The sequence below is a fragment of the Micromonospora zamorensis genome, assembly GCF_900090275.1.
GTDB classification, from domain to species: Bacteria; Actinomycetota; Actinomycetes; order Mycobacteriales; family Micromonosporaceae; genus Micromonospora; species Micromonospora zamorensis.
This window is the reverse complement of sequence record NZ_LT607755.1, coordinates 2,117,852-2,175,522: the sequence shown is the minus strand read 5'-3', so window position 1 is coordinate 2,175,522 and position 57,671 is coordinate 2,117,852. Positions and strand designations below refer to the sequence as shown.

Sequence of the window (57,671 nt, the reverse complement as noted above, 5' to 3'; positions counted from 1 at the left end):
AGCACCAGGTGCTCGGCGCCGTTGCGGGCCAGCCAGCGGGCCGTGTGCGCGCCGATCGCGCCGGTGCCGCCGGTGACCAGTGCGGTGCCCGACGGCGACCACCCGGGGGTGGTGCCCTGCGGGGCGCGGGTCAGCCGGCGGGTGTAGAGGCCCGAGGCGCGGACGGCGAACTGGTCCTCGTCGTCGCCGGCGGTGAGTGCCGCGACGAGCCGGGCGGCCGACCGGGGGTCGGGCTGCGCCGGCAGGTCGATCAGGCCACCCCAGCGGTGCGGCTCTTCCAGTGCGACGACCCGGCCGAAGCCCCAGAGTGCTGCCTGCGTGGGTGCCGGGGCGGCGTCGGAACGGCCGACCCGGACTCCGGAGCGGGTGGCGAGCCAGAGCGGGGCGGTGATGCCCGCGTCCGCGAGACCGTGCAGCACTGTGGACGCGTCGTGCACCGCGTCGGCGGCCTCGGCGGCGGGCAGGGAGAGCAGGGACAGCACTCCGTCGACGGGTGTCGCGCCGATGGAGGCGTTGACCGCGTCGGTGAGGGCGCTCCGGTCGATCGGACCGGGAGCGATGGCCACCGGTACGACCCGGGCGCCGGCCTGCGCGAGGGCGTCCTCGGCGGCGTCCGACCAGGGTTCGCCGGCGGGGAGCAGGATCAGCCAGGTGCCGGTGAGGGTGTTCTCGGTCGGGGTGGTCCTGCTCTGCCAGGTGACCCGGTACCGCCAGTCGTCGAGGGTGTGGTGCTCGCGCTTGCGGCGGCGCCAGGCGGTGAGGGCGGGCAGCAGCTCGCCACCGTCGCCGGTGATGCCCAGCGGGGTGAGGTCACCGTTCTCGACCGCCTGCCAGAACTCGCTGTCCACCGGGTCGGCCGCGCTGATCGCGCTGCCACGGGTGGGCCAGTAACGCTCGTGCTGGAACGGGTACGTCGGCAGGTCCACGACCCGGGTGGCCGCGATGATGGTGCTCCAGTCGACCGGCGCGCCCCGCACCCACGCCTCGGCCAACGACCGTACGACCTGCTGGGGGCCGCCCGCGTCACGGCGCAGCGTGCCGATGGTGGTGGCCTCGATCGCACCGGCGAGCACCGGGTGCGCGCTGACCTCGATGAAGATCCGGTGTCCGGCCGCCTGCGCCGCCGCGACCGCCAGGTCCAGGCGCACCGGCTGACGCAGATTGCGATACCAGTAGCCGGCGTCCATCTGACCGCCGTCCTCCACCGTGGAGAACACCGGCACCGCACCGGGCTGAGGTTGCACCCCGTCGAGCAGACGGGCCAGCTCCGCCTCCACCGGCTCGACCAGAGCGCAGTGCGAGGCGTAATCGACCTTGACCCGCTTCGCCCGCACCCCGGCCGCCTCCGCGGCAGCCAGGAACGCATCCAGGTCAGCACCCGCCACGGCGACGCTGGTCGGGCCGTTGACCACGGCGACGCTCACACCCTCGGTCAACAACGGGGTGACCACGTCCAGGCCGGCATTGACCGACACCATCCCACCACTGCCCGCGATCGACAGCAGAGCCTTGCTCCGCAACGCCACGACCCTCGCCGCGTCACTGAGCGACAGCACCCCGGCCACACAGGCCGCCGCGATCTCCCCCTGCGAATGACCGATCACCGCATCCGGCATCACACCCTTCGCCCGCCACACCTCCGCGAGAGACACGTGCACCGCCCACAACACTGGCTGCACCACATCCACCCGCTCCAACGGATCGTCCGAGCGCAACACCTCCAACAGATTCCAGTCCACGAACGGATCCAAAGCCGCCGCGCACTCCGCGATCCGCGCCGCGAACACCGGCTCCGCATCCAACAGCCCCGTGGCCATGCCTACCCACTGCGAACCCTGACCCGGGAACACGAACACCACGCCCGAGTCCGGGTGGGCCGAACCGGAGACCACCGAAGCCGACGGCAGGCCGTCCCGGAGGGCGGACAGGCCCGCGGAGTGGTCCGGGCCGAGCACGACCGCCCGGTGGCTCAGCACCGACCTGGTGGACAGCAGCGAGTACGCCACCGCGCCCGGATCCGCCGTCACCCGCGACAACCGATCCGCCTGCCCGCGCAGCGCCTCCGGCGCCGCCGCCGACAACAGCCACGGCACGTCCTGCGACACCACGGCCGGCTCGTCGACCGGTGCGGCCGGTGCCTCCTCGATGATCACGTGGGCGTTCGTGCCGGACACCCCGAACGACGACACCCCCGCCCGGCGGGGACGCTCCCCCGCCGCCCACGGGCGCGGTGCCGTCAGCAGCTCCACCGCACCGTCGGACCAGTCCACCTGCGGCGTCGGCTCGTCCACGTGCAGGGTCCGCGGCAACGTCTCATGACGCAGCGCCTCGACCATCTTGATGATCCCGGCGACGCCGGCGGCGGCCTGTGTGTGCCCGATGTTCGACTTCACCGACCCCAACCACAACGGCTGGTCCGCTGGGCGCTCCCGGCCGTAGGTGGCGAGCAGTGCCTGCGCCTCGATCGGGTCGCCCAGCCGGGTGCCGGTCCCGTGCGCCTCCACCACGTCGACGTCCGCCGCCGAGAGCCGGGCGTCGACCAGCGCCGCCTGGATCACCCGCTGCTGCGACGGCCCGTTCGGGGCGGTCAGCCCGTTGGACGCACCGTCCTGGTTGACAGCGCTGCCGCGTACCACGGCGAGGACCGGATGCCCGTTGCGCTGGGCCTCGGACAGCCGCTCCAACAGCAGCACACCGGCGCCCTCGGCGAAGCCGGTGCCGTCGGCGGCACCGGCGAAGGCCTTGCAACGGCCGTCGGCGGCCAGGCCGCGCTGACGGGAGAAGCCGACGAACAGCGACGGGGTCGCCATCACTGTCACACCGCCGGCCAGCGCGAGCGAGCACTCACCGGCCCGCAGCGCCTGCGCCGCCAGGTGCAGCGCGACCAGCGACGACGAGCAGGCCGTGTCGACGGTGACCGCCGGCCCCTCCAGGCCCAGCGAGTACGACACCCGGCCGGAGATCACCGCACCCGCGTTGCCGGTGGCGAGGTAACCCTCCAGGCCCTCGGACGCACCCATCAGCATGGCCGCGTAGTCCGAGCCGTTGGTGCCCGCGAACACGCCGGTCGGCGACCCGGACAGCGACGCCGGGTCGATGCCGGCCCGCTCGATGGCCTCCCACGACACCTCCAGCAGGAGCCGCTGCGCCGGGTCCATCGCCAGTGCCTCGCGCGGGCTGATGCCGAAGAAGCCGGCGTCGAAGTCACCCGCCCCGCTGAGGAACCCGCCCTCGGCGGCGTACGACGTCCCGGGGTTGTCCGGGTCGGGGTCGAACAGCGCCTCGGTGTCCCAGCCCCGGTCGGCCGGGAACGGCGTGATGCCGTCCCCGTCCGCCGCGACCAGGTTCCACAGTGACTCCGGGGAGTCCACGCCACCGGGGAACCGGCAGCCCACACCGATGATCGCGATCGGTTCGTCGGCGCGTACCTCCAGGTGCCGGATACGCTCCTGGGCGGTTTCCAGGTCGGCGGTGACCCGCTTGAGGAAGTAGCGCAACCGCTCTTCGTTGGCCATCGGTGGTCTCCCCTTGTGAGCGTGCGGGTCAGGCGATGCCGAACTTCTTGCCGAGGAGTTCGAACATCTCCTCGTCGGTGGCGTCGGCCAGGGCTTCGCCCGCGGTCTCCACCGGCTCGGCGCGGCCGTGCTTCCAGTCGGCGACGAGCGCCTGCATGCGGGTCATCAGCCGGACGTACGTGACGTCGTCCGGTTCGAGGCTGTCCAGGGCCGCTTCCAGCCGGTCCAGGTCGTCCAGCGCGGAACTGTCGTCGGCGCCGCCGCACAGGCTGTCCAGGAAGGCGGCGAGCGTGACCGGGTTCGGATAGTCGAAGACGAGCGTGACGGGCAGCCGCAGCCCGGTGGCGGCGCCCAGGCGGTTGCGCAGCTCCACGGCGGTCACCGAGTCGAAGCCGAGCTCCTGGAACGCCTTCTTCGGCGGCACCTCGTCGGCCGAGGCGTAGCCGAGCACCGTGGCCACCTGCGCGCGTACCGTCTCCAGCAGGACCTTGGCCCGCTCGGCCGGCGGCAGGCCCGCCAGGCGCGCCGTGGCACTCTCGCCGGCGCCGTCCCCGTCGCGGGCGATGGCCGCGAGCACCTGCTGTGCCTCCGGGATCGCGCTGACCAGCGGGCTGGGCCGGGTCGCGGTGACCGCGACGAAGAACCGCTCCCACCGGATGTCGGCGACGGTGAGGAACGGCTCGCCGTGCTCCACCGCCTGGCGCAGCGTGGTGATCGCCAGCTCGGGTGCCATCTCGGCGACGCCGTGGCGGGTCAGCAGCTCACCGAACTCTCCGTCGGCCATGCCACCGCCACCCCAGGCGCCCCAGGCGATAGCGGTGCCCGGCAGGCCGAGCGACCGGCGGTGCTGCACCAGGGCGTCCAGGTAGGCGTTGGCGGGGGCGTAGTTGCCGACGCCGGAGCTGGCCACCGTGCCGGCGAACGAGGAGAACGTGATGAACGCGTCCAGGTCCAGGCCACGGGTCAGCTCGTGCAGGTGGCGGGCCGAGTCCACCTTGGCGCGCAGGACACCGTCGACGCGGTGTGTCTCCAGCGCGTCGATCACGCAGTCGTCGAGGACGGCGGCGCTGTGCACCACAGTGGTCAGTGGTGTCTTCGCGGGGATCGCGTCGATCAGCGCGGCCAGGGCGTCCCGGTCGGCGGCGTCGCAGGCGGCCACTGTGACTGTCGCGCCCAGCGCGGTGAGGTCGTCGCGCAGCCGGTCCGCGCCGGGCGCGTCCGGGCCCCGGCGGCTGACCAGCAGCAGGTGCTCGGCGCCGTGCTCGGCCAGCCAGCGGGCCAGTTGGGACCCGAGGCCGCCGGTGCCGCCCAGGATGAGGGTGGTGCCGCGCGGCTGCCAGCTCCGCGCCGGGCTGCGGTCGCCGACCGGGGCGCGCATCAGGCGCCGACCGAGGAGACCGGGCGGACGGATCGCGGCCTGGTCCTCGCCGGTCACGCCGGAGAGCAGGGCGCAGAGCAGGCCGGAGCCGCGCTCGTCGAGCGTCCCGGGCAGGTCCACGAGGCCACCCCAGCGTTCCGGGTGTTCGAGCGCGGCCACCCGGCCGAAGCCCCAGAGCAGCGCCTGGACCGGGTTGGCCAGGGGGTCGCCCGGCCCGGTGCCGACCGCGCCGTGCGACGCGCACCAGAGCGGGGCGCCGACGCCGAGGTCGCCGAGGGCCTGCACCAGTACGACGGTGGCGGCGAAGCCGCGCGGAGTGGAGCGGTGCCCGTCGAGGACCCGCTCGTCCAGGGCGAGCAGGGACAGCACCCCGTCGGGGCGGTCGCAGCCGGCCGCGTCGAGCGCCAGGGTGAGCTGGGCTGCCAGGGCGGTGCGCTGGACGTCGACCGGGTCGATCTCCAGCGGCACCACCTGCGCGCCGCCCGCCCGCAGGGCTCCGCTGACCTGGGCGGGCAGCGGGGAGTCGAGACCAGCCGGTACGGCGACCAGCCAGGTGCCGGTGAGGCGGGCCGGCTGGTCGGGGACGCGGACCCACTCGTCGCGGTAGCGCCAACTGTCCAGCGTCGAGCCGGTCTGCCGCTGCCGCCGCCACGACGACAACGCCGGGAGCAGGTCCCCCACGGCCGCCGGGTCGGCGCCGATGGTCTCGGCGAGCACGTTCGCGTCCTGCCGCTCGACGGCGTTCCAGAAGACCGCGTCGTCGGTGCCCGGGGCCGCGGCGGCGGGAGCCGGAGGCCGCTGGCCGCCCAGCCAGTACGGCCGGCGCTGGAAGGCGAAGGTCGGCAGCGGCACGATGCGCCCCTGCGGCTGGACCGTCGCGAAGTCGACAGCGGCACCGTGCACGTACGCCGCGGCCAGTGACTGGGTGAACCGGCGGAGCCCTCCGTCGCCGCGGCGCAGCGTGCCGAGGACCACGGCGTCGCCGCCGGCCTCCTCGGCGAGGCCGGTGAGCCCGGCGATCAGCACCGGGTGCGGGCTGATCTCGACGATCAGGGCGTGACCGGCGCCCAGGGCGGTGCGGACCGCCCGGTCGAGGCGGACCGGGTTGCGCAGGTTGTCGTACCAGTAGCCGGCGTTCATCGCGGTGCCGTCGATCGGCTCGCCGGTGACCGTGGAGATGATCGGGACGGTGCCGGCGGTCGGCGTGATCCCGTCCAGGAGTCGGGCCAGCTCGTCCTCGATCGGCTCGACCTGGGCGCAGTGCGAGGCGTAGTCCACCTGGACCTGCCGGGCGCGGACACCGGCCGCCTGGGCCGCGGCCAGGAAGCCTGCGACGTCGGCGCCGGCCACGACCACGCTGGACGGGCCGTTCACGGCGGCGACGGCGATGCCGTCGGTGAGCAGCGGTTCGACCGCCGAGAGCGGGGCGTTGACCGACACCATGCCGCCGGTGCCGGACAGGGCCAGCAGCGCGCGGCTGCGCAGGGCGACCACCTTGGCGGCGTCGGTCAGCGACAGCGCGCCGGCCACACAGGCGGCGGCGATCTCGCCCTGGGAGTGGCCGATGACCGCGCCGGGTCGTACGCCACGGGAGATCCAGGTTTCGGCGAGCGACACCATCACCGCCCAGAGCGCGGGCTGCACCACGTCGACCCGGTTCAACGCGGCCGGGTCGGTGGAGCGCAGCACGTCGAGCAGCGACCAGTCGACGTGGGGGTCGAGGGCGGCGGCACACTCGGCGATCCGGGCGGCGAAGACCGGCTCCTGGTCGAGCAGTTCGGTCGCCATGCCGAGCCACTGCGAGCCCTGGCCGGGGAAGACGAAGAGTGGCCTGCCGCCGAGCTGCCGGTCTGCCCGGGGGGCGCTGCCGTCGGGGAACTCGGCGAGGGTCTGCAGCATCTCCCTGCGGTTGGAGCCGACGACGACGGCGCGGTGGTCGAAGGTGGCCCGGGTCTTCCACAGCGAGTGGCCGACGTCCGTCGGTGTGAGCGAGGGGTGCCGGGTCAGGTGGTCGTGCAGGCGCCGGGCCTGCTCGACGAGGCCGGCCTCGGTACGTGCCGAGATCGGCCACGCGGCGAGCTGGCCGTCGCTGCCGTCGGTGGCGTCGACAGGGGTCTCGGCCGGTGGCTGCTCCAGGATGATGTGCCCGTTCGTGCCGGAGACGCCGAACGACGACACCCCGGCCCGGCGCGGGTGCCCGGTCTCCGGCCACGGGATCGTCTCGGTGAGCACCTGCGCGGCGCCCGCCGACCAGTCCACGTGCGAGGTGGGCGCGTCGACGTTGAGTGTCTTCGGCAGGACCCCGTGCTGGATGGATAGCACCGCCTTGATCAGCCCGGCGATGCCGGCCGCCGACTGGGTGTGCCCGATGTTCGACTTGACCGAGGTGATCCAGAGCGGGTGCTCCGCCGGACGGCCCCGGCCGTACGTCTCCAGCAGCGCCTGCGCCTCGATCGGGTCGCCGAGGGTGGTGCCGGTGCCGTGTGACTCGACGGTGTCGACCTGGTCCGGGGTGAGCCGCGCGTTGGCGAGCGCGGCCCGGATGACCCGCTCCTGGGCCGGCCCGTTCGGCGCGGTCAGGCCGTTGGAGGCACCGTCCTGGTTGGTCGCGCTGCCGCGCACGATGGCCAGGATCGGGTGGCCGTTGCGCTGCGCGTCGGAGAGCCGCTCGGCCATGATGATGCCGACGCCCTCTCCCCAGGCGGTGCCGTCGGCGGCCTCGGCGAAGGGCTTGCACCGGCCGTCCGCGGCCAGCCCCTTCTGCCTGCTGAACAGGATGAACGCACCCGGCGCCGCCATGATCGTGACGCCGCCGGCCAGGGCCAGGTCACACTCGCGCGACCGCAGCGACTGGACCGCCCAGTGCATCGCGACCAGCGACGACGAGCAGGCCGTGTCCACCGTGACGGCCGGGCCACCGAAGCCCAGGCTGTACGCGATCCGGCCGGACGCGACGCTGGTGGTGGTGCCGGTGCCGAGGTACATGTCGACGCCCTCGGGCGCCTCGTGCAGCGCGGTGCCGTAGTTCTGCTGCGTGATGCCGACGAACACGCCGGTCTGGCTGCCGCGCAGGCTCTGCGGGTTGACACCGGCCCGCTCGATCGCCTCCCAGGACGCCTCCAGCAGCAGCCGCTGCTGTGGGTCCATGGCGAGCGCCTCGTGCGGGCTGATCCCGAAGAACGCGGCGTCGAAGTCGGCGGCGTCGGTCAGGAACGAGCCTTCCCGGACGTAGCTCTGGCCGGGTGCGTCCGCGTCCGGGCTGTAGAGCGACTCCAGGTCCCAGCCACGGTCGGCGGGGAGCGGGCCGAGCGCGTCGCGCCCGCCGACCAGCATCTGCCAGAGGTCTTCCGGCCCGCGTACGCCTCCGGGGAACCGGCAGCTCATCGAGACGATCGCGATCGGCTCCCGGTCACGGTTCTCGGCCTCGTGCAGCTGCTGCCGGGTCTCCTGCAGGCTGGTGGTGACCTTCTTGAGGAAATGGCGAAGCTTCTCGTCGTCTGCCATCACGACACTCCGAACTCTCGGGTGATGAACTCGAACATTTCGTCGTCGGTGGCCGACTCGAGGTCCTGCGCCACGTCCGCGGCGCCGGTGGGCTCCAGCCCGGCCAGCAGGTCCCGCAGGCGACTGGTCACCTGCTCGCGGACCGGTCCGTCGCCGGGCAGCGCGGCCACGGCGGCTTCGATCCGACTCAGCTCGGCCAGCAGCGGCTCGGCCGCCCCGACCTCGTCCGGCACCACCTGCGCCCGCAGGTACGCGGCGAGCGAGTGGGCGTTCGGGTAGTCGAAGACGAGGGTGGCGCGCAGCCGCAGGCCGGTCGCGACGTTGAGCCGGTTGCGCAGCTCGACGGCGGTCAGCGAGTCGAAGCCCAGCTCCTTGAACGGCAGGGTCGGGTCCACCTCGTCCGGGCTCGGGTAGCCGAGGACGGCGGCGACGTTGGCGCGTACCACCTGGAGGACCAGGGCGTCGGCGTCCTCGTCGGCGAGACCGGCGAGCCGCTGGGCCAGGCCCACGACCGACGGGCCACCGGCCGGTTCGGCGACCGGCCGGGTGGCGCCACGGACGAGTCCGCGCAGCAGCGCCGGCACTGTCTCCACCGGCTGGTTGCGCAGCCCGGCCAGGTCCAGGTCGGCGGGGATCAGCAACGGCTCGTCGAGCACACCTGCCGTGTCGAACAGGGCGAGCGCCCGGGCGGTCGGCAGTCGCCGGACCCCGCCGCGCGCCACCCGGCGCAGGTCGGCGCCGTCCAGGTGCCCGGTCATGCCGCTGGCCTGCTCCCACAGGCCCCAGGCCAGGGATTCGGCGGGCAGGCCGAGCGCCCTGCGGTGCCGGGCCAGCTCGTCCAGGAAGGCGTTCGCCGCCGCGTAGTTGCCCTGCCCCGCGCCGCCCAGCACGCCGGCCGCCGAGGAGAAGAGCACGAACCGGGCGATCTTGCGGTCCCGGGTCAGCACGTGCAGGTTCCACGCGGCGTCGGTCTTCGGCGCCAGTACGGCGTCGATGCGCTCCGGGGTCAGCGCGGTGACGACACCGTCGTCGAGGGCACCCGCGGCGTGCACGACGGTCAGTGGCCGGTCGGCCGGGATTCGGTCCAGGACCGCGGCGAGGGCGTCCCGGTCGGTGGCGTCGCAGGCCTCCACTGTGACCTCGGCGCCGAGGTCGGTCAGGTCGGTGACCAGGTCGTCCACCCCGTCGGCGGAGCGTCCGCGACGTCCGGTCAGCACCAGCCGCCGGGCGCCGTGCTCGGTGACCAGGTGCCGGGCGAGCAACCCGCCGAGGGTGCCGGTGCCGCCGGTGATCAACACGGTGCCGTCCGGGTCGCCGGGGGTGATGTCCGCGCGCGGTTCCGGGGCGACCGGGACCGGCGCCAGGCGTGGTGCCAGCGGACGGCCGGCGCGGACGACCACCTGCGGCTCGCCGGAGGCGACCGCCGGGACGGCCACCGCGAGTGAGGTGGGATCGTCGTCGAGGTCGAGCAGGACGAACCGGTCCGGGTTCTCGGCCTGGGCGGTGCGGATCAGGCCCCACGCGGCGGCGGCGGCCAGGTCATCGGCCGCGTCGTCGGTGTTCGCCGCGACCGCGCCGCGGGTGACGACGACCAGGCGCGACGCGCCGAAGGCCGGCTCCGCGAGCCATCGCTGCACCAGGTCGAGCGCGAGCGTGGTGCTGTGCCGGGCGCCGACGCCGGGTTCGGCCGTCCGCAGTGGATCCGCTTCGAGCGTCGCGAAGACCAGCTCGGGTACGGCCGGCGCGTTCGCCAGCGCGGCCAGGTCCGGATACCCGGTCCCGGCGACACCGGTGAGCTGGTACGGGTCGGCGCCGACGACGGCGGTGGCCGGCGCGGTTGCGGGCAGCACCGGAGTCCAGTCCAGCCGGTACAGCGACTCGTGGTCGCCGCCACGGGCACTGGCCAGCCGGTCCGCCGAGACCGGCCGCATGATCAGCGAGTCGATCTCGGCGACCGGGGCGCCGGTGCTGTCGGCGACGGTGAACGAGACACCGACGGCGCCGGCCGGCTTGAGCCGGATCCGGAAGCTGGAGGAGCCGGTGGCGTGCAGCGAGATGCCACTCCAGACGAACGGCAGGCGGCTCCGTTCGGCGGGTTCACCGTCGCCCATCCGGGTCAGGAAGTTGTTGAGCGACATGGCCTGGAGCCCGGCGTCGAGCAGGGCCGGGTGCATGCCGTACGCGCCGGCGGCGGCCCGGCCCGACTCGGGCAGGGACAGTTCCGCGTAGACGTCGTCCTCGGTGACCCAGGCGGCGCGCAGGCCCTGGAACATCGGTCCGTAGTCGAACGCGGTCCGGCTGACGGCCTCGTAGAACTCGGTGAGGTCGACCGGCCGGGCGCCGGGCGGTGGCCAGGTGGTGAGGTCGGTCGGTGCGGCCGGATCGGCGGCGGTGCTGATCGCGCCGGTGGCGTGGTGGATCCAGCCGGTGGGGCTGAGCGCGTCGGCGGGCTCTCCGTCGTCGGAGCGGGAGCGGACGTTGAAGGCACGTCGGCCGTTGCCGTCCGGTGGGCCCACCCAGAGCTGTAGTTGGCGGGCGCCGCGGTCGGGCACGATCAGCGGGGTGAGCAGGGTGAGTTCTTCCAGCCGCCGGCATCCGGTCTGGTTGGCGACGTGCAGGGCGAGTTCGACGAAGGCGGTGCCGGGCATGACGTTGGCGCCCATCACCTTGTGCTCGCCGAGCCACGGGTGGGCCTCGACGGAGAGCAGGCCGGTGAAGAGGACCGCGTCGGAGTCGAGCAGCGGAATGGCGGCGCCGAGCATCGGGTGGTTGGCGGCGCTGAGTCCGGCGGTGGCGATGTCGGCGGTGACCGGGAGGTTGACCTCGTCGACCCAGAACCGCTGGTGCTGGAAGGGGTAGGTGGGCAGGTCGACGGTCCGGGTCGGCGGGACGACGGTGCTCCAGTCGACGGGGGCGCCCTGCACCCAGGCCTCGGCGAGGGCCCGCACCACCTGCCGGGGGCCGCCTTCGCCTCGGCGCAGCGTGCCGACGGCGGGAACGTCGGCGGTGTCGGCGATCGCGCCGGTGAGCACCGGGTGCGCGCTGACCTCGATGAAGATCCGGTGTCCGGCGGTGTACGCGGCCTGCACGGCCTGGTCGAGCCGCACCGGTTGACGCAGATTCTGATACCAGTACCCGGCGTCCATCTGACCGCCGCCCTCGACGGTCGAGAACACCGGCACCGCACCGGGCTGCGGATGCACCCCGTCGAGCAGACGCGCCAGTTCCGCCTCCACCGGCTCGACCAGAGCGCAGTGTGAGGCGTAATCCACCTTCACCCGCTTCGCTCGCACCCCGGCCGCCTCCGCAGCAGCCAGGAACGCATCCAGGTCCGCACCGGCCACGGCGACACTGGTCGGACCATTGACCACCGCAACGCTCACACCCTCGGTCAACAACGGGGTGACCACGTCCAGACCGGCGTTGACCGACACCATCCCACCAGTGCCCGCGATCGACAGCAGCGCTTGACTGCGCAACGCCACGACCCTCGCCGCATCGCTGAGCGACAGCACCCCGGCCACACAAGCCGCCGCGATCTCCCCCTGCGAATGACCGATCACCGCATCCGGCATCACACCCCTGGCCCGCCACACCTCCGCGAGAGACACGTGCACCGCCCACAACACCGGCTGCACCACATCCACCCGCTCCAACGGATCATCCGAGCGCAACACCTCCAACAGATTCCAGTCCACGAACGGATCCAACGCCGCCGCACACTCCACGATCCGCGCCGCGAACACCGGCTCCGCATCCAACAACCCCACGGCCATACCCACCCACTGCGAACCCTGACCCGGGAACACGAACACCACACCAGCCGTACGCGCCGAACCGGAGACCACAGTGCTGGACGGCAACCCGTCGGCCAGGGCCACGAGGCCACTGCGGTGATCCGGACCGAGCACCACCGCCCGCTGGACGAACTGGGATCGGGCCACCAGCGAGTGGGCGATCTCGGCCGGCGCCGAGCCAAGGTCGGTGAGCCGGCGGGCCTGGTCGGCGACAGCCTTGGCGGTACGCCCGGACAGCACCCACGGCACGTCCTGCGACACCACGGCCGGCTCGTCGACCGGCGCGGCCGGCGCCTCCTCGATGATCACGTGCGCGTTGGTGCCGGAGACACCGAACGACGAGACGCCGGCCCGGCGCGGACGCCCGTACGCCTCCCACGGCCGGGCGTCGGTGAGCAGCTCGACCGCGCCTGCCGACCAGTCCACCTCGGGGGTGGGCTCGTCCACGTGCAGGGTGCGCGGCATCGTCTCGTTGCGGATCGCCGCGACCATCTTGATGATCCCGGCGACGCCGGCGGCGGCCTGCGCGTGCCCGATGTTCGACTTGATCGACCCGAGCCGCAGCGGCCGGTCCGCGGGCCGGCCCTGACCGTAGGTGGCGAGCAGCGCCTGTGCCTCGATCGGGTCGCCCAGCACCGTCCCGGTGCCGTGCGCCTCGACCACGTCGACGTCGGCGGTGCCCAGGCCCGCGTTGGCCAGGGCAGCCCGGATGACGCGCTGCTGAGAGGGGCCGTTCGGGGCGGTCAGCCCGTTGGAGGCGCCGTCCTGGTTGATCGCGCTGCCCCGGACCACGGCGAGGACGTGGTGGCCGTTGCGCTGTGCGTCGGAGAGCCGTTCGACCACCAGGACGCCGGCGCCCTCGGCCCAGCCGATCCCGTCGGCGGACCCGGCGAACGACTTGCACCGACCGTCCGGGGCCAGCCCGCGCTGCTGGCTGAACGCGACGAACGCGGCCGGGGTCGCCATCACCATCACGCCACCGACCAGCGCGAGGGAACACTCCCCCTGCCGCAGCGCCTGGGCCGCGAGGTGCAGGGCGACCAGCGACGACGAGCAGGCGGTGTCCACCGACAGCGACGGCCCCTCCAACCCGAGCGCGTACGACACGCGACCGGAGATGACGCTGGCGGTGGTGCTGGTCAGGCCGAAACCGCCCACGCTGGACGGGTCACGGCCGAGCACGCCGCCGTAGTCCTGGCCGCTGGTGCCGGCGAACACGCCGGTCGGGCTGCCCCGCAACGACACCGGGTCGATGCCGGCCCGCTCGATCGCCTCCCAGGAGACCTCCAGGAGCACCCGCTGCTGCGGGTCCATCGCGACGGCCTCGCGGGGGCTGATCCCGAAGAACGCGGCGTCGAAGTCGGTGGCCCCGTCGAGGAAGCCGCCCTCCCGGACGTAGAAGCCACCCGGTCGGTCCGCGTCCGGGTCGTAGAGACCCGCGATGTCCCAGCCCCGGTCCTCCGGAACCCCGGTGATCCCGTCGCTGCCCAGGTCGACCAGCTGCCACAGGTCCTCGGGCGTCCGCACACCTCCGGGGTAGCGGCAGGCCATGCCGACGATGGCGATCGGCTCGTCCGCGGCGATCGGCGCGGCCTCGGGGCTCGCCGGTGTCGGCGCCTCGATGCCGATCAGCTGGTCGTGCAGGTATCCGGCGAGGGCCTGCGGGGTCGGGTAGTCGAAGATGAGGGTGGCCGGCAGGCGCAGCCCGGTCGCACCGCCCAACTGGTTGCGGATCTCCACGGCGGTCAGCGAGTCGACGCCGAGTTCGGAGAGGGGTTGCTGCGGCGGGACGGCCGCCGGACCGGAGTGGCCCAGGACGGCGGCCGCCTGTCCGCGTACGAGATCGAGCAGTGCGCGCTCCCGGTCCGCCTCGGCGAGGGCGGCGAGGTGGGTGAGGAACGCGTTGCCGGCGCGGGTCTTGGTGCCCGGCCTGCCACCCGGCAGCCGGACCAGACCGCGCAGCAGCACCGGGACGCCGCCCTGGGCGGCCTGCGCGCGCAGCGCGGCGAAGTCCAGCCGGGCCGGCGCGACCACCGGTACGGACGCGGCGATCGCCCTGTCGAAGAGCGCGAGCGCGTCGTCGGACGGCATCGACACGATGCCGCCTCGGGCGATGCGGGAGAAGTGGGTGTCGTCCAGGTGCTCGGACATGCCGCTGCGGGCGTCCCACAGGCCCCAGACCAGCGAGACCGCGGGTAGCCCGGCGGCCCGCCGGTGCTGGGCGAGCGCGTCCAGGTAGGCGTTCGCCGCCGCGTAGTTGCCCTGACCGCCACCGCCGAGGGTCGCGGCGAGCGAGGAGAACAGGACGAACGCGCTGAGGTCCGCGTCCCGGGTCAGCTCGTGCAGGTGGTGGGCGGCATCGACCTTGGGCCGCAGCACCGCGCCGACCCGGTCCGGGGTGAGCGCGCTGACCACGCCGTCGTCGGAGACCCCGGCGACGTGCACCACGGCGGTCAGGGGATGCTCGGCGGGCACCGAGGCGAGCAGCGCGGCGACCGCGTCCCGGTCGGCGGTGTCGCAGGCCTCCAGGGTCACCGCGGCACCCAGCCTGGTCAGTTCGGCGCACAGCTCGGCGGTGCCTTCGGCGGCGCCGCCCCGGCGGCTGGTGAGCAGCAGGTGCCGCGCGCCGTGCCGGGTGACGAGGTGCCGGGCGAGCAGGCCGCCCAGGGTGCCGGTGGCACCGGTGATCAGAACGGTGCCGTCCGGGTCGAGCGGGCGGTGCGGCTCGCGGGCCGGGGCGAGCCGGGCCAGCCGGGGCACCCGTACCGTGCCGCGCCGGACGGCGACCTGCGGTTCGCCGGAGGTGACCGCCTCGATCAGCCGGCCCACGCTCTCCGGGTGCGCGTCCAGGTCGGCCAGGACGAAGCGCTCCGGGTTCTCCGACTGGGCCGAGCGGATCAGGCCCCAGACCGGGGCGGCGGACAGGTCGGTGACGTCCTCGTCCGGGCCGGCGGCGATCGCCCCGTGGGTGACCAGGACCAGCCGGGCCCCGTCGAAGGCCGGGTCGTCCAGCCAGTGCTGCGCGGTGACCAGCGCGGCGATGGTGGTGGTGTGGGTGGATCGCGGGTCCGGGTCCGGGTCCGTCCCGGAGCAGCCGGCCAGGACCAGGTCCGGGCGGTCCGCCCCACCGGCCACTGCGACACCGAGGGCCGCGAGGTCCGGGTAGCGGTCGACGCCGCGAGCGTCGAGTTCGGGCAGATCGTCGCCGAGGATCACGATCCGGCCCGCGTCGACGGCGGTGGTCGTGACGGCCGGCCAGTCGACGTGGAAGAGCGTGTCGTCGGTGGTGGCGAGTTGTTCGGCGGAGATGGGCCGCAGCGTGAGCACCCGCACCTCGGCGACCGGCGCGCCGGTGGCGTCCGCGACGGCGACGCTCACGTCGGCGTTCTCCGCGATCCGCACCCGGACCCGCAGGTCGGTGGCGCCGGCCGAGTGCAGCGCGACGTCGTTCCAGGCGAACGGGAGCCGGTTGCCCTGCTCGGTGGTGCGGGCCGGCAGCAGGCCGGTGGCGTGCATGGCCGCGTCGAGCAGCGCCGGGTGCAGGCCGAAATCCGCCGGGTCGGTGCCGCTGCCGTCCGGGATACGCACCTCGGCGTACGCGTACTCGCCGGCCACCCAGGCCCGCTGGAGCGCCTGGAACGCGGGTCCGTAGGTGAACCCCTGCGCGGCGAGCCGGTCGTAGAAGCCGGTCAGGTCGGCGGGGTGCGCCCCGGCCGGGGGCCAGTTGGTGAAGTCCCGCCAGTCGGCGGTGGACGCCTCGGCGGCCTGGACCGTCCCGGCGGCGTGGCAGGTCCACGGCTTGTCCGGGTCGGTGACGTCGACCGCTCGGGAGTGGACGGTCACCGCGCGGGAGCCGTCGTCCTCGGCCGGGCCGACCCACACCTGAAGTTCGGTGTCGCCGCGCTCGGCCAGCACCAGCGGCGTCTGGAGGGTGAGTTCCCGCAGATGACCGCAGCCGACCTGCTCACCGGCGCGCAGCGCGAGTTCCACAAAACCGGTGCCGGGCACCAGCACGGTGCCCTGCACGGCGTGGTCGGCCAGCCAGGAGTGCTGGTCCAGGCTGAGACGGCCGGTGTAGAGGAAGCCGCCGCCGTCGGCGAGCGCGACGGCCGCGCCGAGCAGCGGGTGCCCGGCCGGTCGTACGCCCACGTTGGTCAGGTCGCCGGTCCATCGGCGGGAGGTGTCCGGCCAGTAGCGCTCGTGTTGGAAGGCGTAGGTGGGCAGGTGCACCGGCCGGCCGGCGGGGAGCACGGCACGCCAGTCCGGGGACACACCGTGCACGTGCAGGCGGCCGACCGCGGCGAGCAGGGCAACCGGTTCGGGGCGGTCCTTGCGCAGCGCGGCGACGACCACCTGACCGCCGGTCAGGCAGTCCTCGGCCAGCGCGGTGAGGACGCCGCCCGGGCCGATCTCCAGCAGGGTGGTGACGCCGGCGTCCGCCAGGGCGGTGATGCCGTCGGCGAAGCGGACCGCGTCCCGGACGTGCCGCACCCAGTAGGCGGCGTCCTGTCGCTCGTCGAGCCGGCCGGTGACGTTGGAGACGATCGGGATTCGCGGTTCGTGATAGGTGATGCTCTCGGCGACCCGGCGGAAGTCGTCGAGCATCGGCTCCATCAGTGCCGAGTGGAAGGCGTGGCTCACGGTCAGCCGCTTGGCCTTGCCGAAGTGCGCGGCGACGGCCTCGACCGCGTCCTGCCGGCCGGAGAGCACGATGGAGCGCGGGCCGTTGACCGCCGCGATCGACACGCCCTCGGTCAGCAGCGGCAGCACCTCGGCCTCGGTGGCCCGAACCGCGATCATCGCCCCGCCCGAGGGCAGCGCCTGCATCAGCGTGCCGCGAGCGGCGACCAGGGTCGCGGCGTCGGCCAGGGACAGCACCCCGGCAACGTGCGCCGCGGCCAGCTCACCGACGGAGTGACCGATCAGGTGGTCGGGGACGATGCCCCAGGACTCGATCAGCCGGTACAACGCCACCTCGACGGCGAAGAGACCGGCCTGGGTGTAGGCGGTCTGGTCCAGCAGGCCGTCCGGGTTCTCCGCGATCACCTGGCGCAGCGGCTGCTCCAGGTGCGGCTGGAGCGCGTCGCAGACCTCGTCGAACGCCGCCGCGAAGGCGGGGTACGCGGCGGCCAGCTCGGTGCCCATGCCGGCGCGCTGGGAGCCCTGACCGGAGAAGAGGAACGCGGTACGCGCGGTCCCCCTCTGGCCGATGAGCACTCCGGTGTCGAGGCGCCCCTCCGCCAGCGCCGCGAGCCGGTGCACCAGGTCGGCGCGGTCACCGGGCAGGAGCACAGCCCGGTGGTCGAACGTGCCGCGGGCGGCCGTCAGGGCGTACGCCAGGTCGCGCAGGTCGACCCGGTCGTCGCCGGCCACCCGGGCGAGCAGTTTCGCCGCCTGCGCCCGCAGTGCCCGTTCGGTACGCCCGGACAGCAACCACGGTCCGTCCGGCGTCGGGCTGACCGCCGGTGCCGGCGCGGTGTCGTCCGCGACCTCCGGGGCCTGTTCGAGGACGACGTGCACGTTGGTGCCGCTGACCCCGAACGAGGAGACCGCCGAGCGGCGGGGTTCCCCGGTCCGCGGCCACGGCCGCCGGCTGGTGAGCAGCTCGACGGCGCCCTCGGACCAGTCGACCTGCGGGGTCGGCTCGTCGACGTGCAACGTCTGCGGCAGGACACCGGCGCGCATCGCCAGGACCATCTTGATGATGCCGGCGACCCCGGCGGCGGCCTGGGTGTGCCCGAGGTTGGACTTGATCGAGCCCAGCCACAGCGGACGCTCCGGGTCACGGTCCTTCCCGTAGGTGGCGATGAGGGCCTGTGCCTCGATGGGGTCGCCGAGGCTGGTGCCGGTGCCGTGCGCCTCGACCGTGTCGATCTGTGCCGGGGTGAGGCCGGCGTTGGCCAGGGCCCGTTGGATGACGCGCTGCTGTGCCGGGCCGTTCGGCGCGCTGAGCCCGTTGGAGGCGCCGTCCTGGTTGACCGCCGAGCCGCGGATCACGGCGAGGATCGGGTGGCCGTTGCGTTGCGCGTCGCTGAGCCGCTCCAGGACGAGCACGCCGGCGCCCTCCGCCCAGCCGGTGCCGTCGGCCGCGGCGGCGAACGCCTTGCACCGCCCGTCGCCGGACAGCCCGCCCTGGCGGGAGAACTCCAGGAACGCGCCGGGGGTGGCCATCACGGTGGCACCGCCGGCCAGCGCGAGCCCGCATTCCTGCTGGCGCAGGGCCTGGGCGGCGAGGTGCAGCGCCACCAGCGACGACGAGCACGCGGTGTCGACGGTGACCGCTGGGCCCTCCAGCCCGAGGCAGTACGAGACCCGGCCGGAGACGACAGCCGCGGCGTTGCCGGTGAGCAGGTGCCCTTCCAGTCCTTCGGAGGCGCCCAGCAGCAGCGTGCCGTAGTCCTGACCGGCGGTGCCGGCGAAGACACCGGTCTGGCTGCCCTTCAGCGTCGACGGGTCGATCCCGGCGTCCTCCAGGGCCTCCCAGGTGACCTCCAGCAGCATCCGCTGCTGCGGGTCCATGGCGGTGGCCTCGCGCGGCGAGATGCCGAAGAAGGCCGCGTCGAAGTCGGCCGCGTCGTAGACGAAGCCGGCCTGGCGGGCGTCGGAGGTGCCCGCCGCCCCGTCGCCGAACAGGGCGTCCAGGTCCCAGCCCCGGTCGTCCGGGAACTCGGCCATCGCGTCGCGTCCGTCGAGCAGCAGTTGCCACAGGTCCTCGGGGGCACGCACGTCGCCGGGGAAGCGGCAGCCCATGCCGATGATGGCGATGGGCTCCTGCTCGCCCGCCTCGACCTCGCGCAGCCGTTGCCGCGTCTGGTGCAGGTCGGCGGTGACCCGCTTCAGATAGTCGAGGAGCTTGTCTTCAGTCAGCATCGCTTGCCAACCCCTCCGGATGCGCGCATCGTTCGGTCAGGACACCGAAAGTTGCGTGTCGATGAAGTCGAAGATCTCGTCGGCGCTGGCCGACTGGAGCTTCTCGGTGACGGTGTCGCCGCTGTGTTCGGTGGTTCCGTGCAGGTCGGCCAGGAGTGTCTGGAGCCGCGCGGTGAGCTGCGACCGCGCGCCCTTGTCGAGGGTTCGCCCGGCGATCAGCCCGGCGAGCCGGTCCACCTCGGCCAGCAGCGGCAGCTCGGCAGCCGAGTCACCGACGATCCGGCCCACCAGGTGTGCGGTGAGGGCCCGGGCGTTGGGGTGGTCGAAGGCCAGCGTCGCCGGGAGCTTGACGCCGGTCGCCACGCTGATCTGGTTGCGCAGCTGCACCGCCGTCAGCGAGTCGAAGCCCAGTTCCTTGAACGCCCGGTCCGGCTCGACCGCCGTGCTGTCCGGGTGGCCGAGCACCGAGGCCGCCTGGGCGCGGACCAGGTCGAGCAGGACGGCGTCCCGCTCGGCCGGGTCCAGACCGTCGATCCGGCGCAGCCAGGGCGCGCTGGACGGGTCGCCGGTGCCGGCGGCCACCGCGGCACGCACCGCGGGCAGGTCGCTGACCAGGCGCGGCGGGCCGGCCGGGTGCTGTTCGGTGAAGCGGTCCCAGGCGATGTCGGCCAGCACGATCCGGGTGTCGGCGTGATCGAGGACCTGACCCAGCGCGGTCAGGGCGGCCGGGGTGGGCAGCGGGGTGGTCGCGGGGCCGTCGGTGGCCCCGCTCTGCGCCCATCCGCTCCAGGCGATCGAGGTGGCGGGAAGGCCGGCGGCGGTGCGCCGGTCGGCCAGGGCGTCGAGGTACGCGTTCGTGGCGGCGTACGCGCCCTGCCCGGTGCTGCCGAGCGTCCCGGCGAGCGCCGAGAACAGCACGAACGCGGTCAGGTCGTGATCGCGGGTCAGCTCGTGCAGGTGACGGGCGCCGGTCGCCCGGCCGGCGGCGACGGCGGCCAGACGCGCACCGGTGAGTCCGGTCAGCAGGCCCGAGTCGCGGGTCCCCGCGAGGTGGAAGACGGCGGTCAGGTCGTCGATGCCGTCGAGCAGTCCGCGTACCGCGTCGCGGTCGGCGACGTCGCAGGCGGCGATGGTCACCCGGGCGCCGAGCTGTTCCAACTCGGTGCGCAGGTCACCGGCGCCGGGGGCGTCCGGGCCCCGGCGGCTGGTGAGCACCAGGTGCTCGGCGCCACGTCCGGCCAGCCAGCGGGCCACGTGTGCGCCGATCGCGCCGGTGCCACCGGTGATCAGTGTGGTGCCGGTCGGTGCCCATCCGGTCGTCGGTGCCGGGGCGTTGAGCGGCGCCGGTCGCAGGCGGCGGGCGACCGCCCCCGCGGACCGGATGGCCACCTGGTTCTCGCCGGTTGAACCCGGCTCGCCGCGAAGGGTGACGGCGAGCCGGGTTCCGGCCACCGGGTCGAGAGTGTCGGGCAGATCGATCAGCCCGCCGAAGCGCTGCGGGTCCTCGGCCTCGAGTACGGGTCCAAGGCCCCAGAGCATCGCCTGGGCCGGATGCGGCACGTCCTCGCCGGGGGCGACGGCAACCGCCCCGCGGGTGACGCACCACAGTTTCGCCGGGGAACCGATGTCGCCGAGCGTCTGCAGCAGCGTCAGCGTGGCGGTCGTCCCGGTGGTGATCTGCGGGTTCTCTCGATCCGGACGTTGGTCGAGCGCGAGCAGCGACAGGACGCCGGCGAGCGGGATGTCGATGTCGGAGAGCCGGTTGAGCAGACTGGCCAGCTCGGCGCGCTCGGTGGTGGCGGGTGCGATCTCCAGGACCTCCGCGCCGTGCTCGCGCAGGGCGGCGGCGCAGTCGGTGGCGATCCGGTGCTGGTCGGTGGTGTCCGGTACGACGAGCAGCCAGGTGCCGTCGAGCCGGGGCGGTGTGCCGGCGTCCGGGATGGGGGTCCAGCCGACGGTGTGGCGCCAGGTGTCGGTGGTGTCCCTCTCCCTGCGGGCGCGCCGCCAGGTGGCGAGCGCGGGCAGCAGGTCGCCGCCGTCGCCGGTGATGCCCAGCGGGCTGAGGTCGCCGTCCTCGACGGCCTTCCAGAACTCGCTGTCCACCGGGTCGGTGGCGCTCATCGCGCCTCCGCCGGTGGGCCAGTAGCGCTGGTGCTGGAACGGGTAGGTGGGCAGGTCGACGACCCGGGTGGCCGGGATGACGGTGCTCCAGTCGACCGGGGCGCCTCGCACCCAGGCCTCGGCCAGCGACCGTACGACCTGGTCGGTGCCACCGGCGTCGCGGCGCAGGGTGCCGATCGTGGCCGCGTCCACAGTGTCGGCGATCGCGCCGGTGAGCACCGGGTGGGCGCTGACCTCGATGAAGATCCGGTGACCGGCGGCGTACGCGGCCTCGACGGCCAGGTCCAGGCGCACCGGCTGGCGCAGGTTGCGGTACCAGTAGGCGGCGTCCATCGTGGCGCCGTCCTGAACGGAGGAGAACACCGGCAGCGCACCGGCCAGCGGCGTGACACCGTCGAGCAGGCGGGCCAGCTCGGCCTCGACCGGCTCGACCAGGGCGCAGTGCGAGGCGTAGTCGACCTTCACCCGCCTGGCGCGTACGCCGGCTGCCTCCGCGACGGCCAGGAAGACGTCGAGGCTTTCCGGAACCCCGGCGACGACCACGCTGGTGGGGCCGTTGACGGCCGCGACGCTCACGCCGTCGGGAAGCAACGGGGTGACCACGTCCAGGCCGGCGTTGACCGAGACCATGCCGCCCGTGCCGGCGATCGTCAGCAGCGCCCTGCTGCGCAGCGCGACCACCTTGGCGGCGTCGCCGAGGGAGAGAACCCCGGCGACACAGGCCGCCGCGATCTCACCCTGCGAGTGACCGATCACCGCGTCCGGTACGACGCCCCTGGCCCGCCAGACGTCGGCGAGGGCGACGTTGACCGCCCAGAGGACGGGCTGCACGACATCCACCCGCTCCAGCCACCGCGGGTCGTCGGAGCGCAGGACGTCGAGCAGGTTCCAGTCGACGAACGCGTCCAGGGCCGCGGCGCACTCGGCGATCCGGGCCGCGAAGACCGGCTCGGCGTCGAGCAGGCCCACCGCCATGCCGATCCACTGTGAACCCTGGCCGGGGAAGACGAAGACGACCTCCGCGTCGGGGTACGTCGACCCGGAGATGACTGTGCTCGACGGCAGACCGTTGACCAGCGCATCCAGACCGGGCGCGTGGTCCGGGCCGAGCACGACGGCCCGCTGGCTGAACGCCGAGCGGGTCGCGGCCAACGAGTAGGCCACCTCGCCGGGTGCGGCGTCCAGCGCGGCGAGCCGCTGCGCCTGGTCGGCGATCGCCTTCGCGGTGCGCCCGGTCAGCAGCCACGGCACGTCCGACGCCGTCCCGGTGACCTCGTCGGCGTCCACGGCCGGCGCTTCCTCGATGATCACGTGGGCGTTGGTGCCGGAGACGCCGAACGAGGAGACACCGGCCCGACGCGTGCGCTCGCCTGCACTCCACGGCCGCGGCTCGGTGAGCAGCTCCACCGCGCCGTCGGACCAGTCCACCTGCGGCGTCGGCTCGTCCACGTGCAACGTCCGCGGCAGGGTCCCGTGGCGCAGCGCCTCGACCATCTTGATGATGCCGGCGACACCGGCGGCGGCCTGGGTGTGCCCGATGTTCGACTTCACCGACCCGAGCCACAGCGGCTGGTCGGCGGGACGTTCCTGACCGTAGGTGGCGAGCAGCGCCTGGGCCTCGATCGGGTCGCCGAGCCGGGTGCCGGTGCCGTGCGCCTCGACCACGTCGACATCCGCGGCGGACAATCCGGAATTGGCGAGAGCGGCCCGTATGACGCGTTGTTGGGAGGGCCCGTTCGGCGCGGTCAGACCATTCGAGGCACCGTCCTGATTGACCGCGGAACCGCGGACCACAGCGAGTACGCGGTGACCGTTTCGGCGCGCGTCGGAAAGCCTCTCCACGAGGAGCATTCCGACGCCCTCGGAGAATCCGGTGCCGTCGGCGGCACCCGCGAAGGCCTTGCAGCGCCCGTCGGCGGCCAGGCCCCGCTGACGGGAGAAACCGACGAACAACGACGGGGTGGCCATCACTGTCACACCACCGGCCAGGGCGAGATCGCACTCGCCGCTGCGCAGGGCCTGCGCCGCGAGATGCAGCGCCACCAGCGACGACGAGCAGGCCGTGTCGACGGTGACCGCAGGGCCCTCCAGGCCCAGGACGTAGGACACCCGGCCGGACAGGACCGCGCCGGCGTTGCCGGTGGCCAGGTAGCCCTCCAGGCCTTCGGAGGCGCCGAACAGCACGGCCGAGTAGTCGGAGCCGTTGGTGCCGGCGAAGACGCCCGTACGCGAACCGGCGAGTGCCGCCGGGTCGATTCCGGCGCGCTCGACGGCCTCCCACGAGGCTTCCAACAACAGCCGCTGCTGAGGATCCATCGCTAATGCCTCACGCGGATTGACACCAAAGAATTCGGCATCGAACTCACCTACGTCGTAGAGGAACCCGCCATTCCGGGTGTATGTGGTCCCAGCGTTGTCGGGATCGGGATTGAACAACACCCCTAAATCCCAGCCCCGATCCGTAGGAAACGCGCCCATGCCGTCGCCGTCCGCGCTGACCAGCTGCCACAGGTCCTCCGGGGAGCCGACTCCGCCCGGGTAGCGGCAGCTCATGCCGACGATGGCGATCGGCTCGTCGGCCGCCACCGGGGTCGTCGGGGCCGGGGTGGCCGGTCCCGGGTCGGTGTCCACTAGCTGTTCCCGCAGACGGGCGCTGAGGGCGTGCGGCGACGGGTGGTCGAAGACCATGGTGGCCGGCAGGCGCAGGCCGGTGGCGCGGGCCAGCCGGTTGCGCAGCTCGACGCCGGTCACCGAGTCGAAACCGAGTTCCTGGAAGGTGCGGCGCGGCTCGACCGCCTCCGGTGACGGGTAGCTGAGCACCGCCGCCACCTGGGCGCGGACCAGGTCGAGCAGCGTGCGCCGCTGGTCCGCCTCGGACTGGCCGGCGAGCTGCCGGGCGTACCCGTTGGTGGGTGTCGCGGCCGGGTCGTCGGCCGCGGTCGTCGCGGCGCGCGACAGCAGTTCCCGCACCTCGGGCACCGCGTCGAGCAGCGGGGCCGCGCGGGTGGCGGTGAAGGCGACGAAGTACCGCTCCCAGGCGATGTCGGCGATGGCCAGGTACGTCTCGTCGTGGTCGACCGCGCCGCGCAGCGCCTCGATGGCGAGCGCTGGTTGCATGCCGGGCATCCCGTGCCGGTCGAGCAGGTCGCCGAACCGGCCGTCGGCGAGGCCGCCGCCGTCCCAGGCGCCCCAGGCCACCGAGAGGGCGTGCCGGCCGGTGGCGCGACGCTGCTGGGCGAGCGCGTCGAGGTAGGCGTTGGCCGGGGCGTAGTTGCCCACGCCGGAGCTGGCGAGGGTGCCGGCCACCGACGAGCAGAGCATGAAGACGGCGAGGTCCAGGTCGCGGGTCAGCTCGTCCAGGTTGGTCGCGGCGGTCATCTTGGCGTGCAGGGCACGCGACATCCGGTCGACGTCGAGGGCGTCGACGACGGTGTCGTCGATGGCGGCGGCGGTGTGCACGACGGCGGTCAACGGGTGCGCGGCCGGCACGTCCGCGAGGACCCGGGCCAGCGCGTCCCGGTCGCCGGCGTCGCAGGCCACCACGGAGACCGTGGTGCCCAGTCCGGTGAGTTCGGCGGCGAGGTCGGCGGCGCCCGGCGCGTCCGGTCCACGGCGGCTGAGCAGCAGCAGGTGCCCGGCTCCGGAGCGGGCCAGCCAGCGGGCGATGTGGCCACCCAGCGCGCCGGTGCCGCCGGTGATCAGGACGGTGCCTTCGGGGTTCCAGCGGCGGGTCGGGGCCGTCTCGGCGAGCGGCGCGCGGACCAGGCGGCGGCCGAAGACGCCGCTGCTGCGCAGTGCCACCTGGTCCTCGCCGGTGGCGCCGGAGACGACGGTGGCGAGCAGTCGTCGGGTGCGGTCGTCCAGTTCGGCCGGGAGGTCGACGAGCCCACCCCACCGGTCCGGGTGCTCCAGCGCGGCGACCCGCCCGAAGCCCCAGACCAGGGCCTGGGCCGGGTTGGTGACCGGGTCGGTACGACCGACCGACACCGCCCCCGAGGTGGCGCACCACAGGGGCGCACCGAGGTCGGCGATCCCGAGTGCCTGGGTGAGCGCGACAGTGGCGGCGAAGCCGGCCGGCACGTCCGGGTGGTCCGGCAGCGGTTGCTCGTCCAGGGCGAGCAGGGAGAGGATGCCTCCGGGCTGCGCGCCGCGCAGGGTGTCGGCCAGCGAGTCCCGGTCGGCGGTGCGGGTGTCGACCTCGACGGCGATGACCCCGGCGGCGTGCTGGCCGAGGGCGTCGAGGGCCGCGGTGACCCGGTCGTCGTCGCGCCGCCCGGCGGGCACCAGGACCAGCCAGGTGCCGGCGGGGGCGCCGTCGGCGCCTCCCGGGTGCGGGCGCCACGCGATGTGGTACCGCCAGGAGTCGACGGTCGCCTGGTCGCGACTGCCCCGGTGCCACGAGGCGAGGCTGGGCAGGATCGGCTCGACCACCTCACCTCCGACCCCGAGGGTGGCGGTGAGCGCGTCGACGTCGGCGCGGTCCACAGCCGCCCAGAAGCCGGCCTCGGCCGGGGTGCCGCTGCCGGTGCCGGTGCTCGGGTCGGCGGCGCCGAACTCCACCTCCAACCAGAAGCGCTGGTGCTGGAACGGGTAGGTGGGCAGGGCGACGGTACGCGCGCCGGGGAACACCGCCGGCCAGTCCAGTCGAACGCCGTGCACGTGGGCCTCGGCCAGTGACCGGGTGAAACGGTCGAGGCCGCCCTCGTCCCGGCGCAGGCTGCCGATGACCGCGGCGGCGTCGTCGTCCGTGCCGCCGAGCAGTTCGGTGAGCCCGCCGGTCAGGACGGGGTGCGGGCTGCACTCGATGAAGACGGTGTGCCCGTCGGCACGCAGGCGTTCCACGGTCTGCGCGAAGAGGACCTGCTGGCGCAGGTTGCGGAACCAGTAGTCGCCGTCCACCGTCGTGGTGTCCAGCGGCTCGCCGGTGACAGTGGAGTAGAACGGGATGACCGCCGGGCCGGGCGTGAGCCCTTCCAGGGCGGCCAGCACGGCGTCGCGGATCCGCTCCACGTGGGCGGAGTGCGAGGCGTAGTCCACGTTGATCCGCCGGGCTCGTACGCCGTCGCGCTCGCACTCGGCGAGCAGCTCGTCCAGGGCGTCCGCGTCGCCGGCCACGACCACCGACGCCGGCCCGTTGACCGCGGCGACGCTGATCCGACCGGGGTAGGTCTCCAGTCGTCGCCGCACCGCCTCGGCGGGAGCAGCGACCGAGACCATGCCGCCGAGCCCGGACAGCGCCGACAGGGCCTGGCTGCGCAGCGCGACGACCTTCGCGCCGTCCTCCAGGGCCAGTGCGCCGGCGACGACCGCGGCCGCGATCTCGCCCTGGGAGTGGCCGACGACCGCGGCCGGGGTCACACCGTACGAGCGCCACAGCTCGGCGAGCGAGACCATGACCGCCCAGAGCGCGGGCTGCACCACGTCGACAGGCTTCAGCACGGCCGGGTCGGTGGAGCGCAGCACGTCGAGCAGGGACCACTCGGTGTGCGGCCGCAGAGCCGCGGCGCACTGCTCGATCCGCGCGGCGAACACCGGCGCGGTCTCCATCAGCTCGGCGGCCATCCCCACCCACTGGGAGCCCTGGCCGGGGAAGACCAGCACCGCGCCGGTCGCCTCACCCCGGGAGGCGTACGCGTCCGCGGTGTCCGGCCCCTGGTCGGCGAGCGCGTCCAAGCGCTCGCGCAGGCTCGCCAGGTCGCGGCCGACCAGCACGGCCCGGTGTTCCAGGGCGGCCCGGGTGGTGGCCAGGGAGAAACCGACGTCCGCCGGATCGACGGGTCCGGCGGTGTCCAGGTGGGTGGCGAGGCGGCGGGCCTGGTCGCGCAACGCCGCCTCGGTACGCCCGGACAGCACCCAGGGCAGGGCCGCTCCGGCCGGCGCCGGGGTCACCGGCTCCGACGACGGGGCGGGGGCCTCCTCCAGGATCACGTGCGCGTTGGTGCCGCTGACCCCGAAGGCCGACACACCACCGCGCCGGGGCAGCCCGGTGTCCGGCCACGGCAGGCGTTCGGTGGCCAACGCGACAGTTCCCGCCGACCAGTCGACCTGCGGGGTGGGCTCGTCGACGTGCAGGGTGGGCGGGACCACGCCGTGCTGGATGGCCAACGCCATCTTCATCATGCCGGCGATGCCGGCTGCGGCCTGGGTGTGGCCGATGTTCGACTTGACCGACCCGATCAGCAGGGGCCGCTCGGCGGCGCGCTGCTTGCCGTAGGTGGCGATCAGGGCCTGTGCCTCGATCGGGTCGCCGAGGGTGGTGCCGGTGCCGTGGGTCTCGACCACGTCGACCTGCGCTGCGGTCAGCTTCGCGTCGGCGAGCGCCTGACGGATCATGCGCTGCTGGGCGGGGCCGTTCGGGGCGGTGAGACCGTTGGACGCGCCGTCCTGGTTGAGGGCGCTGCCGCGGACCACAGCGATGACCGGGTGGCCCCGGCGCTGCGCGTCGGAGAGCTTCTCCAGCAGCACCAGGCCGACGCCCTCGGCCCAGCCGGTGCCGTCGGCGGACGCGGCGAACGGCTTGCAGCGGCCGTCGCGGGCCAGGCCACGCTGCCGGCTGAACTCCACGAACGGGGTCGGCGTCGACATGATCGCGACGCCACCGGCGAGGGCCAGGGAACACTCGTCGCGGCGCAGCGCCTGGGCCGCCAGGTGCACGGCGACCAGCGACGACGAGCAGGCGGTGTCGATCGTGACGGCCGGCCCCTCCAGGCCGAGGGAGTACGCGATCCGCCCGGACACCACGCTGGTCGAGCTGCCGGTGAGCAACTGCCCCTCGATGGCGTCCGGCGCGCTCATCAGCACCCGGGCGCTGTAGTCCTGCATGGTGACGCCCGCGTAGACACCGGTGCTGGTGCCGCGCAGCGACAACGGGTCGATCCCGGCGCGTTCGAAGGTCTCCCACGCCGACTCGAGCAGCAGTCGCTGCTGCGGGTCCATGGTGAGCGCCTCGCGCGGCGAGATCCCGAAGAACGCGGCGTCGAACTCGCCGACGTCGTCAATGAACCCGCCATGCTTGGTGTACGTGGTGCCGCGGTGCTCCGGGTCGGGGTCGTAGAGCTCCTCCACGTTCCATCCCCGGTCGGCGGGGAACTCGGTGATGCCGTCCCGACCGTCGGCGAGCATCCGCCACAGCTGTTCCGGGCTGTTCACACCGCCCGGGAAGCGGCAGCTCATCGCGACGATCGCGATGGGCTCCTGGTCGCGTGACTCGACGGCCTGCAGCTGACGCTTGGTGCGCCGCAGATCAGCGGTGACCTTCTTGAGGTAGTCGAGAAGCTGCTGCTCATCGGCCATCGTTCGGCCCTCCCCTAGGACGGAAGTGGTGGATCACGGGAATTCGAGTTCGTTGTCGATCAGGTCGAAGATGTCCTCGGCGGAGGCGCTGTCGAGGTCGGCGTCGTCGGACGTCGCCGCGGCGGGCACGGCCGAGGCCGGTTCCACGGCGGCGAGAAGTTCCCGCAGCCGGGCCGTGATGCCGGTGCCGGCCAGCGCCTCGGCGTCCAGCGCCGAGATGGCGCCGGTCAGCCGGTCGAACGCGACGTGCACGGCGTTGCCGTCCGGCTCGGCGCCGGTGGTGAGTTCCTTGCCCAGGTGCTCGGCGAGCGCCTGTGCGTTCGGGTAGTCGAAGACGAGCGTGGCGGGCAGCCGCAGCCCCGTCGCGCCGTTGAGCCGGTTACGCAGCTCGACGGCGGTCAGCGAGTCGAAGCCGAGTTCCTTGAAGGCGCGGGTGGCTTCGATCGGCTCCGAGGCGGGGCGGCCGAGGACCACTGTGGCGTGCCCGCGTACCAGATCGAGCAGGATCCGCTGCTGGTCCGCCGCGCCCAGCCCGGTCAGCCGCCGACCCAGGTCGTCGCCGGTCTCGGCGGCGGCGGCCGCTGCCCGGCGGGCCGGGGCCCGCACCAGGCCACGCAGCAGTGGCGCCACCGCGCCGCCCTGCCCGCGCAGGATCCCGGTGTCGATGTTCGCCGGGACCAGGATCGCCTCGTCGTGGCGTAGTGCCGCGTCCAGCAGGGCGAGCCCCTGCCCGGCGGTGAGCGGGGCCATCCCACCGCGGGCCATCCGGGCGTGGTCGGTCGCGTCCAGGTGACCGGTCATTCCACTGGCGTCGGCCCACAGGCCCCAGGCCAGCGCCACCGCGGGTAGTCCCTGGTCGCGCCGGTGCTGGGCGAGGGCGTCGAGGAACGTGTTCGCCGCCGCGTAGTTGGCCTGCCCGGCGCCGCCGAACGTGCCGGCGCCGGCGGAGAAGAGGACGAACTCGGCGACCGGCGCCGAGCGGGTCAGCTCGTGCAGATGCCAGGCGGCGTCCACCTTGGGCCGCATCACCTCGTCCAGGCGCTCCGGTGTCAGCGAGCCAACCACACCGTCGGCGAGGACTCCGGCCGCGTGCACCACAGTGCTGAGCGGGTGCTCGGCCGGGATGCCGGCGAGCAGCCCGGCCAGAGCGTCCCGGTCAGCGGTGTCGCAGGCGACGACCTGGGCCTGGGCGCCCAGCTCGGCGAGTTCCGCGCACAGCTCGGCGGCGCCGGGAGCCTGCGGACCGCGCCGGCTGGTGAGCAGCAGGTGCCGGCGGCCCTGTCGGGCGAAGTGCCGGGCCATCAGCGCGCCGAGCGTACCGGTGCCGCCGGTGATCAGCACGGTGCCCTCGGGGTTCGGCCGGGGTGGCAGGGTGAGGGCGATCTTGCCAATGTGCCGGGCCTGGCTGAGGAAGCGGAACGCCTCCGGCGCGCGACGCAGGTCCCAGGTGCGCAGCGGCATCGGGCGCAGGTGCCCGGCCGCGAAGAGCGCGATCAGGTCGGTCCAGATCTCGCTGATCCGCTCACCGCCGGCCTCGATGAGGTCGAACGCCTGGTAGCCGACGCCGGGGTGCTCGGCGGCCACGGTGTCGGCGTTGCGGATGTCGGTCTTGCCCATCTCGACGAACCGCCCCCCGCGGGGCAGCAGCCGCAGCGACGCGTCGATGAACTCACCGGCCAGGGAGTCGAGGACCACGTCGACACCGCGGCCGTCGGTCGCCGCGAGGATGCGCTGCTCGAAGTCGAGGCTGCGCGACGAGGCGATCCGGTCGTCGGCGAAGCCGTTGGCGCGCAGCACGTCCCACTTGCCGGGGCTGGCGGTGCCGAACACGTCGGCGCCGAAGTGCCGGGCGAGTTGGACGGCGGCCATTCCGACGCCGCCGGTCGCGGCGTGCACCAGCACCGACTGCCCGGCGCGCAGGTGGCCGGCGTCGACCAGGCCGTAGTAGGCGGTGAGGAACGCGACCGGCACGGTGGCGGCGACCGGGTACGACCAGTCGTCGGGGACCTTGGCGATCATCCGGTGGTCGGTGACGCCGATCGGTGCCATCGAGCCGGAGAAGAGACCCATCACCCGGTCGCCGACGGCGTAGCCGCTCACACCCGGCCCCACCTCGACGATCTCACCGGCCGCCTCGTTGCCGAGCACCTGCTGGTCGGGAACCATTCCGAGGGTCAGCACCACGTCCCGGAAGTTCAGGCCACTGGCGTGGATGCGGACGCGCACGTGACCGTCCGGCAGGTCCCAGCCGATCTCCGGGCAGGGCAGCAGCTCCAGGTTGTCGAAGGTGCCCCGCTCGCGTACGTCGAGGCGCCACGGCTCGTCGCCGTCCGGCAGGACCAGGGCGGAGGTGGTCGCGGCGCGAGCCAGGCGCAGCGCGTGCGCGGTGCCACCCCGCAGCGCGACCTGCGGTTCCCCGGTGCCGGTCGCGGTGACCAGCGCGGCCGCCGAGGCGGCATCGCCGTCCAGGTCGGCGAGTTGGAGCCGGTCCGGGTTCTCCGCCTGCGCGGCGCGGATCAGACCCCACAGGGGGGCGTGCACCAGGTCCTCGATCGGGTCCTCGGGGCCGGTCGACACGGCATGGCGGGTCACCACCACGAGCCGGGCGTCCGGGCCGGCGAGCCAGTCCTGCAACAGGGCGAGGAAGGAGTGCGTCGCGCTGGTCGCGGCCGTGGCGACGGCACCCGCGGTGCCGCCCGGGCCGAGGGGCGCGATGACCAGGTCGGGGCGCCGACTCGCGTCGTCGGCGACATCGGCGTACGCCACGACGTCGTGGCCGGCCTCCGCGAGGGCAGCGGACACGCCGATCTCGTCGGCGCCGAGGATCGCGACGAAGGCCGGAGCACCGTCGACGGGAAGGGTCAGCGGGGTCCAGTCGAGACGGAACAGCGAGTCCCGGGCCGGGTCGTCGGCCGCTTCCAGGGCGCCTGCGGCGATCGGGCGCAGCACGAGCGAGGCGATCGACAGGACCGGGCTGCCGGTCTGGTCGGCGGCGAGCACCGAGACGGTGTCGGCGCCCAGCGGACGCAGCCGGACGCGCAGCACCTCCGCACCGGAGGCGAACAGGTCCACGTCGGTCCAGGAGAACGGCAGCAGCCCGCCCTGTTCCGGGCCGGCCGGTCCGAGGGCCAGGCCGATCGGGTGCAGTGCCGCGTCGAGCAGCGCCGGGTGCAGGCCGTACGCGTCGGCGTCGGTCCCCCGGGGTAGGGCGACCTCGGCGTACACGTCGTCGTCGGAGCGCCAGATCGCCCGCAGTCCCTGGAACGCCGGGCCGTAGCCGTAGCCACGGGCTTCCAGGTCCGGATAGAAGCTGTCCACCGGCACGGCTTGCGCGCCGGCCGGCGGCCAGACCGGGAGAGGTTCCGGGGCTTGCGGTCGGGTGGTGCTGAGCAGACCGGTCGCATGCCGGGTCCACTGCTGTTCGGCGTCGGCGGTGTCCGGCCGGGCGTAGAGGGTGAACGTGCGGTCGGGGCCGTCTCCGGCGGCGTCGACCACCGCCTGTAGTGCCAGACCGGCCTGGTCGGGCACGATCAGCGGCCGTTCCAGGGTGAGGTCGGCGACGATCGCGCAGCCGAGCTGGTCGCCGATCCGGATGGCGAGGTCGAGCAGGGCGGTGCCGGGGACCACCAGGCGGCCGGAGACGCGGTGGTCGGCGAGCCACGGGTGCGTGGTGAGGGATAGCCGCCCGGCGAAGATCGTGCCGTCTGCGCCGGCGAGTCCGAGGGCCGCGCCGAGGACCGGGTGGGTGACGGGGGCCAGGCCGAAGGCCGAGGCGTCGCCGTGCGGCCGGGTGCTGGGGCGCGGCCAGTAGCGCTGGGTCTGGAAGGCGTACGTGGGCAGTTCCACGACGGGGGCTGCCGGGATGACGGTGTGCCAGTCGACGGGTGCGCCGCGCACCCACGCCTCGGCCAGCGACCGGACCACCTGCTCGGGGCCGCCCTCGCCACGACGCAACGTGCCCACCGTGGCCACGTCGGCGGTGTCGGCGATCGCACCGGTCAACACGGGGTGCGCGCTGACCTCGACGAAGATCCGATGCCCGGCCGCCTGCGCCGCCGCGACGGCCAGGTCCAGGCGCACCGGCTGGCGCAGGTTCCGATACCAGTAGCCGGCGTCCATCTGACCACCGTCCTCGACGGTCGAGAACACGGGCACCTCGCCGGCCAGCGGTTGCACCCCGTCCAGGACACGGGCCAGCTCCGCCTCCACGGGCTCGACCAGAGCGCAGTGCGAGGCGTAGTCGACCTTGACCCGCTTCGCCCGCACCCCGGCCGCCTCCGCAGCAGCCAGGAACGCATCCAGGTCAGCACCGGCCACGGCGACACTCGTCGGACCATTGACCACCGCGACGCTCACACCCTCGGTCAGCAGGGGTGTCACCACGTCCAGGCCGGCGTTGACCGACACCATCCCACCGCTACCCGCGATCGACAGCAGCGCCTTACTCCGCAACGCCACGACCCTCGCCGCGTCGCTCAGTGACAGCACCCCCGCCACACAGGCCGCCGCGATCTCTCCCTGCGAATGGCCAATCACCGCATCCGGGGTCACACCCCTGGCCCGCCACACCTCCGCCAGAGAGACGTGCACCGCCCACAGGACCGGCTGCACCACATCCACCCGCTCCAACGGATCGTCCGAGCGCAACACCTCCAACAGATTCCAGTCCACGAAAGGATCCAGAGCCGCCGCGCACTCCGCGATCCGCGCCGCGAACACCGGCTCCGCATCCAACAACCCCACGGCCATACCGACCCACTGCGAACCCTGACCCGGGAACACGAACACCACACCGGCATCGGGAGCCGCCGAACCGGAGACCACCGAGCCCGACGGGACACCATCCGCCAGCGCCTGCACCCCACCGGTGACGTCCGGACCCAGCACCACCGCCCGGTGATCGAACACCGACCGGGACGACAGCAACGAGTACGCCACCGACGACGCGTCCGCCGCCACTGTCGACAGCCGCGCGGCCTGATCAGCAACCGCAGCCGGCGTACGCCCCGACAGCAGCCACGGCGCACCCGACCCCGTCACCTCTACCGGTGCGACAGTCGGCGCGGCGGGCGGCTCCTCGATGATCACGTGGGCGTTGGTGCCGGACATGCCGAACGACGACACCCCGGCCCGGCGCGGGCGCTCCCCCGCCGGCCACGGCCGCGCGTCCACCAGCAGCTCCACCGCACCCGCCGACCAGTCCACGTCGGGCGTCGGCTCGTCGACGTGCAGGGTGCGCGGCATCGTCTCGTGCCGCATGGCGTGGACGACCTTGATGATGCCGGCGACACCGGCGGCGGCCTGCGCGTGACCCATGTTCGACTTGATCGAGCCGAGCCACAGCGGTTGGTCGGCGGCCCGCTCCTGACCGTAGGTCGCCAGCAGCGCCTGCGCCTCGATCGGGTCACCGAGGGTGGTGCCGGTGCCGTGCGCCTCCACCATGTCCACGTCGGCTGCGGAGAGCCCGGCGGCGGCGAGCGCCTGGAGGATCACCCGTTCCTGAGCGGGCCCGTTGGGCGCGGTCAGACCGTTCGAGGCGCCGTCCTGGTTGACCGCGGTGCCCCGGACCACGGCGAGCACCCGGTGCCCGTTGCGGACCGCGTCGGAGAGTCGCTCCACCAGCAGCATGCCGGCGCCCTCGGCCCAGCCGGTGCCGTCGGCGGCGGCGGCGAACGCCTTACACCGGCCGTCACCGGCGAGGCCGCCCTGGCGGGAGAACTCGACGAACGTGCCGGGGGTGGCCATCACGACCGCGCCGCCGGCCAGCGCCAGGGTGCACTCACCACGTCGCAGTGCCTGTGCGGCCAGGTGCAGTGCCACCAGCGACGACGAGCAGGCCGTGTCGACGGTGACCGCCGGCCCTTCCAGGCCCAGCGTGTAGGCGACCCGCCCGGACGCGACGCTGGCCGCGTTGCCGGTGGCCAGGTAACCGTCGAGGCCGTCGTCGGCGGCGCCCATCAGCAGTGTCGAGTAGTCATGTGAGTTGGTGCCCGCGAACACACCGGTCCGCGACCCGGACAGCGACGCCGGGTCGATGCCGGCCCGCTCGATGGCCTCCCACGACACCTCCAGCAGGAGCCGCTGCTGCGGGTCCATCGCCAGGGCCTCGCGGGGGCTGATCCCGAAGAACGCGGCGTCGAAGTCGGCGACGGCGTCGACGAAGCCGCCCTGGGCGGTGTGCGACGAGCCCCGGTCGTCCGGGTCACCGGCCAGGGCGGCCAGGTCCCAACCACGGTCGTCGGGCAGCCCGGAGACCACGTCGGCGCCGTCGGCGACGATCCGCCACAGGTCCGCCGGGGTGCTGATCCCGCCCGGGTAGCGGCAGGCCATCCCGACGATCGCGATCGGCTCGCGGTCCGCGGCTTCGAGGTCGCGCACCTGGTCGCGGGTGCGCTGCAGTTCGTTGATCACCTTTTTGAGGGATTCGCGCAGGCGTAGTTCGTCCGCCATCAGAACGCTCCTTGATCGGGCCGGCGGGGCAGGATGTCCGGCGTTACAGACCGAGGTCGTTGTCGACCAGGTCAAACAACTCGTCGTCGGAGGCGTCGGCGAGGGCGTCCGGGACGCCGTCGGTCTCGGCCCCGCCGGTGTTCAGCTTCGCCAGCAGGCTCTGCAGGCGCAGGACGATGCGGGCTCGGCCGCTGTCGTCGCCGTCGCGGCTGGTCAGCGCCAGTTCGAGCCGGTCGAGTTCGGCCGCGGTGGGCAGGATCGTCGCGGTGTCGGGCAGGAGTTCGTTCTTGAGGTACCGCGCGAGCACGGTCGCGGTGGGCCGGTCGAAGACCAGCGTGGCGGGCAGTTTGAGGCCGGTTTCCCGGCTCAGGTGGTTGCGGACCTCGACGGCGGCGAGCGAGTCGAAGCCGAGTTCCCGGAACGCCCGGGTCGGCGGGATGCTGTCCGCCGAGGAGTGGCCGAGCACTGTCGCCGCCGCCGTGCGTACCAGTTCCAGCAGGTGCTTCTCCCGGTCCTGCTCGCCCAGGGCCGTGAGGTGGTCGCGCAGTGCCGTCACCGTGTCGGTGCCCGCCTGCGGGCCGTCGCCCTCCGCGCCGGCCAGGGCGTCGCGGGCCTCCGGCAGGTCGGCGAGCAGGCTGCTGTGCCGGGCCATGGTGTACGCCGGGGTGAACTTCGCCCAGTCGACGTCGGCGACAGTGGTGGTGGCGTCGGTGCCACCGACCGCCCGGGCCAGGGCCGCGATCGCCGCCTCCGGGTCGAGTGGCAGCAGTCCGCGTCGGCGCAGGCGGTCCTCGACCGCGGGGTCGTCGGCCATGCCCGCCCCGGCCCAGGGCCCCCAGGAGAGCGCGGTGGCCGGGAGCCCGGTCGCGCGCCGGTGCTCGGCGAGAGCGTCCAGGTAGGAGTTGGCCGCCGCGTAGCCGCTCTGACCGCCGCTGCCCCAGATCCCGGCGATCGAGGAGAACAGCACGAACGCGTCGAGGTCGTGACCGGCGAGCAGCTCGTCGAGGTGGGTCGCGCCGTCCACCTTCACGCGGGTGACCGCCGCGAACTCCTCGGCGGTGCAGTCGTCCAGCGAGGTGGGGTGGTCGACGCCGGCCGCGTGCACGACGGCCCGCAGCGGGGTGGGATCGGCGTGCACTTCGAGGAGCAGGTCGGCGACCGCGGACCGGTCGGTGACGTCGACCGCCGCGATGGTCACCCGGGCGCCGAGGCTCTGGAGTTCGGCGGAGAGTTCCGCGGCGCCGGGCGCCACTGTTCCGCGCCGGCTGGTCAGGACCAGGTGTTCCGCGCCGGACCGGGCGGCCCAGCGGGCGACGTGCGCGCCGAGACCGCCGGTGCCGCCGGTGATCAGGACGGTGCCGGTCGGTTGCCAGGAGGTGCCGTCGACGTCGGAGGTGACCCGCACGAGGCGGCGTCCGTGCGTACCGGTGCGGCGGATGGCCACCTGGTCCTCGCCGCCGGCGGCGAGGACCGCGACCAGGTCCCCGGCGGTACGCTCCTCGATCTGCTCGGGCAGGTCGACGAGCCCTCCCCAACGCCGTGGGTGGTCGAGGGCGACGGCCCGGCCGAAGCCCCAGACGGTCGCCTGGGACGGCCGGCGCAGCGGGTCGGTGCGGTCGACGGTGACCGCACCCCGGGTCAGGCACCAGAGTGGGGCGCCCGCGCCGCCGCTGTCGCCGAGTGCCTGCAGCAGGCGCAACGTCGACAGTGCGGGGTCGGTGCCGTTGTCGCCGAGGGCCTGGAGGGAGACGACACCGGCCAGGTCGGGGGTCTCCGAGACGATCTGCCAGAGCTGGTCGGTGAGCACGCCCCGATCGGTGAGGGTGTCGTCGACGGTCGTGGTGATGACGTGCGCGCCGTGCTCCTCCAGGGCGGTGCGCACCCATCGGGTGTCGTCGGTGGGCGACACCAGCAGCCAGGTGCCGGTGAGGGCGGGTGTCACGCCGGAGGTGAACGGCTTCCAGGTGACCCGGTAGCGCCAGTTGCGGACGGTGTCGTGCTGCCTGCTGCGCTGCCGCCAGGTGGAGAGGACCGGCAGGGCGGCGTCGAGCGCCTCGCGGGCCGCATTGTCGAGGTCACCGGCGATCAGGTCGAGGTCGGCGCGTTCGACGGCGTCCCAGAAGCGGGCGTCGGTGGGGTGCTCGTCGCGGGTTGTGGGCCGCACGGTGTCCGGCCAGTAACGCTCGTGCTGGAAGGCGTAGGTGGGCAGGTCGACGCGCCGCGCACCGGGGTAGCACCGGGTCCAGTCGACCGCGACGCCGCGCACGAAGACCTGGGCCAGGGCGGTGAGCAGCGTGGTCGGTTGGTCGCGGTCGGAGCGTTGCACGGGTACGAACACCGCGTCGGAAACGCAGTCCGCGCCCATCGCGGACAGGACCCCGTCGGGACCGATCTCCACGAACGTGCTGACACCTGCGGCCTCCAGGGTGGCGATGCCGTCGGCGAAGCGAACTGCCTCTCGCACGTGCCGCACCCAGTAGCCGGCGTCCTGCGTCCCGGCGATCTGCCCGGTCACGTTCGACACGATCGGGATCCGGGGCTGCGCGTAGGTCAACGAACCCGCGACCTGGGCGAACTCGGCGAGCATCGGCTCCATCAGCACCGAGTGGAACGCATGGCTGACCCGCAACCGCTTCGACTTCTCAAAGTGGGCGGCGACAGCGGACACCTCGTCCTCCGCGCCGGACAGCACCACCGAGCGGGGACCGTTGATCGCCGCGACCGACACCCCGTCGGTCAGCAGCGGCAGCACCTCCGCCTCGGTGGCCCGCACCGCGACCATCACGCCACCGGCTGGCAACGCCTGCATCAACCGACCGCGCGCCGCGACAAGCTTCGCCGCGTCGGCCAGGGACAGCACCCCGGAGACGTGCGCGGCGGCGATCTCACCGATCGAGTGCCCCACCAGGTAATCCGGAGTGACACCGAACGACTCGACCAGGCGGAACAACGCCACCTCGACCGCGAACAGCGCCGCCTGCGTGTGGACCGTCTGGTCCAGGGCCTGCGCGTCGTCGGCGATCACGTCGCGGATCGGCCGGTCGAGGTGGAGGTCCAGCTCGGCGCAGGCCGCGTCGAACGCGTCCGCGTACACCGGGAAGGCCTCGACCAGGTCCAGGCCCATGCCGGGCCGCTGCGAACCCTGACCGGAGAAGACGAAGGCCAGCTTGCCGTCGGAGATCTCGCCGGTCACCAGGCCGGCGGCCGGCTTACCGGCCGCTGCCGCCGCCAGGGCGTCGGCGTGCTGGGGGCCGAGAACCACCAGGCGTTCGGTCAGCGCCGCGCGGGTGGTGGCCAACGAGTGCCCGACGTCGATCACGTCCGGCTGCTCCCCGCCGGTGACCCAGGTCAGCAGGCGCGCGGCCTGGTCGCGCAGCGCGCCGGGGCTGCGTGCGGAGAGCGTCCACGGCACGATGCCCGCCTGCGGCCGGTGCCGGGCAGGCGGAGCGGCGTCGACGGCAGGTGGCTCCTCGATGATCACGTGAGCGTTGGTGCCGGACATGCCGAACGATGAGATGGCGGCGCGGCGCGGGTGGTCGACGGCCGGCCACGGTCGCGCTTCGGTGAGGAGTTCCACCGAGCCGGCGGACCAGTCCACGTGCGGGGTCGGCTCGTCCACGTGCAGGGTTCGCGGGAGGGTCTCGTGTCGCATCGCCTCGACCATCTTGATGATCCCGGCGACGCCAGCGGCGGCCTGCGAGTGGCCGATGTTCGACTTGATCGAGCCGAGCCAGAGCGGCTGGTCCTTCGGGCGGCCCTGGCCGTAGGTGGCGAGCAGCGCCTGTGCCTCGATCGGGTCGCCGAGCACGGTGCCGGTGCCGTGTGCCTCGACCGCGTCGACGTCGGCGGTCGTGAGGGCGGCGGCGGCGAGAGCCGCCCGGATCACCCGTTGTTGCGCGGGGCCGTTCGGGGCGGTCAGGCCGTTGGAGGCGCCGTCCTGGTTGATCGCGCTGCCGCGGACCAGGGCGAGGACCTGGTGACCGTTGCGTCGGGCGTCGGAGAGGCGTTCCACCAGCAGGACGCCCACGCCCTCGGCCCAGCCGGTGCCGTCGGCGCCAGCGGCGAACGACTTGCAACGGCCGTCGGCGGCGAGGCCACGCTGGCGGGAGAACTCGGTGAACGTGCCCGGGGTGGCCATCACGATCGCGCCGCCGGCGAGGGCGAGATCGCACTCACCGGACCGCAGTGCCTGCGCGGCCAGGTGCAACGCGACGAGCGACGACGAGCAGGCGGTGTCCACGGAGACGGACGGCCCTTCCAGACCCAGGGCGTAGGACACCCGGCCGGAGATGACGCTGGCGGCGTTGCCGGTGGCCAGGTAGCCCTCCACGGCGTCCGGCGCCGCCATCAGCAGGGTCGGGTAGTCGTGGCTGTTGGTGCCGGTGAAGACGCCGGTGTGGGTGCCGCGCAGGGCGACCGGGTCGATGCCGGCCCGCTCCACCGCCTCCCAGGACGTCTCCAGCAGCAGGCGCTGCTGCGGGTCCATGGCGAGCGCCTCGCGGGGCGAGATGCCGAAGAACCGGGCGTCGAAGTCGGCCACGCCGTCGAGGAAGCCGCCGGCCGCGGCGTACGAGGTGCCGCGGGCGTCGGGGTCGGCGTCGTAGAGGGCGTCCAGGTCCCAGCCTCGGTCGGCGGGCAGACTCGAAACGGCGTCGGTGCCGGTGTCGACCAGTCGCCACAGGTCCTCCGGCGAACCGACCCCGCCGGGGTAGCGGCAGGCCATGCCGACGATGGCGATCGGTTCGTTGGCGGCGGCCGTCACCCGCGTTTGCGGGGTGGCACCGTCGTCGGAGCCGAGCAGGGCGGCCAGGTGGCCGGCGAGCGTGGCGGCGTTCGGGTAGTCGAAGACGACGCTGGACGGCAGGTGCAGACCGGTCGTGGTGACCAACCGGTTGCGGAGTTCCACAGCGGTCAGTGAGTCGAAGCCGAGTTCGCGGAAGGGTCGGTCGGTGCCGATGTCGGCGACGCCGCCCAACCCGAGGACCGCGGCCGCTTCGGTGCGCACGACGTCGAGGAGGCGCTTCGCGCGTTCGGTGGCACTGAGTCCGTCGAGGAAGGTGCTCTGCGCTGCGGTCACGTCCTCGACCGGGGAGTACACCTCATCCAGCAACGGACGCGACCTGGCCGAGGTGAACGACGCACCGAACCGCTCCCACTCCACGTCGGCGACCGTGACCGCCCGCTCCCCCGACCCCACCACCTGCGCGAACGCGGCCATCGCCAACTCCGCCGGCATCGGCGGCAACCCCCGACGACGCAACTGCACATCATCCCCCGCAGCCGCGACCATCCCCCCACCAGCCCACGGACCCCACGACAACGCCGTACCCACCACACCACGAGCCCGACGCGCCGCGATCAACCCATCCAAAAACGCATTCGCCGCCGCGTACGCACCCTGACCACCCGAACCCCACACACCAGAAATCGACGAGAACACCACGAACGCGTCCAGGTCACCGGGGAGCAACTCATCCAGATGCACCGCACCCGCGACCTTCCCACTGACCACCTCGTCCCACACCTGGGGCGTGAGTTCCGTCAGCAACGCCGTCCGCTCCACACCGGCGGCATGCACCACGGCTCGCACCGGTGTGTCCAGGTTCTGCAACAGCGCGGCGACCGCGTCCCGGTCGGCCATGTCGCAGGCGGCGACCGTGGCACGTGCTCCGGCCGCCTCGACGGCGGCGACGACGTCCGCCGCGCCCTCGGCCTGCGGACCTCGCCGCGACACCAGCACGAGGTGCTCGGCGCCCTGCTCAGCGGCCCAGACCGCGACCCGACCACCCAGCGAGCCCGTGCCGCCGGTCACCAGGACCGTCCCCGACGGCGTCCAACCCGGCTGGTCACCGACTGCGGCGGCCGAGCGGACCAACCGCCGCACGTACACACCCGAGGACCGCACGGCCACCTGATCCTCGGCACCGAAACCACCGGCCAACACCCGCACCAGTCGGGCACCCACCCGGGCGTCCCAGCTGGCCGGGAGATCGACCAGACCACCCCACAGGTGCGGCATCTCCAGACCCACCACCCGACCGACGCCCCACACCGCCGACGCTTCCGGGGTGACGGTGTCGGCGCGGCCCACGGGTGCACCGCCGGCCGTCAACACCCACAGCGGAGCGACAACGCCAGCCCGCACCAGCTCCTGCACCAGGGCGAGGGTGAGTTCGGCCGGGTCGGTGAGCCCGGTCTCCAGGGCGAAGAGTGAGACGACGCCGGTCAGGTCCTCCGGCAGGTCGTCGAGGACGGCGGCGATGACGGCCCGGTCGGCGGTCGGGGCCAGTTCGACGCTGATGACGTCCGCTCCGGCGCCCGCCAGGGTGGTGGTGATGCCCGCGCCGGTGCCGGTGGGGCCGATGACCAGCCAGGAGCCGGTCAGGGCCGCCGCTGTGTCCCCGTTCGCCGAGCGCCACTCGACGCGGTAGCGCCGCTCGTCGAGGAGGTGGCCGTCCTGGCGCTTGCGGTGCCACTCGACCAGGGCCGGGAGCAGGTCACCGGCGCTGTCCACGGTGATGCCGAGCCGGGCCAGGTCACCGTCCTGGACGGCTACCCAGAAGTCGTCGTCGTGCATGCTGGCGCCGGACGCCCCGCCGTCGACGCCGGAGAAGACGTCGGCCAGGGTGGCGCTCGGCCAGTAGTCGCGGTGCCGGAAGGCGTAGGTGGGCAGGTCGATGAGGCGACCGCCGGGGTAGCACTGCGCCCAGTCCACCGGGACACCGCGAACGAAGGCTTTGGCCAGGCCGCTGAGGAAGGTCAGCACCTGGTCGGGGGTCGCGCGCTGAAGGGGGACGAGCACGGCCCCGGTCACGCAGTCCGCTCCCATGGCGGCGAGTACGCCGTCCGGGCCGATTTCGAGGAAGGTGGTGACGCCGTCGGCCTCCAGCGTCGCGATGCCGTCGGCGAAGCGCACGGCCTCGCGGACGTGCCGCACCCAGTAGTCCGCGTCCTGCGCCGTCGCGACCTGTCCGGTGATGTTGGAGACGACGGGGATGCGCGGCGGGTGGTAGGTCAGTCCGCCGGCCACCTGGGCGAAGGCGTCCAGCATGGGCTCCATCAGCGAGGAGTGGAAGGCGTGGCTGACCCGCAGTCGCTTGGACTTCTCGAAGTGGGCGGCAACTGCGGCGACCTCGCCTTCCACGCCGGACAGAACCACCGAGCGGGGTCCGTTGATCGCGGCGATGTCCACGCCCTCGGTCAGCAGTGGCAGCACCTCGGCCTCGGTGGCCCGTACGGCGACCATGACGCCGCCGGCCGGCAGCTCCTGCATCAGGCGGCCTCGGGCCGCGACCAACGTCGTCGCGTCGGCGAGGGACAGCACCCCGGCGACGTGCGCGGCGGCGATCTCACCGATCGAGTGCCCGACCAGGTGGTCCGGGGTGATCCCGAACGACTCGACCAGGCGGTAGAGGGCGACCTCGTAGGCGAACAGCGCCGACTGGGTGTAGAGGGTCTGGTCGAGATCGACGCCCTCGGTGATCACGTCGCGCAGCGGGCGGTCCAGGTGGATGTCGAGTTCGGCGCAGGCCGCGTCGAACGCGTCGGCGAAGACCGGGTAGGTCTCGGCCAGCTCCAGGCCCATGCCGGGTCGCTGTGAGCCCTGGCCGGAGAAGACGAACGCGAGCTTGCCGTCGGAGACCTCGCCGACGACCAGACCGGCCGTCGAGACACCGGCCGCGAGCGCGTCGAGGGCGTCGCGGTGGTCGGCGCCGAGCGACACAGCCCGGTACGGCAGGGCGGCGCGGTGCGTCGCGAGGGTGTGACCGACGTCGACGGGGTTGGCCGTGGGCTGTCGGTCGAGGTGGTCGGTGAGTCGGGTTGCCTGTGCCCGCAGGGCGTCGTCGCTGCGGGCGGAGATCAGCCACGGGATCGGGCCCGCCTGAGTGGTCGGGCGGTCGGTGGGTTCGGTGGTCGGGGGTTCTTCCAGAATCAGGTGGGCGTTGGTGCCGGAGAATCCGAATGAGGACACACCCGCGCGCCGTGGCCGGTCGGTCTGTGGGTGCCAGGGGCGGGTCTCGGTGAGCAACCGCACCGCACCGGTGGACCAGTCGACCTGCGGGGTCGGCTCGTCCACATGCAACGTCGCGGGCAACACATTGTGCTTCAGGGCCTGGACCATCTTGATGACACCCGCCACACCGGCGGCGGCCTGGGTGTGACCGATGTTCGACTTCACCGACCCCAACCACAACGGCTCACCACCAGCACGGTCCTGCCCATACGTGGCCAACAACGCCTGCGCCTCGATCGGATCACCCAACCTGGTGCCCGTGCCATGCGCCTCCACCACATCAACATCAGCAACACCCAGGCCAGCGCTGCCCAACGCCGAACGAATCACCCGCTGCTGCGACGGACCATTCGGCGCCGTCAAACCATTCGACGCACCATCCTGATTGACCGCACTACCCGCCACCACCGCCAACACCGGATGCCCAAGACGCACCGCATCCGACAAACGCTCCACCACCAGAACACCAACACCCTCACCCCACGCCGTGCCATCCGCCGCCGCCGCGAACGCCTTACACCGCCCATCACCGGCCAACCCCCGCTGCCGCGAAAACTCAATAAACGTCCCCGGCGTCGACATCACCGTCACACCACCAGCCAGAGCCAAACCACACTCCCCCGACCGCAACGCCTGCACCGCCAAATGCAACGCCACCAACGACGACGAACACGCCGTATCAACAGTGACCGCCGGACCCTCCACCCCAAGAACATAAGAAACCCGACCCGACAACACACTCGCCGCATTACCCGTCCCCAGGAAACCATCAGCCTCCCGCGGCACCGCCAACAACAACGTCGAATAATCCTGACCATTGGTCCCCGTGAACACACCAACCGGCGAACCCCGCAAACCCAACGGATCCACACCCGCCGACTCCAACGCCTCCCACGACACCTCCAACAACAAACGCTGCTGCGGATCCATCGCCAAAGCCTCACGCGGCGACACCCCAAAAAACGACGCGTCGAACCCCGCTACACCCTCCAAAAAACCACCCGACGACACATACGACGTCCCGAACGACTCCCCATCACCAGCCAACCCCGACAGATCCCAACCCCGATCCGACGGAAACTCCACCACCCCATCACCACCAGAAACCACAAAATCCCACAACTCATCCGGCGAACCCACACCACCCGGAAAACGACACGCCATCCCCACAATCGCCACCGGCTCATCCACCACCGAACCCGCGACTACCTCCGCAACAACACCCTCATCCCCACCCAACAACGACCCCAAAAACCCCGCCAACACACCCGCCGACGGATAATCAAAAACAACACTCGACGGCAACAACAAACCCGTCGACACATTCAACCGATTACGCAACTCCACCGCAGTCAACGAGTCGAAACCGAGTTCGCGGAAGGGCCGGTCGGTGCCGATGTCGGCCACGCCACCCAACCCGAGGACCGCGGCCGCTTCGGTGCGCACCATGTCGAGGAGGCGCTTCGCGCGTTCGGTGGCACTCAGGCCGTCGAGGAAGGTGCTCTGCGCTGCGGTCACGTCCTCGACCGGGGAGTACACCTCATCCAGCAACGGACGCGACCTGGCCGAGGTGAACGACGCACCGAACCGCTCCCACTCCACGTCGGCGACCGTGACCGCCCGCTCCCCCGACCCCACCACCTGCGCGAACGCGGCCATCGCCAACTCCGCCGGCATCGGCGGCAACCCCCGACGACGCAACTGCACATCATCCCCCGCAGCCGCGACCATCCCCCCACCAGCCCACGGACCCCACGACAACGCCGTACCCACCACACCACGAGCCCGACGCGCCGCGATCAACCCATCCAAAAACGCATTCGCCGCCGCGTACGCACCCTGACCACCCGAACCCCACACACCAGAAATCGACGAGAACACCACGAACGCGTCCAGGTCACCGGGGAGCAACTCATCCAGATGCACCGCACCGGCGACCTTCCCGCCGACCACCTCGTCCCACAGGTCGGGGGTGGTGTCGGTCAGCAGCGCGGACCGTTCGACGCCGGCGGCGTGCACCACGGCCCGGACCGGACTGTCCAGACTGTCGAGCAGGCCACGAACCGCGTCCCGATCGGTCATGTCACAGGCGGCGACCGTCACCCGGGCACCCGCCGCCTCGACGGCGGCGACAACATCCGCCGCGCCTGCGGCCTGGGCACCCCGCCGCGACACCAGCACCAGGTGCTCGGCACCCTGCTCGGCCGCCCACACCGCGACCCGACCACCCAGCGAGCCCGTGCCGCCGGTCACCAGGACCGTCCCCGACGGCGTCCAACCCGGCTGGTCACCGACTGCGGCGGCCGAGCGGACCAACCGCCGCACGTACACACCCGAGGACCGCACGGCCACCTGATCCTCGGCACCGAAACCACCGGCCAACACCCGCACCAGTCGGGCACCCACCCGCGCGTCCCAGCCGGCGGGGACGTCGACCAGACCACCCCACAGCTGCGGCACCTCCAGGCCGACCACGCGACCCACACCCCACACCGCCGACGCTTCCGGGGTGACGGCGTCGGCGCGGCCCACGGGTGCACCGCCGGTGGTCACCACCCACAGCGGGGCGGTCACGCTCGCGCCAGTCAGCTGCTGCACCAGGGCGAGCAGTTCGGCTCCGGTGGCGGGCGAGGCGATGATGCCGGCGATCGGTGCGGACAGGTCGCCCAGCTCGGTCGAGCTGTGCGCGTGGAGCACCTCGGCTCCGGCTTCGGCGAGGGTCCTCGCGAGGGAATCGACATGGCTCTCGTCGGCCCGATCGGCGCCGACGATCAGCCAGCGGCCGTCGAGGGTGTCGGCGGCCTCTCCGGTGACGGGACGCCAGCTGGTCCGGTAGCGCCAGCCGTCGACGACTTCGGCGTCCTGGCGCTTGCGGCGCCACTCGACCAGGGCCGGGAGCAGGTCACCGGCGCTGTCCACGGTGATGCCGAGCCGGGCCAGGTCACCGTCCTCGACGGCGGCCCAGAAGTCGGCGTCGGCCGGCTCGCCCGCGTCGGTGGCGGCCACCGGCTCGGGAACGCTCGGCCAGTAACGCTCGTGCTGGAAGGCGTAGGTGGGCAGGTCGATGAGGCGTCCGCCGGTCAGGCACGGCGTCCAGTCGACCGCGACACCGCGCACGAAGATCTGGGCCAGGGCGGTCAGCAAGGCGGTCGGTTGGTCGCGGTCAGAGCGTTGCACAGGTACGAACACCGCGTCGGAAACGCAGTCAGCGCCCATGGCCGACAGGACCCCGTCGGGGCCGATTTCCACGAACGTGCTGACACCCAGGTTCTCCAGGGTGGAAATGCCCTCGGCGAACCGCACGGCTTCCCGGACGTGCCGCACCCAGTAGCCGGCGTCCTGCGCTTCGGCGACCTGCCCGGTCAGGTTCGACACCACCGGAATCTGCGGCTGCGCGTAGGTCAACGACCCCGCGACCTGTGCGAACTCGGCGAGCATCGGCTCCATCAACACCGAGTGGAACGCGTGGCTGACCCGCAGACGCTTCGACTTCTTGAAGTTCGCCGCCACCGCGGCGACCTCGTCGGCGGTCCCGGACAGCACCACCGAACGCGGACCGTTGATCGCCGCGACGGACACCCCGTCGGTCAGCAGCGGCAGCACCTCCGCTTCCGTGGCCCGCACCGCGACCATCACCCCACCGACGGGCAACGCCTGCATCAGGCGGCCTCGAGCCGCGACCAGCTTCGCGGCGTCGGCCAGGGACAGCACCCCGGCGACATGCGCAGCGGCGATCTCCCCGATCGAGTGACCGACCAGGTAGTGCGGCGTGACACCGAACGACTCGACGAGACGGAACAACGCCACCTCGACCGCGAACAGCGCCGCCTGCGTGTAGACGGTCTGGTCCAGGGCCTTGGCGTCGTCGGCGATCACGTCGCGGATCGGCCGGTCGAGGTGGAGGTCCAGCTCGGCGCAGACCGCGTCGAACGCGTCCGCGTACACCGGGAAGGTCTCGGCCAGTTCCAGGCCCATGCCGGGTCGCTGTGAGCCCTGGCCGGAGAAGACGAAGGCGGTGCGCCCGCCCTGCGCGGTGCCGGTGACCAGACCGGGAGCCGCAGTTCCGGCGGCGAGGGCGGTCAACGCGGCCTGCCGATCCTCGGCCAGGACGACAGCCCGGTGCGCGAGGGTGGCGCGAGCGGCCAGCGAACGACCGACGTCTGCCGGCTCGGTTTCGGGTCGCCTGTCGAGGTGGTCGGTGAGTCGGGTTGCCTGTGCGCGCAGGGCGTCGTCGCTGCGGGCGGAGATCAGCCACGGGATCGGGCCCGCCTGAGTGGTCGGGCGGTCGGTGGGTTCGGTGGTGGGGGGTTCTTCGAGGATGAGGTGGGCGTTGGTGCCGGAGAATCCGAATGAGGACACACCCGCGCGGCGTGGCCGGTCGGTCTGTGGGTGCCAGGGGCGGGTCTCGGTGAGCAACCGCACCGCACCGGTGGACCAGTCGACCTGCGGGGTCGGCTCGTCCACATGCAACGTCGCGGGCAACACATTGTGCTTCAGGGCCTGGACCATCTTGATGACACCCGCGACACCGGCGGCGGCCTGGGTGTGACCGATGTTCGACTTCACCGACCCCAACCACAACGGCTCACCACCAGCACGGTCCTGCCCATACGTGGCCAACAACGCCTGCGCCTCGATCGGATCACCCAACCTGGTGCCCGTGCCATGCGCCTCCACCACATCAACATCAGCAACACCCAGGCCAGCGCTGCCCAACGCCGAACGAATCACCCGCTGCTGCGACGGACCATTCGGCGCCGTCAAACCATTCGACGCACCATCCTGATTGACCGCACTACCCGCCACCACCGCCAACACCGGATGCCCAAGACGCACCGCATCCGACAAACGCTCCACCACCAGAACACCAACACCCTCACCCCACGCCGTGCCATCCGCCGCCGCCGCGAACGCCTTACACCGCCCATCACCGGCCAACCCCCGCTGCCGCGAAAACTCAATAAACGTCCCCGGCGTCGACATCACCGTCACACCACCAGCCAGAGCCAAACCACACTCCCCCGACCGCAACGCCTGCACCGCCAAATGCAACGCCACCAACGACGACGAACACGCCGTATCAACAGTGACCGCCGGACCCTCCACCCCAAGAACATAAGAAACCCGACCCGACAACACACTCGCCGCATTACCCGTCCCCAGGAAACCATCAGCCTCCCGCGGCACCGCCAACAACAACGTCGAATAATCCTGACCATTGGTCCCCGTGAACACACCAACCGGAGAACCCCGCAAACCCAACGGATCCACACCCGCCGACTCCAACGCCTCCCACGACACCTCCAACAACAAACGCTGCTGCGGATCCATCGCCAAAGCCTCACGCGGCGACACCCCGAAAAACGACGCGTCGAACCCCGCTACACCCTCCAAAAACCCACCCGACGACACATACGACGTCCCGAACGACTCCCCATCACCGACCAACCCCGACAGATCCCAACCCCGATCCGACGGAAACTCCACCACCCCATCACCACCAGAAACCACAAAATCCCACAACTCATCCGGCGAACCCACACCACCCGGAAAACGACACGCCATACCCACAATCGCCACCGGCTCATCCACCACCGCCGACGAGGGCACAACCTCCGAACCAGAACCCTGATCCCCACCCAACAACGACCCCAAAAACCCCGCCAACACACCCGCCGACGGATAATCAAAAACAACACTCGACGGCAACAACAAACCCGTCGCAGCGGCCAACCGATTACGCAACTCCACCGCAGTCAACGAGTCGAAGCCGAGTTCCTTGAACGGCTGGTCGGCGTCGATCAGGCCAGCGCCGGTGTGCCCGAGGACGGCGGCGGCGCTGGAGACCACCAGGTCGAGCAGCTCGCGGGACCGCTCCTCGGCGCTCATCGCGGCGTACCGACCGGCGGCCGGCGCAGCCGGCTCCGCGGTGGCGGCCTGGAGGCGAATGTGGTCGGGCAGCGCGCTGACCAGGGGGCGGACACGGGCCGACGCGTACATCGGGAGGAAGCGGTCCCAGTCGACGTCGGCGATGGTCACGCAGGTCTCGTCGTGGTCGAGGACCGACTGGAGGCCGGAGAGAGCCAGCTCCGGGTCGAGGGTGAGCAGGCCACGCCGGCGTAGCTGCTCGGTGATGTCCGGGTCGTCGGCCATGCCACCGCCGGCCCAGACGCCCCAGGCGACCGAGGTGGCTGCGGCACCACGGGCGCGGCGCCACTGGGCGAACGCGTCGAGGAAGGCGTTGCCCGCCGAGTACGCGGCCTGTCCGCCGCTGCCCCAGACGCCGGAGATCGAGGAGAACAGGACGAAGGTGCTGGGTTCGTCGCCGAGCGCGGCGTCCAGGTTGATCGCACCGGCGACCTTGGCGGCCAGGACCGCGTCGAGGTCGACGTCGGTGGCGGTGGCAAGGTCGGTGTGGTGGTCGACGCCGGCGGCGTGCACCACGGTGCCGATCCGCTCGCCGTCCGCCCGCAGTCGTTCTACCAGCCGGCTCACCTCTGCGGGGTCGGCGACGTCGCAGGCGGTAACGGTCACCCGGGCGCCGTGGCGGCGGACCTCGGCGGCCACCAGATCGGCGTCGGGGGCGTGGATGCCCCGGCGGCTGACCAGGACCACGTGTTCGGCGCCGCGGACCGCGACCCAGCTCGCTACCCGGGCACCGAGGCCGCCGGTTCCGCCGGTGATCAGGACGGTGCCGCGCGGCAGCCACGCGTCGCGGGGCGCGGCGGCGGTGTGCGGGTCACGCAGCAGGCGACGTACGTAGGTGCCGGAGCCGCGTACCGCGATCTCGTCCTCGCCGCTGCCGTGCAGCGCGGCGACGACCCGTTCGGCGGCGCGCTGGTCCAGCTTCTCCGGCAGGTCGATGAGGCCGCCCCAGAGATGGGGGCGTTCCAGGCCGAGGACACGGCCGAGACCCCAGGCCAGGGCCTGGCGGGGCGCGTCGAGGTGGTCGGCGCGGCCGGTGGAGACGGCGCCCCGGGTGGCGGCCCAGAGTGGTGCTTCCAGACCCGCGTCGGCGCAGGCCTGCGCGACGGTCAGGAGGGTCGCCGCCGGGTCGAGCGCGGGGTCCAGGGCGAGCAGGGACAGGATGCCGTCGGTGGGCCCGGCGGCGCGCAGTCGCTCGGCGAGAGCGCCGCGCTCCGGCGTCATGGTGAGCACTGTGGTGTCGCCGAGGGCGGTCAGCAGCGTCGCGTCGACGTCGACGTCGGCGCTGGTCAGCACGAGCCAGCGACCGGTGGTCGGCGTACGGGGCGAGCCGGTCAGCGGCTCCCAGCCGATCCGGTAGCGCAGCGTGTCGAGCACCGCGTGGGTGTGCCGTCGCCGCCGCCACGCTGAGAACGCCGGCAGCAGCGCTTCCAGGGTCTCGCGGTCCTCGTCCGAGCCGAGGCCAAGGGTTTCCGCGAGGAAGGCGGTGTCCTGGCGCTCGATCGCCGACCAGAAGTGCCCGTCGGCCGGATCGCCGGCCGTTTCCGTCCGCTCCGTGGGCGGCGAGGTGAGCCAGTACTGCTGCCGCTGGAAGGCGTAGGTGGGCAGGTCGACCATGCGCCCGCCGGTCAGGCACGGCGTCCAGTCGACCGCGACACCGCGCACGAAGACCTGGGCCAGGGCGGTGAGCAGCGAGGTCGGCTGGTCGCGGTCAGAGCGTTGCACGGGTACGAACACCGCGTCGGTGACACAGTCGCCACCCATCGCGGAGAGCACCCCGTCGGGGCCGATCTCCACGAACGTGCTGACGCCTGCGGCCTCCAGGGTGGCGATGCCGTCGGCGAACCGGACCGCCTCCCGCACGTGCCGCACCCAGTAGCCGGCGTCCTGCGTCTCCGCGACCTGCCCGGTCAGGTTCGACACCACCGGAATGCGCGGCGGCGCGTAGGTCAACGTTGCCGCGACCTGAGCGAACTCGGCCAGCATCGGCTCCATCAGCACCGAGTGGAACGCGTGACTGACCCGCAACCGCTTCGACTTCTCAAAGTTCGCCGCCACCGCGGCGACCTCGTCCTCCGTGCCGGACAGCACCACCGAGCGGGGACCGTTCACCGCCGCGACGGACACGCCGTCAGTCAGCAGCGGCAGCACCTCCGCCTCGGTGGCCCGCACCGCCACCATCACCCCACCCGACGGCAATGCCTGCATGAGGCGGCCCCGGGCGGCGACCAGCTTCGCGGCGTCGGGCAGGGACAGCACCCCGGACACGTGCGCGGCGGCGACCTCCCCGATCGAATGCCCCACCAGGAAGTCCGGAGTCACACCGAACGACTCGACCAGCCGGAACAGGGCGACCTCGACCGCGAACAACGCCGTCTGGGTGTAGACCGTCTGGTCCAGGGCCTCCGCGTCGTCTGAGATCACCTCGCGGATCGGCCGGTCGAGGTGACGGTCCAGCTCGACGCAGGCCGCGTCGAACGCCTCCGCGAACACCGGGAACGACGACGCCAACCCCAGACCCATGCCCGGCCGTTGCGACCCCTGACCGGAGAACACGAACGCCGTCTTGCCCCGCACCACCGACCCGACGACCGGACCCAACTCACCAGCGGCCAGCGCCGCCAACTCCTCCGACCCGAACACCACCGCCCGATGCGCGTGCAACGACCGCGACGACACCAACGAGAACCCGACATCCACCGGATCCACACCCGCCACCGCCGCCAACCGCGACGCCTGACCCTGCAAACCCTCCGGCGACCGGGCCGAGAGCACCCACGGCACCCGTGCCGGCAGGACGGCCGCGTCCCGCTGCGGGACGTCGGCGGCCGGCGGTTCCTCGATGATGACGTGCGCGTTGGTGCCGGAGACCCCGAACGACGACACACCCGCCCGGCGCGGCCGGTCCTCGGTGCCGGGCCACGGCCGGGCTGTGGTGAGCAGTTCGACAGCGCCCGCCGACCAGTCCACCTGTGGCGTCGGCTCGTCCACGTGCAGCGTTCGCGGCATGGTCCGGTGCCGCATCGCCATCAGCATCTTGATGATGCCGGCGACACCGGCGGCGGCCTGGGTGTGCCCGATGTTCGACTTGATCGACCCCAGCCACAGCGGCTCGTCGGCGGAGCGGTCCTGGCCGTAGGTGGCGATCAGGGCCTGCGCCTCGATCGGGTCGCCCAGGGTGGTGCCGGTGCCGTGTGCCTCGACGAGGTCGACGTGCTCGGCGGGGACCCGGGCGTTGGCCAGGGCGCTGCGGATGACGCGCTGCTGGGCTGGGCCGTTCGGGGCGGTCAGGGCGCTGCTGGCGCCGTCCTGGTTGACTGCGGTGCCCCGGACGACGCCGAGGACGCGGTGGCCGTTGCGGACCGCGTCGGAGAGCCGTTCCAGGAGGAGCATGCCGGCGCCCTCGGCCCAGCCGGTGCCGTCGGCGGCGGCGGCGAACGACTTGCACCGACCGTTGGTGGAGAGGCCGCGCTGCTTGCTGAAGTCGACGAACACGACCGGGGTGGCCATCACGGCGACGCCGCCGGCCAGGGCGAGGGAGCATTCCCCCTGACGCAGCGACTGGACCGCCAGGTGCAGGGCGACCAGCGACGACGAGCAGGCCGTGTCGACGGTGACCGCCGGCCCCTCCAGCCCCAGGGTGTACGCGACCCGCCCGGAGGCGACACTGCCGGAGTTGCCGGTGCCGAGGTAGCCGGCGACGTCGTCCGGGATGCTGCTCAGGTTGACCGCGTAGTCGTGGTACATGACGCCGGCGAACACCCCGGTACGGCTGCCGCGCAACCCGGTAGGGTCGATGCCGGCCCGCTCGAAGGTCTCCCAGGACGTCTCCAGCAGCAGGCGCTGCTGCGGGTCCATGGCGATGGCCTCGCGCGGTGAGATGCCGAAGAAGGCCGGGTCGAACTGGCCCGCCTCGTGCAGGAAGCCACCCTCGTGGGTGTACGACGTCCCGGGGTGGTCGGGGTCCGGGTGGTAGAGCGACTCCAGGTCCCAGCCGCGGTCGACGGGGAACTCGGTGATGCCGTCCCGCTCGTCGGCGACCAGGCGCCACAGGTCCTCGGGCGTCTCCACACCGCCGGGGTAGCGGCAGGCCATGCCGATGATCGCGATCGGCTCGCGATCGCGCTCCTCCATCTCGCGCAACCGCTGACGGGTGTCGCGCAGGTCGCTGGTGGCGCGCTTGAGGTAGTCCAGGAGCTTGGCTTCGTCGGCCATCAGAACGTCACTCCCCGTCGGTGTTTCATGCGGTCAGGCAATGCCGAGTTCGTCGTCGAGGAGGTCGAACAGCTCCTCGGCGGTGGCGCCGTGCAGGGCGCCGCTGTCGTGTGCAGGGTTGGCGCCGGCCCAGGCGTCGAGCAGGCTGTGCAGGCGGGCGGCGACCTTGGACCGGTCCGGGTCGTCGGCGCTGACGGCGGCCAGGCCCGCTTCGAGGCGGTCCAGTTCGCCGAGCACCGACAGGGCGGAGGCGGCGCGTTCGTCGAGCAGTTCGTCCTGCAGATAGCGGGCCAGCGCCGCGGGTGTCGGCTGGTCGAAGACGATCGTGGCGGGCAGTCGTAGACCTGCGGCGGCGGCGAGCCGGTTGCGCAGGTCGACGGCGGCGAGGGAGTCGAGGCCGCACTCGACCAGCCCGCGGTCGGGCTGGATGGCGTCGGCGGAGGCGTGACCGAGGACCGCGGCGACCTGGGTCTGCACCATCTCGAGCAGGATCCGCGGCCGGTCGGCGGGTGCCGCGCCGACGAGCCGCCGTTTGAGCGCCGCACCGGGCTCGGCGGCGTCGGCGGAGTTCTCCGCGACCCGGCGGGCGGGTCGACGGACCAGGTTGCGCAGCAGCGGCGGCACCGGGCCGTTGCCGGCCGCGACGGCCGGCTGCAACCCGATCGGCAGGACGACGGGAGTGCCGGCGCCCACCGCCGTATCGAACGCGGCGAGGCCGGTCTCGGCGGTGAAGGGGGTGATGCCGAAGCTGGTCATCCGGCTGATGTCGGCGTCGCTGAGCTGCCCGGCCATTCCACCGCCGACCGCCCACGGCCCCCAGGCGAGGGAGATCGCGGCGAGGCCGTGGTGGCGGCGGTGCCGGGCGAGTGCGTCCAGGTAGGCGTTGGCCGCGGCGTAGTTGCCCTGTCCCGGGCCGCCGAAGCTGCCGGCCGAGGAGGAGAACAGGACGAACGCGGTCAGGTCCCGGTCCTGGGTGAGCTGGTGCAGGTTGCGGGCGGCGTCGGCCTTGGCGGCCAGGACCGCGGCGACCCGCTGCGGGGTCAGGGAGGCGAGGACACCGTCGTCGACGATGCCGGCGGCGTGCACGACGGCGGTGAGCGGGTGCTCGGCCGCGACGGCGGCGAGGGTATGGGCGAGCTGTTCGGCATCGGCGGTGTCGCAGGCCGCCACGGTGACGGTCGCGCCGAGCCCGGTCAGCTGCCCGGTCAGTTCGGCGACACCGGGGGCGTCCGGTCCACGTCGGCTGGTCAGCAGCAGGTGTCGTACCCCGTGGGTGGTGACCAGGTGCCGGGCCAGCAGGCCGCCGAGGGCGCCGGTGCCGCCGGTGACCAGGACCGTGCCGTCCGGGTCGATGCCCAGGTCGGCGGGCGCGGCGGCGGCCCGGGTGAGCCGCGGCGCGTAGGCGCGGCCGTCGCGGACCGCCAGTTGCGGTTCGCCGCCGGCGAGGACACCGGGCAGGCTGGCCGCGGAGAGCGGCGAGTCGTCGACGTCGGCGAGCACGATCCGGTCCGGGTCCTCCGACTGCGCGGAGCGGATCAGGCCCCAGGCGGCGGCGTACGCCAGGTCGGGGGCGTCGACGGCGGGGTCCGGGTCAACCGCGCCGCGGCTGAGCAGGATCATTCGTGCCCCGGCGAAGGCGGGGTCGGCGAGCCAGCGTTGGGCGAGCGCCAGCCAGGCGTCGACCGCCGGGCCGGGTGCGGCCCCGCCGGCCTGCGCCGGGACGAAGACCAGGTCCGGTACGGCGCCCGAGGCGGCCAGCGCGTCCAGGTCCGGGTAGTCGTCGACGAGGGATCCGACGGCGGCCGCGGCGTCGGCCACGAACCCCTCGGGTGCGCCGATGACGGCGTACCGGCCGCCGGTGGGGGCGGCCTGCGGTTCGACGGGTGTCCAGTCCACTGTGAACAGCGGGGCCTCGTCGGTCGGCTGCCGTAGCTGGTTGACCGAGACCGGCCGCAGCACCAGTTTGCCGATCGTGGCGACCGGCTGCCCGCTCTGGTCGGCGAGGTCGATGCGGACCCCGTCGTCGCCGTTGGGGACGATCCGCACCCGGGCCACGGCGGCGCCGGTGGCGTGCAGGCCGATGCCGGTCCAGGAGAACGGCATCCGGCTCTGGGTGGGGCTCAGGCCCTGCTGCGCCTCGGCCGCCATGCCGAGGCCCATGGCGTGGGTGGCGGCGTCGAGCAGCGCCGGGTGCACGCCGTAGCGGGTGGCTTCGGTGGCGGTCGGCTCGGCCAGTTCGACCTCGGCGTAGATCTCCTCGCCGCGTTGCCAGGCCGCCCGCAGGCCCTGGAAGGCCGGGCCGTATCCGTACCCAAGCTGGGGCAGGAAGTCGTAGAGGAAGTCGACAGCGATCGGGGTGGCGTCGGTGGGCGGCCAGGTCTCGTCCGCGTCGGGTTCTGCGACCGGCACCGATGAGGCGGTGCCGGCGGCGTGCCGGGTCCACGGACCGTTGTCGTCCCGGTCCGGGCGGGAGTGCACGCTGAGGGTGCGTCGGCCGTCGGCGTCGGCCGGGCCGACGCGGACCTGTAGCCGGGTTCCGGTGTCGTCCGGGATGACCAGCGGCGCTTCCAGGGTGAGTTCCTCGACCTGGCCGCAGCCGGCGTGGTCGGCGGCGTGCGCGGCCATCTCGACGAAGGCGGTGCCGGGCAGGATCGCGGTGCCGAGCACGGTGTGGTCGGTGAGCCAGGGTTGCAGGGCGGTGGCCAGTCGGCCGGTGAACAGCACCTCACCGGTGTCGGCGAGCGTCGTGACGGTGTGCAGCAGCGGGTGGCCGGTGCCGCTGTCGGCGGAATCGGCCGGGTCCGGACGCAACCAGTAGGGCTGGTGCTGGAAGGCGTACGTGGGTAGCGGGATGCGGCGTGCGTCGGAGCCGGCGTAGACCGCTGTCCAGTCCGGGTCGGCGCCGCGGGTCTGCAGCCGGGCGAGTGCGGTCAGGACGGTGACCGGCTCCGGGTGTCCGGTGCGCAGCGCGGCGACGGCGACCGCCGCCCGGCCGGGCTGCTCGGCGAGGGTTTCCTCGGCCATCGCGGCCAGCACCGGGTCCGGGCCGAGTTCGAGCAGCGTACGGACCTGACGCTGGTGGAGTGCGAGGACCGCGTCCGCGAAGCGGACCGTCTCCCGGGCGTGCCGCACCCAGTAGTCGGGCGAGGTGAGCTCGGCAGTGGTGGCGAGTTCGCCGGTCAGGGTGGAGACGATGGGGATCTGCGGCGGGTGGTAGGTCACCGCGGTCGCGGCCCGCCGGAACTCGCCGAGCATCGGGTCCAGGTGCGGCGAGTGGAAGGCGTGGCTGACCTGGAGCCGCTTGGCCCGCCGCCCGGTGTCGCGCCAGTGCGTCACGAGCTGCTCGACCGAGGCTTCGTCCCCGGAGACCACAGTGGAGCTCGGTCCGTTGACGGCGGCGACGGTGATCCGGCCGTCCACCCCGTCGAGTGCGGCGAGCACCTCCGCCTCGCCGGCCTGGAGGGCGGCCATCGCACCGCCGTCGGGCAGCGCCTGCATGAGTCGGCCGCGGGCTGCGACCAGGGCGGCCGCGTCGGCCAGGTCGAGGACGCCGGCCACGTGGGCGGCGCTCAGCTCGCCGATCGAGTGCCCGGCCAGGTAGTCGGGGGCGATGCCCCAGTGGGCGAAGAGCCGGAACAGGGCGACCTCGACGGCGAAGAGCGCCGGCTGGGTGTATTCGGTGCGGTCCAGCAGGTCGGCGTGTGCCGGGTCGAGGACGAGGTCGCGGATCGACCGGTCGAGGTGGGCGTCCAGGTGGGCGCAGACCGCGTCGAACGCGTCGGCGTAGACCGGGTACGCGTCGTACAGCTCCCGGCCCATCCCGGCCCGCTGGCTGCCCTGCCCGGTGAAGAGCACCGCGGTGCGCCCGTCGACGGTGACGTCGGTGCTGAGCGCGGGAGCCGTGGTGTCGTCGCGCAGGGCGGTGAGGCTCCGGCGTACCTCGTCGAGGTCGGTCGCGACGATGGTCGCGCGGTGGTCGAGGGCCGCGCGGGTCGTGGCCAGTGACCAGCCGAGGTCGGTGAGGTGCGCGGCGGGCTCGTCGGTGAGGTGGTCGAGCAGCGCCGCCGCCTGCGCCCGCAGGGCGGGGGCGGTCGCGGCGGAGAGCGTGACCGGTACGGCGGGAAGCGACCCGCCGCCGGTCGGCGCCACCGGTGCCGGGGTCGCCGGATGTTCCAGGATGACGTGGGCGTTGGTGCCGCTCACGCCGAACGACGAGATGGCGCCGCGCCGGGGACGACCGGTGTCCGGCCAGTCGCGGCGCTCGGTGAGCAGCCGGACGGTGCCGGCGGACCAGTCGACGTGCGGTGACGGCTCGTCGGCGTGCAGGGTGCGGGGCAGCACCCCGGCCCGCAGCGCGAGGACGGTCTTGATGACTCCGCTGACGCCGGAGGCGGCCTGGGTGTGGCCGATGTTGGACTTCAGCGAGCCCAGCCACAGCGGGTCGGCCTCGTGGCGGCCGGAACCGTAGGCGTTGATGACGGCCTGCGCCTCGATCGGGTCGCCGAGGACGGTGCCGGTGCCGTGCGCCTCGACCACGTCGACGTCGGCGGCCGTGAGTCCGGCATCGGCGAGCGCGGCGTGGATGACCC

6 protein-coding genes and 2 pseudogenes (2 of these 8 running past the window's edge) are annotated in these 57,671 nt (G+C 73.1%); all 8 read right to left on the bottom strand.

What is annotated here, in order from left to right; translation table 11 throughout:
• Positions 1 to 3,512: pseudogene (locus tag GA0070619_RS33015) on the bottom strand (type I polyketide synthase); its annotated part reaches 5,707 nt to the left of the window's first position; the annotation flags it as partial.
• A 31-nt stretch (positions 3,513 to 3,543) separates the two neighbouring features.
• Positions 3,544 to 8,400 (bottom strand): type I polyketide synthase, encoded by a 4,857-nt coding sequence (locus GA0070619_RS09480; RefSeq protein WP_414855626.1) that lies wholly within the window; start codon positions 8,398 to 8,400, stop codon positions 3,544 to 3,546.
• Positions 8,397 to 19,064, bottom strand: a complete 10,668-nt coding sequence (locus GA0070619_RS09475) for a type I polyketide synthase (protein WP_088947714.1) — start codon at positions 19,062 to 19,064, stop codon at positions 8,397 to 8,399. The genes GA0070619_RS09480 and GA0070619_RS09475 overlap by 4 nt, the downstream gene beginning before the upstream one ends.
• Before the next feature lie 36 nt (positions 19,065 to 19,100).
• The gene (locus tag GA0070619_RS09470; RefSeq protein ID WP_462686456.1) at positions 19,101 to 28,358 is read right to left on the bottom strand and encodes a type I polyketide synthase; all 9,258 of its coding nucleotides are present in this window, start codon (positions 28,356 to 28,358) and stop codon (positions 19,101 to 19,103) included.
• A gap of 42 nt (positions 28,359 to 28,400) precedes the next feature.
• Positions 28,401 to 28,478 (bottom strand): annotated as a pseudogene (locus GA0070619_RS34065) (polyketide synthase docking domain-containing protein); the annotation flags it as partial.
• A 33-nt stretch (positions 28,479 to 28,511) separates the two neighbouring features.
• Positions 28,512 to 35,003 (bottom strand): SDR family NAD(P)-dependent oxidoreductase, encoded by a 6,492-nt coding sequence (locus GA0070619_RS09465; protein ID WP_414855625.1) that lies wholly within the window; start codon positions 35,001 to 35,003, stop codon positions 28,512 to 28,514.
• Positions 34,972 to 53,082, bottom strand: coding sequence for a type I polyketide synthase (locus GA0070619_RS09460; protein ID WP_088947711.1), 18,111 nt, complete (start codon positions 53,080 to 53,082; stop codon positions 34,972 to 34,974). The genes GA0070619_RS09465 and GA0070619_RS09460 overlap by 32 nt, the downstream gene beginning before the upstream one ends.
• Positions 53,083 to 53,115: 33 nt before the next feature.
• A protein-coding gene (locus GA0070619_RS09455; RefSeq protein WP_088947710.1) for a type I polyketide synthase crosses the window boundary here: on the bottom strand, positions 53,116 to 57,671 show its end. It continues 5,500 nt past the right edge of the window; the window shows 4,556 of its 10,056 coding nt (coding positions 5,501–10,056); the start codon falls outside the window, past its right edge — the gene reads right to left on this strand; the stop codon is at positions 53,116 to 53,118.

Excerpts from the sequence above, each read along its gene's own strand:
- GA0070619_RS09475 (WP_088947714.1), bottom strand. The coding sequence starts at position 19,064 with ATGCTGACTGAAGACAAGCTCCTCGACTATCTGAAGCGGGTCACCGCC.
- GA0070619_RS09470 (WP_462686456.1), bottom strand. The coding sequence starts at position 28,358 with ATGAGCTGCCGCTTCCCGGGCGGTGTGAACAGCCCGGAACAGCTGTGG.
- GA0070619_RS09460 (WP_088947711.1), bottom strand. The coding sequence starts at position 53,082 with ATGGCCGACGAAGCCAAGCTCCTGGACTACCTCAAGCGCGCCACCAGC.